This is a genomic window from Kitasatospora phosalacinea (assembly GCF_000717185.1).
GTDB classification, from domain to species: domain Bacteria; phylum Actinomycetota; class Actinomycetes; order Streptomycetales; family Streptomycetaceae; genus Kitasatospora; species Kitasatospora phosalacinea_A.
The window spans coordinates 1-55570 of the sequence record NZ_JNYE01000040.1 but is presented as its reverse complement, the minus strand read 5'-3'; the positions used below and the strand labels follow the sequence as shown (position 1 = coordinate 55570).

The following is a 55570-nucleotide window of genomic DNA, read 5'->3' as shown; positions in this document are numbered from 1 at the left end:
GTCCAGCACCTCGCCCGCGTCCTGGATCCGGCCCCGCACGAACTCCGCACCCTCCGGCACACCCGCCGCGAACCCGGTCGACAGGTCGTCCAGCACGGTGACCTGGTGGCCCGCCTCCAACAGGTGCGCCGCCACCACGCTCCCCACGTAGCCGGCTCCGCCCGTGACCAGGTACTTGCCCATGCCCTCGACCTCCCGCAGTTCGACGTTCACGCTCGACTATTCCATCATCTTCAAACAAGAACAAACTCAAGTCAACAGACAATTTGTTGGTTCTTGGTGGGGGAAATTCCGGCGGGAACGACCGTTTGGTGCCGCAACGGTCGGTGAGACGACTGCGGACAGCTACTCGGCAGCGAGAGGAGTCAGACCATGACCGGCACGACCACCGGAACGGGGACGGACACGGGCGCGGCGCCGCAGGAGGACGTCGTCCACGTCCTGCTGGCGCAGCACCAGCGGATCCGCGGGCTGTTCGCGGACGTCCGCGCCGCGCAGGGCGAGCACAAGCAGCAGGCGTTCGACGAGCTGCGGGCGCTGCTGGCGGTCCACGAGACCGGCGAGGAACTGGTGGTGCGGCCCGCGGCCGAGCGCGCCGCGGGCCGCAGCGAGGCCTCGGCCCGCAACCGGGAGGAGGCCGAGGCCAACCGCGCCCTGCTGGAGCTGGAGAAGCTGGACGTGGCGAGCCCCGAGTTCGACGCCGAACTGACCGCCTTCCAGCAGGCGGTCGAGGCCCACGCGCAGCACGAGGAGACCGAGGAGTTCCCCGCGCTGCTGGCCTCCTGCGACGCCGACCAGCGCCGGGCGATGGGCCGCCGCCTCCTGGCGGCCGAGCGGATCGCCCCGACCCACCCCCACCCGGGCACCGCCGGCAAACCGGCCCTGCAGTGGACGGTGGGCCCGTTCGCCTCCCTGCTGGACCGCGCCAAGGACGCCTTCGCCCACCACCGCGACTGACGCCCCCGCCCCGGCCCGCCCGCGCACCCCGGCGGGCGGGCCGGGGCGACCGCGGTTGGACGCCCCGTCCGGGGGTAGCCGCCGCACATGGTGACCGTGGGTGTGGAAGAGGAGTACCTGCTGCTGGACGCCGCCACCGGCGTACCGGTGGCCCGGGCCGAGCAGATCAGGAAGGCGGCGGACCAGCAGCCGGGGATCGACGGGGACGAGGTGCAACGCGAGCTGCTACAGGCGCAGTTGGAGGTCGCCACCCCGGTCTGCGAGACGCTCGACGAGGTCGGCGCCCACCTGGGGCGGCTGCGCGGCGCCCTCGCCGCGGCCGCCGCCCAGCAGGGCTGCCGACTGGCCGCCTGCGGCGCCGCGCCCTTCGCCGACCGCCTGTCGGTGCCGGTCAGCGACACCCCCCGGTACCGCACCATCCACGCGGACGCCCCGCAACTGACGGACGAGCAGCTGATCACCGGCATGCACGTGCACGTCGGCGTCCCGGACCGCGAAGCGGGCGTCGCCGTCCTGAACGGCCTGCGCCCCTGGCTGCCGCTGATCGTCGCGCTGTCCGCCAACTCGCCGCTGTGGAACGGCGTCGACACCGGCTTCGCCGACTGGCGGACGGTGGTCTTCAGCCGCTGGCCGGTCAGCGGCGTGCCCCCGCACTTCGACGGCGCCGCCGACTACGACGCCCGGATCCGCGCCCTCGTCGACACCGGGCTGATCGGCGACACCGGCCAGCTCTACTGGCAGGCCAGGCTCTCCGAGCGCTACCCCACCGTGGAGATCAGGGCGATGGACGTCCAACTCCGGGTCGACGAGGCCGTGATGCTGGCCGGCCTGGTCCGGGCGGTCGCCGCGACCCTGCTCACCGACCCGCCCCGCCCGTCCGCCCCGCCCCACCACGAGGCGTTGGCCGCCGCCGTCTGGTACGCCGCCCGCCACGGCTGCACCGAGCGCCTCTACGACCCCGGCACCGGCACGCTGGACTCCCCGCCGACGGTCGTCGACCGCGTCCTCGACACCCTCGGCCCCGCCCTGCACCGCCACGGCGACGCCCCGCGGGTCGAGCAGCTCCTGGGGCGCCTGCTCACCGAGGGCAACGGCGCCGTCCGCCAGCGCCGCGCCCTGCGCCGCGGCGGCCGCGCCGGACTGGTCGACCTGGTCAGCAGCGTCACCGACGGCACGCCGTCCGGGGAACCGGAGGCGGAGCCCGCGCAGTGAAGCCGCGGGCGGGCCCGGCGGCGGGCTGCCGCGGGCGGGCCCGGCGGGGGCTACCCCTCGTGCTGCTCCCACGCCGCCCGCCGCAGCCCGGCGTCCAGCAGGACGTCCACCGCGGTGCAGGCGAGGGCCTCGGTGACGGACCGCAGGACCGACCGGGCCCGCGGGGAGGCCGCGGCGGCCGCGAACTCGGGGGTGTGGTCGGACCCGTCCGCGTCCGTGATCGCGACGAACGGGTGGACGGCGGGCACCCGCGCGCTGACGTTGCCGATGTCCGAGGAGCCCAGCAGCACCCCCGGGAGCGGCGGCGTGAGGACGGTGCCGGACCGGGCCAGGTGCGCCGCGAAGCGCCCGGACAGCGGCGCGCTGTCACGGAAGTGCTCGTAGCGGACACCGGCCCGCTGCACCGTCACCGTCGTGCCGGTCGCCGCGGCGACGCCCTCGGCACCGGTGCGCAACTGCCCCGCCAGGCGGTCCAGTTCGGCGCTGGTGGCGGCCCGCAGCCCGAACCGGCCCTCGGCGAGGTCGGGCACGATGTTCGTCGCCGTTCCCCCGGCCGTGACGATGCCCTGCACGTGGGAGGCGGGCGGGAGCCGCCGCCCCAGCGCGGACAGCACGTTGAACAGCTCGACCAGCGCGGCCAGCGCGTCGATGCCGTGCGTCGGGTCGCCCGTCGGGTGGGCGGCCCGGCCGTGGAAGGCGACCAGGTACTGCTCCTGCGCGGTCAGCACCGCGTGCGTCCAGTCGTGGACGCCGGGGTGGAACATCAGCGCGGCGTCGACCCCGTCGAACACCCCCGCCTCCACCTCCAGGGCCTTGCCGCCGCCGCCCTCCTCCGCCGGGGTGCCGACCGCCAGCACCGTCCCGGCGTCCTCCGGCAGCACCTCGCGGGCGGCCAGCGCCGCGCCCAGCCCGGCCGCCGCGATCAGGTTGTGGCCGCAGGCGTGCCCGAGCCCGGGCAGCGCGTCGTACTCCAGCAGCAGGGCCACCGCCGGGCGCCCCCGGCCGGACGCGGCGGTGAACGCGGTCGGCATCCCCGCCACGCCCCGCCGCACCGCGAAGCCCGCCCGCTCCAGCTCGCCCGTCAGCAGGGCGGCGGCCCGGTGCTCGGCGAAGGCGCACTCCGGGTCGGCGTGCAGGGCGAGGGCCGTCGCCCACACCTCGTCCGCCCGGCGGCCCACCGCCTCCCGGACGCGTTCGTACAGGTCGTCGCGGTGGTGAGGCACTTCGGCTCCCGGGGCTCGACGCGGACCGTTCCGCCCTCCCGTCTGCCACCCACCGCCGTCCCCACACCAGCGGCCGCCCGCGGGCTCACAGCCGCAGCACCACCAGGGCGGTGTCGTCGGTCAGCCCGGCGGGCGGGACGAGGTCGGCGAGCAGGGCGTCGGCCAGCGGGCCGGGGGCGGCGCGGCGGTGCCGGGCCAGCGAGCGGGCCAGGCGGCCGAGGCCCGCGTCGATGTCCTCGTGACGGCGCTCGACCAGGCCGTCGGTGTACAGCACGAGGACGGAGCCGTCGGCGAAGGCCGCCCGCGCCTGGGGACGCCCGGCGTACTCGGGGCGGGCGCCCAGCGGCGGGTCGGTGGCCCCGTCCAGGAAGGCCACCGACCCGTCCGGCCCGCACAGCGCGGGCGGCGGGTGACCGGCGCTGCTGTAGGTCAGGGCGCGGGCCGCCCGGTCGATGAAGACCGACACGGCGGTGGTGCTCTCCGCCCCGTCCACCGAGCGGGCGTACCGGTCGAGCACCTCCAGGGCCTGGGCGGGCCCGACCGCGACCCGGGAGGCCGCCGACAGGGCGCTGCGCAGCTGCCCCATCACCCCGGCGGCGCGCAGCCCGTGCCCCACCACGTCGCCGACGGCCACCGCGGTGCGCCCGTCCCCGGGGAGGTCGACCAGGTCGTACCAGTCGCCGCAGACGTTCAGCGCACCGGCCGCGGGCCGGTAGCGCACGGCCGCCCGGTCGTGGCCCGGCGGGTGCAGCGCGGGCAGCATCGCCCCCTGGAGGTGCAGGGCCACCTCCCGCTCCCGGGCGTGGGCCCGGCGCAGGCGCTCGTTGACGTCCTGGAGCTCCCGGGCCCGGCTGTAGAGCTCGGCCCCCAGAGCCCGGTTCCGGCCGCTGTCGCGGATGCCGCGGGTCCGGATCAGCTCGGTCACCTCCTCGACCCGGTGCAGCAGGAGCACCACGCCGCCGTCCGGGCCGAGGAGGGGCACGTTGACCGGGCTCCAGTAGCGCTCCTGCCACTGCCCGGGACGCTCCGGGTCCTCCACGTCGTAGCGCTGCAGGGCCATGGTGTCGCGCTCGCCGGTCGCCGCGACCCGCCGCAGCGAGGCGTGCAGGTTGCGCACGCCGGTGGCCGCCGGGTCGTCGGGGTTGTCCGGGAAGACGTCGAACAGGAACCGGCCGACCACCCGCGCCCGCTCGCGCCCGGACAGCAGCAGGTACGCCTCGTTCACGTCCGCGAACACCAGGTCGGGCGTGAGCAGGGCGGCCGCGCCCGGCAGCGCCTGGAAGACGGCCCGGTAGTCGATGACGGGTCCGCTCACGCTCCACCTGCCGTACGCCGCCGGTTCCCGGTCGGGGACTGCTTCCACGATAGGCGCGGGAGCCCCGACCGGCCCCCCGCGCCGGGTGCGGTGCATGGACGGGCGCGGGCCGGACACACGTGGGACATGCCGACCAGGTGCACCACCCGTCCGACGAAGGCACGACGCGCGGCCCCGTACGCGGGAGCCGCCCTGGCGGTGGCCGCCGCCGCCCTGACCGGCGCCCGGGCCGCCGGCCCGGCGGGCTCGTGGTACCGCTCGCTGGACAAGCCCCGGTGGCAACCGCCCTCCTGGGTGTTCCCGGCCGTGTGGACCCCGCTGTACGCCTCGATCGCCTGGAGCGCCGGACACGCGCTCGGCCGGGTCCGGGGCCGCGAGCGCGCCGCCCTGGCCGCCGCGTACGGGACGAACCTGACGCTGAACGCCGGATGGACCTGGCTCTTCTTCGGCCTGCGCAGCCCGGCCGCCGGAGTCGCGGGCAGCCTGCTGCTGGACGCCGACACCCTGGACCTGATCAGGCGGACGGCCCGCCACGACCCCGCGGCCGCCGCCGCCCTCGCCCCCTACGCCGGCTGGTGCCTCTTCGCCACCGCGCTCAGCGGCTCCCTGGCCCGCCGCAACGGCTGAGCCCGCCCCGCGCACGACTCCGGGCCCGACCTGGGCGACGACGTCACCTGCCGCCAGCCGTACTCCCCGGGCACGGCCGTACCGGTCACCCGGTTCATGTCGCCCGACGGCGTCGGCGAGGTGCTCGACTGGATGCTGCCGCAGGACGACGACCGGGCGAGCGACCGCCGCACGATCGTCCGCCCGGCGCGGACCGTGCGCGGAACGGTCCGCTTCGAGTTCGGCTGCGCCCCGCGCTTCGACGCGGGCCGGCGAGCAGGCCGGGGCGGTGCTGACCACCTGCGCCCCGGGCGGTCCGGCGCCGCAGCAGCCCACCGGGCCGTGGCTCACCGAACAGCTGGGGAGGAGCGTCGACTTCCGGCAGCAGTGGGTGCGCCAGTCCCACTACCGCGGCCGCTGGACCGACGCGGTGCACCGCTCGGTGATCACCCTGAAGCTGCTCGCCCACGCGCCCTCCGGCGGCATGGTGGCCGCGGCCGCTTCTACGACCGCACCGGCGCCGTCCGCGACGTCGTCCAGAACCACGTGCTCCAGGTCCTCGCCAGCGTCCTGGCCGACCCGCCGACCCGCCAACCCGCCGACCCGCCGACCCGCCGACCGGCCGACCGGCGACGGCCCGGACTCGTGGCGCAGCGCCAGGGCCGCCGCGATCGGTTCCCCGCGGCCGCCGACCGCCGACCGCCGACCGCCGACCGCCGACCGCCGACCGCCGACCGCGTGGTGCGCGGCCGGTACGAGGGCTACCGGGACGTCGAAGGCGTCGCGCCCGGCTCCACCGCGGGGCGGGCCGGGCAGGCGTGCGCCGCTCCCGGCGGGGCATCCGCGCGGGGAGCCGGAAGAACCGGTGGACCCGGAGGAAGGCGAGGAACCCGCCATGACCGACCCCGACCGGAAGCCCGACCGGAAGCCCGAGACGCCCGACCTGCCGCCCGCGGCCGGGACGGAGGTGCCCGACACCGGCCCCGCCGCCGACGAGGAGGGCCGCGACCCGACCGGGGGCCCGACCTCCGAGCAGAACCGCACGGCCGCGGACACCGGCCGGGCCGAGGGCGAGGACGAACCCCCGGACTGACCGACCGCCCGGCCGACCGTCCGGCCGACCGCAGGACGTCCGCCCGGTGCGGGCGGACCCGAGCAGCAGAAGGAGCAGCGGATGACCGACTACGAACGCTCCCGCACCATGCCGGCCCTCCCGGAGCCGGTCCTCGACGAGGCGGCCGGCCCGGGGCGGCTCGACGCCTGGATGCCCCGTGACCTGCACGTCCGGGCCGAGGGCCCGCCCGCGGCGGCCGTCCGCGGGGAGCACGACGGCCCGGACGGGCCCGCGCTGCTGCGGATGGAGTGGGGCACCCGCGAGGACGGGCGCCACGCGGGCTGGCTTCAGGTGGCCGGCCTGGACGGCGGGACCAGCCGGGTGACCGTCCACCTCTCCTGCCCCGACGGGGACTCCGCGCCCCCGGCGGAGACGGTCGAGCGGCAGCTGGACGAGGGCCTGGCCCGGCTGGAGGAGCAGGTCCGCCTCCGGGTCGACAGCGGCGGCTGACTTCCGGGGCCCGAGCCGCCGGAACCGCCCGAGCCGCCTGAGCCGCCCGCCGGGGCCGCCTGCCGCGGCCGGACGGGTGGCGGGGCTGGGCCGCACGGGTGGCCGGGCCGCGTCGCGGGACCGTCCGCGGCGGACCGGGGGCCGCGACGGGGGACAGTACGTCTCGGCCCAACCCGTCGCAGGCCGCCGCCCCGCACCCCCGGTGCGGACGCGGACGACCTCCCCCGACCAGGGAGACCGGAGACCCCGATGAGACCTCTTCGTCGACCCGCGGGTCCGCGGCGCTGCGGTTCGGGCGGCGGCCACCCCCCCGGCCCCGTGCGGGGACGCACCCGATGGGGTGAAGGAACGCCCCGCGAGCACGCTGCCCGCACGAGCACCCCGAATCACCGGTGCCGCCCCGCCCGGGGCGGCACCCCCGAACCGAGGAGTCGAGATGTCCCGCACCCGCAAGTACTTCGCCGTCGTCGCGCTGGCCGCCACCGCCGTGCTGGGCACCGCCGGAGCGGCCTCCGCGTCCGCCGGAGCCCAGGGCGTGGCCGTCGGCTCGCCCGGCGTCCTGTCCGGCAACCTGATCCAGATCCCCGTGCACATCCCGGTCAACGTGTGCGGCAACAGCATCGGCGTGATCAGCGCGCTGAACCCGGCGTTCGGCAACTCCTGCACCAACATCGGCTGACGACCCGTCAGTGCGCAGGCCCCTCCCGGGCGTTTCGGGAGGGGCCTGCGGGCGTTCCGGGCAGGGCGTTCCGGACGGGGTGTTCTGGGTGGGGTGTTCCGCTCCCGGCCCGCCGAAGCTACTCTTCGGTAGCAACTGCTTCGCCGACACGTGCCGGGAGCGCCGATGGCATCCGACCGTTCCGCCCGCCTGCTGGGCGGACTGCTGCTGACCGCCGGGATCGCGCACTTCGCGGTGCCGGAGCCCTTCGACGCGATCGTCCCGCGCGCGCTGCCCGGGCCGCCCCGGGCCTGGACCAGGCTCAGCGGCGTCGCGGAGCTGGCCGTCGGCGCGGCCGTCCTGCACCCGCGCAGCCGCCGCGCCGGAGCGCTGGCCGCGGCCGGCCTGTTCGCGGCGGTCTTCCCCGCCAACGTGAAGATGGCGTACGACTGGCGCCACCGCCCGGCCCCGCAGCGCGCCGCCGCGCTGGCCCGGCTGCCCCTCCAGGCACCGCTGATCGCCTGGGCGGTACGGGTCTCCCGGAGCTGACCGGGCACCCGGGGCCGCCGCCCGGAGGGGTCAGCGGTCAGCGGTCAGCCGTCAGCCGTCAGCCGGGGTGGTTGGTCGGGGGCGCCGGGAGGTAGTCGAACCAGTCGAAGGCGACGGTGCCCCCGGTGGCGTACATGCCGATGACGCGTCCGGTGAAGCCCGCGGCGACCTCGGTGGAGAGGTAGCGCCCGTCCAGTTCGGCGAGCGGCTGCGCGCCCGGGGCGTCGGGGTCGCCGAGCCAGCAGGCGAGGGTGTCGGGGCCGAAGGGCTCGGTGCCGGCGAGGTCGGGGGAGGCGGGCACCAGGCCGGTGGTGCGGACGGTCAGGGTGAGGGTGAGCGGGCCCGGCGGCACCGGGCGGCTGGCCAGGACCTGGCGCAGCGGGCCGATCCGGGCGACGACCCGGACCTCTCCGGAGTCGGCCTCCAGGTCGTAGTGGTGGGCCTCGTCCAGGCGCACGCTCAGGCCGCCCCGCCCGGTGCCCGGGTCGAGCCGGGCCGAGGCGCGGCAGTCGTGGTGCTGCTGGCGGCGGCCGACGAAGGTGTGGCCGGGCCGGTCGAGGGTGGGGCCGGTGGCGGTGAGGGAGAGCCAGCCGGGGCGTTCGGTCAGCGACCAGGAGTGGTCGGGGCGGGCGTGCGGGGAGATCCAGTGCGGGGCGAGCGCGGGGGCGTCGAAGTCGTCGCGGACGGGCGGGGCGGGGAAGGGGTGCCGGGCGCCGCCGGGCGCGGGGTGCCGCTCGGCGACGGGCGCGACGACCGGCCAGCCGTCCTCGTCCCAGGTCACGGGGGTGAGGAAGGTCTCCCGGCCGAGCACGTGGAAGTTGGGCGAGAAGCCGCGGGGGCGGGTGCCGAGCAGCACCATCCACCAGCTGCCGTCGGGCGCGGTGACCAGGTCGCCGTGGCCGGTGCTCTGGACCGGCCGGTCGGTGCCGGCGTGGGAGAGCACCGGGTTGCCCGGCGCGCCCTCCCAGGGGCCGCGCGGGGAGCGGGCGCGGGCGACGGAGACGGCGTGGCCGCGTTCGGTGCCGCCCTCGGCGATCAGCAGGTACCACCAGTCGCCGATCCGGTACAGGTGCGGGGCCTCGGGCCACTTGAGGCCGGTGCCGGACCAGGCGGGGAAGGGCCCCTCCAGCACCTCGCCGCGGTCCGGGTCGATCCGGGTCAGGTGGATGCCGGGGGAGGTGGAGGCGGCCCAGCAGGTGCCGTCCTCCTCCCAGGCCAGGTCCGGGTCGATCCCGGGCAGGTCGATCCAGACCGGGTCCGACCAGGGGCCCTCGGGCCGCTCCGCGGTCACCAGGAAGTTGCCGCCCGCGGTGACGTTGGTGCAGATCACCCGGAACCGGCCGTCGTGGTGACGGATCGTCGGCGCGTACAGGCCGCGGGAGGCGGTGCTGCCGGGCAGCGGCAGCGGCAGCTGCCCGGGGCGGTCGAGCACGTTGCCGAGCTGCCGCCAGTGCACCAGGTCCCGGCTGTGGAAGAGCGGCAGCCCGGGGACGTACTCGAAGCTGGAGCACACCAGGTAGTAGTCGTCACCGACCCGGCACACGCTCGGGTCCGGGTGGAACCCGGGGATCACGGGGTTGTCGTACGTCCGCACGGGGCGGTCCTCTCCAGGAGCTGCGGGTCGTCGGTCAGCCGAGGGCGATCGCCGTCCACGACACCGGCGGCAGCTCGATGCTGAGCACGCCGTCGGCGAGGACGGCGCTCGCGTTCGCGGCCGGGGTCACCCGGTCCGGGTCGGCGAGCGTGTTCCTCGCGTACGGGTCGGCGTCGGAGAGGGTGAGCGCCTCGACGACGCGCGACACGGGGAGGTCGCGGACGTCGACGGTGACCCGGGCGGGCTCCGCCAGGTCGCGGTTGACCAGGAAGACCGCGGCCCGGCCGTCGTCGACGGTCGCGACGGCGTCGACCAGGGACGCCTCGCCGTGCCGGGCCGTCAGGTACGTCGGCGCGTCGATCACTGGCCGCAGCACCTCGCCGGAGGCGAGCCGGCTGGTGATCGAGAACGGGTGGAAGGTGGTCTGCCGCCAGGCCGGGCCGCCGGGCTCGGTCATGATCGGCGCGATCACGTTGACCAGCTGGGCCAGCGAGGCCGAGGTGACCCGGTCGCTGCGCTTGAGCAGCGTCATCAGCAGGTTGCCGACGACCACGGCGTCCGCCACCGTGTAGACGTCCTCCAGCTGCCGGGGGGCGTGCCGCCACTCGTCGTTGACCTCGTCGGACGCCTTGTGCTCCTCCAGGTACCAGACGTTCCACTCGTCGAAGGAGATGTTCATCCGCTTCTTCGACTGCCGCTTGTGCCCGACGTGGTCGGCGGTCGCGAGCACGGTGTCGACGAAGAACTCCATGTCGACCGAGGAGGCCAGGAAGGAGCCGAGGTCGCCGTCGTGCACCTGGTAGTACGCGTGGCAGGAGACGTAGTCGACGTGGTCGTAGCTGTGCTCCAGCACCGTCCGCTCCCAGTCGCCGAAGGTCGGCATGCCGGAGCCGGAGGAGCCGCAGACCACGAGTTCGAGGTCCTTGTCGGCGGCCTTCATCGCGGCGGCGGTGCGGGCGGCGATCTTGCCGTAGTCGTCGGCCGTCATGAAGCCGGTCTGCCACGGCCCGTCCATCTCGTTGCCCAGGCACCACATCCGCACGTCGTGCGGCTCCGGCGTGCCGTTGGCGATCCGCAGGTCGGAGAGCGCCGTGCCGGACGGGTGGTTGGCGTACTCCAGCAGGTCCAGGGCGGGCAGGATACCGCGGGTGGCGACGTTGACGGCGAGCATCAGCTCGGAGCCGGTGAGCTTCAGCCAGCGGGCGAACTCGTCGAGGCCGACCTGGTTCGACTCCAGCGAGTGCCAGGAGAGGTCGCGCCGCACCGGGCGCTTCTCGCGCGGGCCGACCGAGTCCTCCCAGCGGAAGCCGGAGACGAAGTTCCCGCCGGGGTAGCGGACGGTCGTGGTGCCGAGCTCCCGGACCAGCTCGACGACGTCCATCCGGAACCCGTCCTCGTTCGCGGTCGGGTGGCCCGGCTCGTACAGGCCGGTGTACACGCAGCGGCCGAGGTGCTCGACGAACGAGCCGAAGGTGCGGCGGCGGACGGGGCCGACGACGGCCCGGCGGTCGAGTTCGACGTGGGCGCGGGGCAAGGCGGGTCCTTTCAGCGGTGCGGGCGGTGCGGGGTGGTGCGGGCGGTGCGGGGTGGTGCGGGCGGTGCGGGGTGGTGCGGGCGGTGCGGGCGGTGCGGGGCGCGGGTTCAGCCCTTCACGGCACCGGTCAGGCCGCCGACGATCTTCCGCTCGAAGGCGGCGAAGAAGGCCATCGCGGGCAGCATGGCGAGCGAGGTGAAGGCGAGCACCTTCGCGGTGTCCACGGAGTACTGCGAGGAGAACGCCTGGACGCCGAGCGGCAGGGTGAAGTTCGCCTGCGAGTTCAGCACGTACAGCGGCAGCACGTAGTTGTTCCAGCTGCCGATGAACGCGAGGATGCCGACCGTCACCACGCCGGGGCGCGACAGCGGGATCACCATCCGGAAGAAGAACCCGAGCCGGCCGGTGCCGTCGATCGCGGCGGCCTCCTCGATCTCCTTCGGGATGGCGCGCAGGAACGGGACCAGGATGATCACGGTCATCGGCAGGCCGAAGGCGATCTGCGGGACGATCACGCCGAGCAGGTTGTCGACCAGGCCGAGGTCCTTGACCACGATGTACAGCGGGGTGATCGCGATGACCAGCGGGAACATCAGGCCGGCCGCGAACAGCGAGTACATCGCCCCCTTGAACTTGAAGTCGTAGCGGGCGAGCACGAAGCTCACCATCAGGCCCAGGAGCACGGTGCCGACGGTGCTGGCGAGCGCCACCACGAGGGAGTTGGCGAACTCGCCCCAGAACGTCACCGACTTCAGGACGTTCAGGTAGTTGCTCGCCACCCAGGGCTCGGGCAGGCCGGCCGGACTGGTGCTGATCTGCGCGTTGGTGCGGAACCCGCCCAGCACGATGTAGAGCACCGGTGCGACGCAGGTCCCGATGAACAGCAGGGCGACGAAGTAGGTGAAGGGGTTGCCCCACTTCTGCGGCCGGTCGGCCGTCCGCGCGCGCATCAGGATGCTCCTTCGGTGATGGCGCCCTGCAGGTCACGGCGGAGCAGGAAGCGCTGGTAGAGCAGGGCGACGACGAGCGAGATCAGGAACATCACGACCGCGATCGCGCTCCCGTAGCCGTAGTTGCCCGCGTTGCGGCCCTGGCCGACCATGTAGATCGCCATGGTCGAGGTGCCCGCGGTGCCCGCCACGTACGGGCCCCAGATGATGTAGACGAGGTCGAACAGCTGCAGCGACCCGATGATCGACAGGAACGCCCAGATCCGGATCGTCGGCCCGAGCAGCGGCAGCGTGATGCGGCGCTGGATCTGCCAGTACGAGGCGCCGTCGATCTGGGCGGCCTCGGAGAGCTCCTCGGGGATCGACTGCAGGCCCGCGAGCATCAGGATCACCGCGAAGCCGATGTACTTCCACGAGATGATGCCCAGCAGCGTCCAGATGGCCAGGTCGGGGTCGGCCAGCCAGTCGGCCTGCAGGAAGCCCAGGCCGACGTGCCGCAGCAGGTCGTTGAGGGCGCCGTTGCTCTGGAGCATCAGGCTCCAGCCGGTGCCGACGATGACCTCGGAGACCACGTAGGGCAAGAAGATCAGGACGCGGATGGCCGAGCGGCCGCGGATGCGCTGGTTGAGCAGCAGGGCGAGGCCGATCGCCAGCGGGCCCTGGACGGCCAGCGAGAGCACCAGGATCACGCCGGTGTGCCACAGCACCTGCTGGAACGCCGGGTCGGTGAGGATCAGCTTGTAGTTGTTCAGGCCGACCCAGTCGGTGGGCGGTCCGTAGCCGTGCCACCGGTAGAAGCCGTAGAACGCGGCGAGTGCCACCGGGAAGATCACGAACGCCAGGAAGACGAGGATCGCCGGTCCGGACAGCACCGCGATCTCGAGCCGCAGCTTGGCACGGCCGCGCCGGCGGCGGGCAGCCGCCGGCGGCGGAGCCGGGCGCGCGGACGAGGCCGCGCTCCCGGCTCCGGGCGTGCCCTGCGACTGGTGGCCGTCGGCCGGCTCAGTGCCCAGGGTGTTGCTCATCGGTGCTTACTCAGCCCTTCGCGGCGGCGGCGTTGGTGTCCTTGGCGATGTCCGCCGCGCTGCCCTTGCCGGCGAGCAGGTTCACCACGGCGGTGTTCATCGCGTTGCCGACGTTCTGGCCGTACTCGGTGTCCAGGAACAGCACCGAGTAGGGGGCCTTGTTGAAGGCCTCCAGCGCCGAGACGTTGTAGGGCTCGGTGACGCCCGCCTGGGCCTCCTTGTTCACCGGGATGGCGACGAAGGCCTTGGCGTACTCCTTCTGCTGGTCGGTGCTGACCAGGAAGCGCAGGAAGTCGAGGGCCTCCTTCGGGGCCTTCTTGGAGAGCGAGAAGCCGTCCAGGCCGCCCATGATGGCGGCCGGGTCGCCCTGGCCGCCCGGAACGGCCGGGAAGGGGAACCAGCCCAGGTCGGGGAGCGGCTTCTGGTCGGGGGTCAGGCTGGCGATCACGCCCGGGTTCCAGTTGCCCATCAGCTCCATGCCCGCCTTGTGGTTGGCGAGCATGCCCGCGGACGAACCGGCGCCCTGCTGCGAGGAGGTGGTCAGGAAGCCCTGCTGGAACGGCTCGACCTTCAGGAACGAGGCGAGGTCCTCGCCGGCCTTGGTCCAGCACGCGTCGTCGAACTTCAGCGACTGGGCGGCCTTCTTCAGGGTGTCCTGGCTGCACTCGCGCAGGGCGAAGTTGTAGTACCAGTGCGCGGCCGGCCAGGCGTCCTTGGCGCCGACCGCGATCGGCGCGACGCCGATCGCCTTCAGCTTCGCGACGGCGTCCTGGAGCTCGGCCATCGTGGTGGGCGGCGCGGCGATGCCGGCCTGCTGGAACAGGTCCTTGCTGTAGTAGATGCCCTCGGGCTGGGTGTCGACCGGCATCGCGTAGACCTTGCCGTCGATCGAGTACCCGGCGATGCCCGCCGCGCCCGCGTTCGCCTTGTCGGCGTCGGTGAGGTCCAGCGCCTGGACCTGGCCGGCCTGGACCATGGCCTGCATCTTGCCGCCGCCGCGCTGCAGGAAGATGTCCGGCGCGGAGCCGGAGTTGAGCGCGGTCTGCAGCTTCCCGTCCAGGTCCTCGTTCTGGATCGTCTGGATGTTGATCTTGACGTTCGGGTGCAGCGCCTCGTACGCCGCCGCCGAGGCCTTCCAGTACTCGGCGCCCGCGCCGGGCTGGGCGTTCTCCCAGAGGGTCAGCGTCACCTTGCCGCCGGACGAGCCGCCGCTACCGCCGCCGTCGCTGCCGGCGCAGCCGGTGACGGCGAGTGCGATGCCCAGGGCGATCGCGGCGGCCGCCGTGCGGCGTGTCTTTCTCGTCATCGTGGGGACTTCCTGTTCTGTCGTCGTCGCCGGGGGAGCCCGGGTGGGAGTACGCGAAGTGAAGGCATGTCAGGTGGGGATCACCGCAGCTCCTGCGGCCCGGTCGCGGGTGGGTGGACCGGTGTGACCGGGCGTGAGGCGGTCGGCAGGGGCGGCTCGAATGCTGGAGAGTATGTGCTCGCCACGGAGCGGGCGTCAATAACTTGTTTCCGAAAAGTATCCGAAACTTGCGGCAGATTACGGGCGGATAACACCGAAACATTTCGAAGTCCGGGCCGCGGGCGGGCCGTTGTGAGGCTTGACAGGTTTTGTTAGCGCTAACAACATGGGGGCCAACCCCTCCACCCAAGGATGTCCATGTACAGACGCTGGCTCAGCGCCACCCGTTGCAGAACCGCCGCGGCCACCGCGGCCGCCGCCCTGCTGGCCCCCGCCCTGGCCGTCGGCCTGGTCGCCGCGGCGGCGCCCGCCGGGGCCGCCGCCCAGGAACTCGTCGTCAACGGCGGCTTCGAGGGCGGCCTCGCCAACTGGTCCGCCAACCACGGCAACCCCACCGACGGCGCGGCGCTCTCCCTCACCTCCGACGCCTACTCCGGATCCTCCGCCGTCCTCGTCACCGGCCGGAAGACCACCGGCTCCGGCCCGATGCAGGACGTCTCCGGCAAGGTGCGGGCCGGCCGCAGCTACACCGTCACCGCCCGGGTCAAGTACGACGACCCCGCCGCCCCGGCCGCCAAGCAGTTCTTCGCCACCATGCACTACGGCGGCGCCAGCTACACCAACCTCGGCACGGTGACCGTGCCCCGCGGCCAGTGGGGGCTCGTCCAGGGCACCTTCACCGTCCCGGCCGGGCAGGACGTCAGCACCGCCCGGCTCTTCCTGGAGACCCCCTGGGTCCAGGACCCGGCGAGCGCCCCCGCCGCCAACCTGATGGACTTCGAGGCCGACGACGTCTCCCTCACCGAGGCCGACTCCTCCCCGGCCCACCCGCCCGGCCACGCCGCCCCCGCCAAGACCGTCGGCAACGCCAACCCCCTGATGGACTACCAGTACGGCGCCGACCCGTGGGCGATGGTCTACGACGGGCGCGTGTACGAGTACATGACCTCGGACGGCTCCGCCTACGACGCCAACGGCGACATCGCGCAGTCCTACGAGTACGACGCCGCGGGCAACATCAAGGACAACGGCTACGGGCAGATCAAGACCCTCACCGTCATCTCCTCCGCCGACCTGGTCAACTGGACCAACGAGGGCCAGGTCAAGGTCGCGGGAGCGCCCGGCGCCGCCAAGTGGGCCGCCAACTCCTGGGCCCCGGCGGCCGCGCACAAGAAGGTCGGCGGGAAGGAGAAGTTCTTCCTGTACTTCGCCAACAGCGGCGGCGGCATCGGCGTCCTGACCGCCGACTCGCCCACCGGCCCGTGGACCGACCCGATCGGCAAGCCGCTGGTGAGCGGCGCCACCCCCGGCACCGCGGGCGTGGTGTGGATGTTCGACCCGGCCGTCCTGGTCGACGACGACGGCTCCGCTTACCTCTACTTCGGCGGCGGCGTGCCCACCGGCGGCACCGACCACCCGCGCAGCACCCGGGTGATCGAGCTCGGCGACGACATGGTCAGCACGGTCGGCACGGCCGCGACCATCGACGCCCCCGCGGTGTTCGAGGACTCCGGCATCAACAAGATCAACGGCAAGTACTACTACAGCTACTGCACCAACTTCAGCCACTCCAGCACCATCGACGGCCACGCCATCGGCTACGGCAACATCGCCTACATGGTGTCCGACAGCCCGATGGGCCCCTTCACCTACCAGAGCGAGATCCTCGGCAACCCCGGCTCCTTCTTCGGCGCGGGCGGCAACAACCACCACGCCATGTTCGAGTTCAAGGGCCAGACCTACATCACCTACCACGCCCAGACCGTGCAGTCCGCGCTGGCCGCGGGCGGCTCGCTGGACAAGCCGCACGGCTACCGCTCCACCCACATCGACAAGGTGACGGTCAACGCCGACGGCACCATCGCCCCGATCACCGGCACCTACCGGGGCCCGTCCCAGCAGGGCACGCTCGACCCGCACCAGCGGATCGAGGCCGAGACGATCGCCTGGGACTCCGGCGTCCAGGACGCCTACGACCCCGCCTCCGGCATCCGCGTCCTGCCGGTCGGCACCGACACCACCGGCGAGCAGAAGCTCGGCAACGTCCACGACGGCGAGTGGACCGCGCTGGCCGCCGTCGACTTCGGCCCGGACGGCGCCTCCACCCTGGCCGCCGACGTGCTGCCGAAGGCCGGCGGCCGGATCCAGGTCCGCCTCGACGCCCCCGACGCCTCCGGCACCCCCGTCGGCACGCTGACCGTCCCCGCCGCGTCCACCGGCGCCTGGACCGAGGTCCGCACCGAGCTGACCACCCGGGTCACCGGCGTGCACCACGTCTTCTTCGTCGCCGAGGGCACCGGCACCGGCGAACTCTTCGACGTCGACGACTGGCGGTTCGGCTCCGACCGCACCGCCCCCGCCGCCACCGCGCGCACCACCCCCGCCGCACCCGACGGGACCGACGGCTGGTTCACCGGACCGGTGACCGTCGACCTCTCCGCCACCGACGACTCCGGCGTCGCGGGCATCGAGTACCGCCTCGGCGAAGGGGACTGGCAGCCCTACGGCGCCCCGCTCACCCTGCCCGAAGGCACCACCGAACTCGGCTACCGGGCGACCGACACCGCGGGCAACACCGGCGAGGAGGCCCGCCTCACGGTCAAGCGGGACGCCACCGCCCCGACCGTCGCCGCCCAGCTGCCCGCACCCGACCTGGGCCACCTGTACGAGGGCTCCGCGACCCTCACCCTGACCGGCGCCGACACCGGCTCCGGCCCGGGCCCGGTCGAGTACGCCCTGGACGGCGGCGCCTGGCAGCCGTACACCGGCCCCCTCACCGTCGACGCCCCGGGCCGGCACACCGTCGCCTACCGGGCCACCGACCGGGCCGGCAACCGCAGCGCCACCGGCACCGCGGTCGTGGACGTGGTGCCGCAGTGCACCCGCACCGTCACCGGGCACGGCCGCAGCGCCCTGGTCGTCACCGCCGGGACGACCTGCGTGAAGGGCGCGGAGGTCGGTACCGTCACGGTGGTCGACGACGCGGCCGTCCTGGTCGTGGTCGACAGCACCGTCCGCGGGCCGCTGAACGTCCGCCGGGGGAGCACCGTGGTCGCCGAGGGCAGCACGTTCTCCGGCGGCGCGACGCTCTCCGGCACCACCGGCCGGATCAGCCTGATCGGCAACACCTTCGCCGGGCCGGTGAACCTCACCGGCAACACCGGCAGCGCGCCGCTGCTCTCCGGCAACGTCGTCGACGGCGTCCTCAGCTGCACCGGCAACGACCCCGCCCCGGTCGACGGCGGAGCGGCGAACCACACCGCCCGGGCCGCGACCGGCCAGTGCGCCGCGCTGGCGGTCACCGACCGCGGGTAGCGCGCACCGACAGGGGGTAGCGCACACCGGTCGTCGGCCGGACGCGGGGGCGTCCGGCCGGCGGCCGCGTCGTGCCACCGGCCCGCCGGGCCCCGACCGCCGGGCCCCTGGCGCGGCGTCAGCCCTCCGGCGGGGAGGCACGGGACACCCGGCGGGAACGGACAGTAGGGTGGGCACCGGCTAGCGGGCCCGGCCGGTGCCGGGCGGGACGGGAGAACCATGGCAGAGACCGGTGAGCGGCGACCGCCGACGATGGCTGACGTCGCCCAGGTCGCCGGGGTGTCCCACCAGACGGTCTCCCGGGTGCTCAGCGACCACCCCAACGTGCGCGGCGCGACCAAGGAACGGGTGCTGCTCGCCATCGCCGAACTGGGCTACCGGCCGAACTCCGCGGCCCGGACACTGGTGACCCGGCGCAGCCGGACGATCGGCGTGGTCGCCGCCAACACCACGCTGTTCGGCCCGGCCAGCATCCTGGCGGGCCTGGAACGGGCCGCGCGGCGGGAGGACTACCTGGTGGCGTCGGTCGGCCTCGAGGAGCTGACCGAGCACGCGCTCGGCAAGGCCCTGGAACGGCTGGGCACCTGGGGAGTGGACGGCGCCGTGGTGATGACGCCGCACCGGCACGCCGTGGCCGCCCTGGCCCGGCTGCCCCAGCCCTTCCCGATCGTGACGGTGGAGGGCGGGCACGACCTCGCCCTGCCGGGCGTGGCCGTCGACCAGTTCGGCGGGGCGCGGGCCGTCACCGAACACCTGCTGTCGCTCGGCCACACCCGGATCTGGCACGTCGCCGGGCCCGGCGAGTGGATCGAGGCGGAGGGCCGCCTCCAGGGCTGGCGCGCCGCGCTGGAGGCGGCCGGACTGCCGGTGCCGCCGCACCTGGCGGGCGACTGGAGCCCCGCCTCGGGCCACGCGGCCGGCCGGCGGGTGGCGGAGGCCTTCCGCCGCGGCGCCCGCTCCCGGCCGACGGCCGTGTTCGCCGCCAACGACCACATGGCCCTCGGCGTCGTCCACGCCCTGCACGAGGCCGGGGTGCGGATCCCCCAGGACGTGGCGGTGGCGGGCTTCGACGACCTCCCCGAGGGCGCCTACCTCACCCCGCCGCTCACCACCGTCCGGCAGGACTTCACCTCCGTCGGCCGCGAAGGGATAGGCATGCTGCTGCGCCTGATCGACCAGCCCACCGCCCCGGTCGCGCACGTGAACGTCCGGCCCGAGCTGGTCGTCCGGGCGAGCACCGCGGGCGGACGGCCCCCGGGGCCGGGCAGCACGACCACGCTGTTCTCGGACACGCCGGGGGCGGGGCCGAGCCGGTAGGTCGGCGGGCTGGGCGGTCAATCCCCTCGTGCGCTGCGGGGGTCGGCCGGTGGGTCGGTGGCGCACGTGGGTGTCCGGCTTGAGCCGGTGGTCGGGGGAGCGCCGTGGGCGGGGCACGGCCACGGCGTTCTCGGGCGCGTGGGGGCGGGGTCGAGCCGGTAGCGCGACGGGCTGGGGTCAACTTCCTTGCCCTCTCCGTGGGTTGACCGGTCGGTCGACGCGGCGGAGGATGTGGCCCGGTGGCCCGGTGGCCCGGTGGCCCGGTGGCCCGGTGGCCCGGTGGCCCGGTGGCCCGGTGGCCAACCTCGTTGGTGGCTGCGGGGGTTGACCGGCCGGTCGATGCGGCGGAGGATCTTCGCCGGTGACCTTCCGCAGGGGCGGAGCCCGAGGCGTCGCGGACGCCCTCGCCCGGCTCCCGGCCCCGCCCCCCACCCCGTCGCCGTCGATTCACGACAGGAGCGCCCCCGTGACGGACACGACGTCCTTCCTGCTGGAACGCCTGCACGCGGCCGGTCTGACCGATGTCGTCGCGGTCGAGCCGGCCGCCGGGGGGCTGGCCGCGATCGCGGGGTTGGCGCGTCGGGGCGACGGTACGTCGGTGTTCGTGAAGGCGTTCGACGAGCCGCCGTCGGACGACGTCTTCGCCGCGGAGGCCGAGGGGCTCGTCGCGCTGCGCGAGGCGGGCGGTGTCGCCACGCCCGAGGTCGTCCGGGCGGACCGCGAGGTGCTGGTGCTGTCGGTGCTGCGGCCCCGCCCGGACAGCGGGGCCTTCTGGGAGCGGTTCGCGCACGCGCTCGCCCACCTGCACACCAGTACCCGGCACCCCCGGTTCGGGTGGCACCGGGACAACTGGCTGGGCCGTCGTCGGCAGGTCAACACCTGGACGGAGGACGGGTTCGAGTTCTTCGCCCGGCACCGCCTGCTGCGCTGGCTCGACGAGCACCGCGTGCGGGAGGCGCTCGACGCCGCGGACCGGGCGGCGCTGGAGCGGCTGTGCGACCGGCTGCCCGAGCTGCTGCCGGTGCGGCCCGCCTGCCTGACGCACGGCGACCTGTGGGCGCTGAACGTCATGGCCGCCCCCGACGGGCGGCCCGCGCTGATCGATCCGGCCGTGTCGTACGCCTGGGCCGAGGTCGACCTGGCCCACCTGTGGACGACGGCGCCGCCGCCCGAGGCGCAGGTGTTCTTCGAGCGCTACGCCGAACTGACCGGGCTCGACCGCGACTGGCGCGCGCGCATGCCGATCCTCCAACTGCGCCAGCACCTGGCGGTGATCGCCCAGTTCGACTCCGACTGGGGCGCCGCCGGGCTCGTGCGCGCCACGCTCGCCCCCTTCCGGCGGCGGCGCTGAGCCCGGCCGCGGTCCGGCGCCCCGGCAGCCGTTCCGTGAGCGCCGGCGTTCGAGTGCCGGCGCGCCGCTGATCTTCGCTCCCGCTCGCGGACGGCAGTGGGCCGGGGCCCGCCCGCCCGCTCCTGCGCCCTCCTCCTGGCGACTCCCGGGGGAGGGCGTTCCCGTTGGCGCCGCCGTGCGCCATGTCCCTTGGGTGACAGGTCAGTTGACCGACCAGTGGGCGCCGGGCGGCGGGGGCCGGTGATGTGATCGTTACCCGTCAGCGTCGGTACGAGGGCTTGGCGGACCCTCTGGCAGGTCGTATGTTGTCGCAGGCAACAAACCGCGCCGGGGCTGCTTCCCCGCCCCGCGTCCGCGCGCCCTTCCCCACCCCGTCCGCAGTCACGCACGTCCGGCACCGGCCGGACACGCCCCGAAAGGACCCTGCCCATGCGCAAGGGGCTCCTGTTCGCCACCGCCGCCCTGGCGGCGACCCTGCTCACCACGGCCACCGCCTGCTCCTCCACGGGCTCCGACAGCGGTTCGGCGGGCGGCAAGAAGCCGAAGATCGGCGTGATCCTGCCGGACAGCAAGTCGTCCGTCCGCTGGGAGACCGCCGACCGCACCTACCTCGCGGCCGCCTTCAAGGCCGCCGGGGTGGACTACGACATCCAGAACGCCGAGGGCGACAAGCAGGCCTTCCAGACCATCGCCGACCAGATGATCACCAGCGGCGTGAACGTGCTGGTGATCGTCAACCTGGACAGCGGCACCGGCAAGGCCGTCCTCGACAAGGCCAAGGCCCAGGGCGTGGCCACCATCGACTACGACCGGCTCACCCTCGGCGGGTCCGCGCAGTACTACGTCAGCTTCGACAACACCCAGGTCGGCAAGCTCCAGGGCCAGGGCCTGGTGAAGTGCCTGGCCGACAACGGCACCAAGAACCCCGTCGTCGCCGAGCTCAACGGCTCCCCGACGGACAACAACGCCACCCTGTTCGCCGACGGCTACAACGGCGTGCTGGACCCGCTGTACGCCTCCGGCGAGTACACCAAGGGCCCCAACCAGTCGGTGCCCGACTGGGACAACGCCCAGGCCCAGACCATCTTCGAGCAGATGTACACCAGCCGGCCGGACCTCGCCGGGGTGCTCGCGGCCAACGACGGCCTGGCCAACTCGGCCATCGCCGTGCTGCGCAAGAACCACCGCAACGGGCAGGTCCCGGTCACCGGCCAGGACGCCACCGTCCAGGGCCTGCAGAACATCCTGGCGGGCGACCAGTGCATGACCGTCTACAAGGCGGTGAAGAAGGAGGCCGACGCGGCCGCCACCCTCGCGGTCGAGCTGGCCGGCGGCAAGAAGAGCGACCCCGGCGCGACCGTCCACGACCCGACCGGCAACCGGGACGTCCCGGCCGTGCTGCTCGCCCCCCAGGCGATCTTCAAGGACAACGTCCAGGACGTCGTCACCGACGGGTACGTCACCAAGGAGCAGCTGTGCACCGGCGAGTACGCCGAGCCGTGCACGAAGGCCGGCATCAAGTAGCCACCCGCGCCCGGCCGTTGCTCCCACGCCCGGCCGCCGCCCGCGGGCCCCGTGCCGCCAGGGGCACGGGGCCCGCCCCGCCGAACCCCCAGGAGCCCCACCCATGACAGAAGCACCGGTCCTCGAACTGCGCGGGATCGACAAGTCCTTCGGCCCCGTCCAGGTCCTGCACGACGTCGCGCTCAGCGCCCGCGCGGGGGAGGTCACCGCCCTCGTCGGCGACAACGGCGCGGGCAAGTCGACGCTGGTCAAGTGCATCGGCGGCATCCACCCCGCCGACGCGGGCGACTACCTCTTCGAAGGCCGCCCCGTCCAGGTGCACAGCCCGCGCGACGCCGCCGCGCTCGGCGTGGAGATCGTCTACCAGGACCTCGCGCTGTGCGACAACCTCGACATCGTCCAGAACATGTTCCTGGGCCGGGAGAAGCGCCGCGGCCTGGTGCTCGACGACGCCACCATGGAGGAGATGGCCGCCGCCACGCTCAAGAGCCTGTCGGTGCGCACCGTCAAGTCCCTGCGGCAGAAGGTCTCCAGCCTCTCCGGCGGCCAGCGCCAGACCGTCGCCATCGCCAAGGCGGTGCTGTGGAACAGCAAGCTGGTGGTCCTCGACGAACCCACCGCCGCCCTGGGCGTCGCCCAGACCGCGCAGGTCCTCGAACTCGTGCGCAGGCTCGCCGACAACGGGCTGGCCGTCGTGCTCATCTCGCACAACATGAACGACGTCTTCGCGGTCTCCGACCGGATCGCCGCGCTCTACCTCGGCCGGATGGCCGCCCAGGTCAAGGCCACCGACGTGACGCACGCCCAGGTCGTCGAACTGATCACCTCGGGCCGCAGCGGCGACCTCGGCCCGCAGGACACCCCCAAGGGAGCCGCCGCATGACCGCCCTCGCCCCCGAGACGCCCGGGAACCCCGGGAAGCCCGGCAGCCCCGGCAGCCCCGGGAAGCCCGAGCGGCCGACCGGGCCCGGCGCCGGGCTGGCGGAGCTCGGCCGCGGCTACCTCGACCGGGTCCGCGCGGGCGAACTCGGCTCGCTGCCCGCCGTCGCCGGCCTGGTCGTGCTGTGCGCGTTCTTCGCGCTGCTGCGCCCGGTCTTCCTGTCCAACCTGAACTTCGCCAACCTGCTCACCCAGAGCGCGGGCAGCATCGCCATCGCCATGGGCCTGGTCTTCGTCCTGCTGCTCGGCGAGATCGACCTGTCGGCCGGGTACGCCAGCGGCGTCTGCGCCGCCGTGCTGGCCATCCTGCTGACGAACCACGGCTGGCCCTGGTACGGCGCGGTGGCCGCGGCCCTGCTGACCGGCGCCGTCATCGGGCTGCTGCTCGGCACCCTCGTCGCCAAGGTCGGCATCCCCTCCTTCGTGGTGACGCTGGCCGCGTTCCTCGGCTTCCAGGGCGTGGTGCTGATCCTGCTGAAGGAGGGCACCAACGTCTCGATCAAGGACCCGACCGTCCTGGCGATCGCCAACGACAACCTCAGCCCCGTCCTCGGCTGGCTGCTGCTGGCCGCCTGCGCCACCGGCTACGCGGTGCTCCAGGTGCGCCGCAGCCGCGACCGGCGCGGCCGCGGCCTGGCCGGGACCCCGGCGGCGCTGCTCGCCCTCCGGATCGGCGCGGTCGTGGTGCTCGGCGCCACCGCCGTGGCCCTGCTCAACCAGGAGCGCAGCCGCAACGTCCTGGTCGGCTCGCTCAAGGGCGTCCCGCTCGTGGTGCCGGTGATCGGCGCCCTGCTGCTGCTCGGCACCTTCACCCTCCAGCGCACCAACTTCGGCCTGCACGTGTACGCCGTCGGCGGCAGCGCCGAAGCCGCCCGCCGGGCCGGGATCAACGTCGCCGCCATCCGGATCTCCGCGTTCGTCATCTGCTCCTGCCTGGCCGCCGTCGGCGGCGTCATCGCGGCCTCCCGGGGCAACTCCGTGGACCCCAACACCGGTGGCAGCAACGTCCTGCTGCTCGCCGTCGGCAGCGCCGTCATCGGCGGCACCAGCCTGTTCGGCGGCCGCGGCCGGGTGGTCGACGCGGTGCTCGGCGGCCTGGTCGTCGCGGTGATCCAGAACGGCATGGGGCTGATGGGGTACAGCTCGGGCGTCAAGTACGCTGTCACGGGATCGGTTCTGCTGGTGGCCGCCGGTGTGGATGCCATGTCCCGCCGCCGCACCGCCCGACGATGAGGGTCACCCGCCATGAAAGCCGGTCCTTCCCAGGAAGAGGTCCGCCAGCACAACCTGGGCGCGCTGCTGCGCCACGTCCACTTCGAGGGGCCGACCTCGCGGACCGTCCTGGCGGCCGAGCTCGGCCTCAACCGCAGCACCATCCTGGGCCTGGTCGGCGACCTGGCGGCCGCGGGCCTGGTCCGCGAGGAACTGCCGCAGGAGACCGGCCGGGCCGGACGGCCCTCACTGGTCGTCAGCCCGGAACCCGCCCGCGCACACGTCCTCGCGGTGGACATCGGCGTGGAGCGCCTGTCCACCGCGCTCGTCGGGCTCGGCGGCGTCTTCCTGGACCGCCGCGAGCACCCGTGGTCCGACGGGCAGCCGCAGGACCCGGCCGAAGTGGCCGCCCTGCTCGCCGGATCCGCCCGCGAGATGCTGGCCCGCACCCCCGACGGCAGCACCTGCGTCGGCGTGGCCGCGGCGGTCCGCGGCCTCGTCCGCCACCCCGACGGCCTGGTCGGCCTCACCCCCAACACGGGCTGGAAGGGCGTCGACCTCGCCGGGGCGCTCACCGACCGGCTCCGCCCGGGCGTGCCCGTCCTGGTCGCCAACGAGGCCAATCTCGGCGCGCTCGCCGAACACCGCCGCGGCATCGGCCGCGGCAGCCGCAACCTGGTCTACCTGCACGGCGAGATCGGCATCGGCGCCGGGGTGATCGCCGCGGGCGAACTCCTGCGCGGGGAGCGCGGCTACGCCGGGGAGGTCGGCCACCTGACCGTCAACCCGCACCAGGGACGGCCCTGCGGCTGCGGGGCCCGCGGCTGCCTGGAGGCCGAGGCGGGCGAACGGGCCCTGCTGGAGGCCGCGGGCCGGGACGGCCGCAGCACCGGCGCCGAGGCCGTGCGGGCCGTGGTCGCCGCGGCCGACCTCGGGGACGTCACCGCGCGCGCCGCCCTGCACCGGGTCGGCGACTGGCTCGGCATCGGCATCGCCAGCCTGGCCAACCTCCTCGACCCGGAACTGGTCGTCCTCGGCGGCACCCTCCGGGACGTCTTCCTCGGCTCCGCCGCCCAGGTGCGCAGCCGGATCAACACCAACGCCCTGGCCGCCGTCCGGGAGGGGCTGCGCCTGCGGGTCAGCGAACTCGGCGACGACACCGTGCTGATCGGCGCCGCCGAGCTGGCGTTCTCCGAACTGCTCGCCCGGCCGCTGGAGACGCTCGCCGAACTCCCGCAGCGGGTGGGCGCCGGGCGGTAGGCGCGGCCCGCGAAGGAGCACGGCCGGTCGCCGTCCCCCCGGGCAGGGAGGGACGGCGACCGGCCGTACGGCGAGGGGGCGGTCAGTGCCGGGTGGCGGGGGCGGTCAGTGCCGGGCGGTGTTGAAGGTCAGCGCCGGACTGGCGTTGTCCACCAGGGACCGGGCCTGCTCGGGCCACCAGGCGCCGGCCGCCGGGTCGACGACGCCGTACTCGGGGTCGACGGTGCCGCCCGGGACGCCGCGGTTGCACTGGCCGTCGGACTGGCCCACGGTCTTGACCCACAGGAAGGCGTCGGCGAGCGGCACGCCGGTGTCCGCGGTCGGGCGGTCGCCGATCCCGCTGCCGGGCGCGTTGCACCAGGTCTGCGGGTCGCCGGCGTACTTGCCGACCGGGGGCTTCCAGTCGCCGCGGCCGTTGCGGCTGGTGTCGACCACGAAGTGGGCGAGCCGGTCGGTGGACGGGCTGCCGACGTTCTGCTGGAACCACTGGTCGGTCCAGTGCCAGGTGGACGGGTCCTCCACGTCGACCGCGTTGCCCGGCTGCCCGTCGTTCGGTGCCGCGGGGGAGTAGTACTGGCTCGCGCACCAGTCGGCGTGGCCCCTGGCCCACTCCGGGCCCTCGGTGGCGAACCACACGCACTGCGAGACCCAGGTGCCGTAGCGCGTGGCGCGGTCGGTGGCGAAGTAGTTGGAGACGTTCAGCGAGAAGCCCTGGGCCCGGCCGACGCCCGCGTCGAGCAGGCGCTGCGCCGCGTTGCCGACGCTCTGCCAGTGGCTGTTGCCCGCGTCCAGGTAGACCACGCTGTTGGGCTGCCGCTCCAGCGCGTCGACCGCGTGGTTGAGGTCGGCGAGCCGGCCCGCGGTCTGCTCGCCGGTCGGGTCCGCGCCGGGGCCGCAGTCGGCCGGGAGGTTGGCCAGCCCGTCGGGCTCCAGCACGACCACGGCCTTGCTGCTGCCCAGTCCCCGGGCGAAGGCGTCGATCCAGGCCCGGTACTCGGCGTCCGACTGGGCGCCGCCGGCGGAGTACTGGGAGCAGTCCCGCAGCGGGATGTTGTACGCCACCAGCACCGGGACCGCCTTGGCCCGCCCGGCGCGGCGCACCAGGCTCCGGACCTGGGACTCGACCTCGGCCGGGGTGCCGCCGGTGAACCACGCGGCCTCGGGCCAACTCGCCAGCTTCGCCATGTCCCTGGCGCCGGCGAGGTCGTGGTGCTTCAGGTCGGTGAGCGCCTGGCGGGCCGCGTCGCTGTCGGGGTCGACGTAGAACCGGGTGTCCGGGGCGAGCGCGTGGGACGCCGGGGCGGGGCGGGGCTCGGCGGCGGCGGCCGGTACGGCGCCGCCGACCAGCAGCGCCAGGGCGCTCGCCGGGAGGACGGCGCGGTGCAGGGGAGTGCGCACGGTGTTCCTTCGGTGGGTGGGTGTCGGTGGTGGCGGGCCCGGGGGAGCGGTTCCCCCGGGCCCGCGCGGTGGCCCGGTGGCAGGGTGGGCCGGTGGCAGGGTGGGCCGGTGGTGCGGTGGGCGTCCGGAGCGGCGTCAGTAGCCGTAGATCATCTTGTAGGCGACCTCCGGCAGGAACTGCCCCGCCGAGGAGCCCGCTCCGACGCCGCAGTTGCCGTCGGACTCGCCCGGTTCCTTGATCCACAGCAGCATCTCGGCGCCGCCGCCGGTCCGGGTGGGCGTGCCGATCCGGCGCCCGGCCGGGTTGCACCACTGGCCGTTGGAGCCGTTGCCGTTGCGGCTGGTGTCGATCACGTACGGCTTGGTGTAGCCGTACGCGGCGAGCGCGCTGTTGACGGCATTGCCGTAGGTGGTGTTCTGGCCGGTGGTGAAGTAGTTGGAGACGTTCAGCGAGAAGCCGTGCGCCCCGCTGACCCCGGCGGCGGCGAGGTGCTGCGCCATGGTGGGGGCGCTGATCCAGCCGGGGTTGCCGGCGTCGAGGTACACCCAGGTGTTGGGGGCCTTGGCGTTGAACTGCGCGATGGCGTTCCTCAGCATGGCGTTGCGGTCGGAGACCTGGGCGGGCGTCAGGCAGCTCTGGTCGCCGAGCGCGTCGGGTTCGAGGACGACCACCGCCGGGCGGTTGCCGATGCCGCTCGCGAAGGCGGCGATCCAGGTGTCGTACGCGGCGCGGCTGCCCGCGCCGCCGCCGGACTGGCCGCCGCAGACGTCCCGGTTGGGGATGTTGTAGGCGACCAGGACGGGCAGTTTGTCGTAGGCGTCGGCGCGGCCGACGTAGGCGCCGGTGGCCGCCCCGATGTCGCCGCTCCAGTTGCCGAACCAGCGGGCCGCCGGGGTGTTGGCGATGGCGGAGCGGATCGCGGCGGCGCGGCCGTCGCCGGGGTTGGCGTTGGCCCAGCGCAGCGCGGAGTTGTCCGGGTCCACGTAGAAACCGCTGGTCATGGTGGTGGGGTCGGCGGCGTACGCCGGACCGGCGTCGGTCAGGGCGAGTCCGGCGGCGAGCAGGCCGGCCAGCAGCGCGGCTGCCGCTCGAGTGGGCTTGCGCACGGTTCTTCCTCCGTTGGGTGGGGGCGGAGAAGTGGAAGCGCTTCCAGTTTTCTGCGAATCGAATCGCGTGATGGGGATGATTGGGCCCAACGGGGGGTCGTGTCAATGCTTTCTGCACCAGGGGCTTCCCGGAGTCCTCCGGCACGGGCACGGTCGCCCTCCGGTGGTCGGGGTACGCTGGAAGCGCTACCAGTTTCCACGGCCGGGCCGAGGCGGGTGCCGCGCTCCGCAGGCTCCGTGGCCGGTGGATGCCGTGGAATCATGACCCGTGTCCGACGCCCGCAGCCCGAGGAGCAGCCGTTTCCATGGAGTCGTCACCCAAGCGCATGCCCACCCTCGACGAGGTGGCCCAGCGCGCCGGCGTCTCGCGCACGGCGGCGTCCCGGGTGATCAACAACGCCCCGCACGTCAGCCGGGCCAAGCGGGAGGCGGTCGAACGCGCGGTGCGCGAACTCGGCTTCGTCCCCAATCCGACCGCGCAGGCCCTGGCCACCCGCCGGGTCGGCGCGGTGGTGCTGGCGGTCTCCAGCGACGAGCCGGGCCTGTTCGCGGACCCCTTCTTCGCCGAGGTGATCGTCGGCGTGAGCGCCGCGCTGGAGCAGACCGACCTGGAACTGATCCTGCTGCTGGCCAACACCCCGCGCGGACGCGACCGGTTGGAGCGCCTGCTGCGCTCGCGCCGCGCCGACGGCGTGATGCTGATGGCGCTGCGCGGGGACGACCCGCTCGGCCGGCTCGCCGAACAGACCGACCTCCCGGTGGTGTTCGGCGGCCTGCCGCTCACCGGGGAGCCGCGCTGGTACGTGGACGCCGACAACCGGGGCGGCGCCCGGCTGGCGGCCGAGCACTTCGTGCGGACCGGGCGCCGACGGCCCGCCATGATCACCGGCCAGCTGGACACCCAGGTCGCCGCCGCCCGCGAGCGGGGCTTCACCGAGGGCCTGGCCCTGGCCGGGGTCCCGCTGCTCGGCGTCGAGGCCGGCGACTTCACCGAGGACGGCGGGGCCGCGGCGATGGAACGGCTGCTCGCGGCCCACCCCGCGCCGGACGCGCTGTTCACCGCCTCCGACGCGATGGCCATCGGTGCGCTGCGCACGCTGCGCACCCGCGGGCTGCGGGTGCCCGAGGACGTCGCGGTGATCGGCTTCAACGACCTGGCCAGCGCCCGGCACACCGCCCCGCCGCTCACCACCGTGCACCAGCCGGTGCGGTCGCTGGGGCGCGAGATGGCCCGGATGCTGGTGGGCGCCATCGAGGGGAACGACCCCGGCCCGCTGATCCTGCCGACCCGCCTGACCGTGCGCGAGTCCGCCCCGGACGTGCCGACGGAGGCCTGACCCGCCCCGGAGCCGCAGCCCGGCCCCCGCCCGTACGCGCGGCGGGAGCCGGGCCGTTCGCGCTGCCGCCGCACCGCCCGCCGACCGCTCCGGTCACGACTGGAAGCGCTTCCAGTTTCATTTCCGATACGGGCGGTTCAAGTCCTTGACACCTCCGCCTGACAAGCCAGAAACTTCCGACACCGCCACTGGAAGCGCTTCCGGCTCCGAGTCAGGCCACCTCTTCTTTCCTGCCCACCTGCCGCACCGTTCAGACGTCGCGGCGGGCACCCGTTCCGAATGCATGGGAGCGCTCCCAAAATGACCGAGGTCCAGGACCGCAAGGCCGCCGAGGCCCATACCGACGACTTCCTCCGCTTCCCGCCGGACTTCCTCTGGGGCACCGCCACCTCGGCCTACCAGATCGAGGGCGCGGTCGCCGAGGACGGCCGGACCCCGTCGATCTGGGACACCTTCAGCCACACGCCGGGCAAGGTGAACCGCGGCGACACCGGCGACCTGGCGGTCGACCACTACCACCGCTGGCGCGAGGACGTCGCCCTGATGAAGGACCTCGGGCTGACCGCGTACCGCTTCTCGGTGGCCTGGCCCCGGGTGCAGCCGACCGGCCGGGGCCCGGCCGTCGAGCGCGGGCTCGACTTCTACCGCGCGCTGGTGGACGAACTGCTGGCGGCCGGCATCACCCCGCTGGCCACGCTCTACCACTGGGACCTGCCGCAGCACCTGGAGGACACCGGCGGCTGGACCGTCCGGGAGACCGCGGAGCGCTTCGGCGAGTACGCCTCCCTGGTGGCCGGGGCCCTCGGCGACCGGGTGCGGTACTGGACCACGCTGAACGAGCCGTGGTGCTCGGCCTTCCTCGGCTACGGCTCCGGCGTGCACGCCCCGGGCCGCACCGACCCGGCCGCGGCGCTCAAGGCCGCCCACCACCTGAACCTGGCGCACGGCCGGGGCACGGCCGCACTGCGCGCCGCGCTGCCGGGCACCGCCCAACTGTCCGTCTCGCTCAACCTGCACCAGGTGCGGCCGCTCACCGACAGCCCGGAGGACCAGGAGGCGGCGCGCCGGATCGACGCGGTCGGCAACCGGATCTTCCTGAGCCCGGTGCTGCGCGGCCGGTACGACGCGGACCTCCAGCAGGACACCGCGCACCTGGTCGACTGGGAGCAGCTGGTGCGCCCCGGCGACCTGGCGGCGATCGGCGCACCGATCGACCAGCTCGGCCTGAACTACTACTCCCCGGCGGTGGTCTCCGGCAGCGGCGCCTCCCGCGACGACTGCCACGGCCGCAGCGAGCACTCGCCGTGGCCCGGCTCGGAGCACGTGGCCTTCCACCAGCCGCCCGGCGAGCTCACCGCGATGAACTGGAGCATCGACCCGACCGGCCTGCGCGACCTGGTCGACCGGATCCACCTGGAGCGCCCCGGCCTGCCCGTGATCATCACCGAGAACGGGATGGCCTGCGAGGACTACGTCACCCCCGAGGGCGTGGTGAACGACCGGGACCGGATCTCCTTCGTCCACCGGCACCTGACCGTGGTGCACGAGGCGATCGAGGCGGGCGTGCCGGTGGCGGGCTACTTCCTGTGGTCGCTGCTGGACAACTTCGAGTGGGCGTACGGCTACGCCAAGCGCTTCGGCATGGTGCACGTCGACTTCCCCACCCAGCGGCGCACCCCGAAGAACAGCGCGCACTGGTACGGCCGGGCCTGCCGCACCGGCGCCGTCCCGCGCTCGCTGTCCTGACCGTGCCCCGCCCCACCCGCCCCGCGGCCCCCGGGCCGCACCGACCACCCGCGCGCCAGTGGCGCCCGAGGACCCCGAAGGGAGCATCGGCATGCGGACGCTACTGCGCCGCCTCGGCTTCTACCTGCTGGCCGGCTTCGCCGCGGTGACCCTGAACTTCTTCCTGGCCCGGCTGCTGCCCGGCAGCGCCCTGCAGAACGCGCTGGCCAAACTGCGCGGCGCCAACCTCGACCCGGACGCGATCCGGGCCCTGGAGGCGCAGTACGGCACCGGCGCCGACCACAGCCTGCTGAGCCAGTACCTGACCTACCTGTCCGGCCTGCTCCACGGCGACCTGGGCCTGTCCACCTCGCAGTCCGCGCCGGTGACCTCCATCCTGGGCGACACCCTGCCGTGGACGCTGGGCCTGGTCGGCACGGCGACCGCGCTGGCCTTCGTGGTCGGCACGCTGGCCGGGATCGTCGTCGGCTGGAAGCGCAACGGGCTGCTGGACGGCCTGCTGCCCGCCGTCACCTTCTTCCAGTCGGTGCCGTACTTCATCCTGGCCTTCCTGGTGATGATGACGCTCGGCTACTTCGGCGGCCTCTTCCCCTACCAGAACGGCTACGACACCGGCCGGCACGCCCACCTGACGCCGGGCTGGAACGGGCCGTTCGTCACCAGCGTGATCGAGCACGGCACCCTGCCGGCGCTGACCGTGGTGCTGGCCTCGCTGGCCGGCTGGGTGATCGGCATGCGCAACATGATGATCACCACGATGGACGAGGACTACGTCCTGGTCGCCGCCGCGAAGGGGCTCCCGCAGTGGCGGGTGGCCGCGGTGGCGGCGCGCAACGCGATCCTGCCGACCATCTCCAACTTCGCCCTGTCGATCAGCCTGGTGGTGACCGGCTCGCTGGTCACCGAGATCGTCTTCACCTACCCCGGCGTCGGCTGGCAGATCTACCAGGCCATCCTCACCGGCGACTACCCGCTGCTCCAGGGCATCCTGCTGGTCGTCGTCCTCACCGTGCTGGCCGTGAACCTGGTCGCGGACCTCGCCTACGTCGCCCTCGACCCCCGTGCCCGCAAGGAGGCCTGAGCGATGCGTGCGCTCCGCTCCCCGAAAGTGCTCGCCGGTTCGGCCCTGCTGCTGGTGCTCCTGCTGCTGGCCGTGGTCGGACCGCTGATCGCCCCGCACTCCGCCGACTGGCAGGCCGACCGCACCAGCGGTCTGCCGCTCGCCCCCTCCGGCCGGTTCTGGCTCGGCACCGACCAGCAGCAGCACGACCTGTTCTCGCGGCTGCTGAGCGGCGGCCGGGACACCCTGCTGATCTCCTTCCTCGCCGGGCTGTTCGCCTGCGTGCTGTCCGTCGCCGTCGGCGTCACCGCCGGTTTCGTCGGCGGCCTGGTGGACGACCTGCTCTCCGCCCTGGCCAACATCTTCCTGGCGCTGCCCGGCCTGCTGATCCTGATGGTGATCATGAAGCCGCTGCCGCCCGCGGAGACCAGCGACCCGCTGCTGATCGGCTCCGTGATCGCCCTCACCGCCTGGGCCTGGGGCGCCCGCGTGCTCCGGGCCCAGACCCTGGCGCTGCGCGCGGCCGACTACGTCGAGGCGGCCCGGGTGATCGGCGAACGCACCTGGCGGATCATCCTGTTCGAGGTGGTGCCGAACCTGCTGCCGATCCTGGCGTCCGCGTTCATCTTCACCGTCATCTACGGCATCGGCACCTACACCGCACTGGCCTGGCTCGGCGTGATCAGCCCCGCCTCGGTGACCTGGGGCACCGTGCTCAACGAGGCCCAGGCCTCGGGCGCCGCCGTCAACGGCTACTGGTGGTGGTACCTGCCCCCGGCGCTGGCCGTCGCACTGGTCGGCATCGCCCTCGCCCTGGTCAACTTCGGGATCGACGAGGTGATCAACCCCCGGCTGACCTCGGCCCGCACCGGCCGGGCCCGCGGGGTGGTCTTCCGCCTCGGCCTCACCCCCGTGCTGAAGTCCGCCGCGCCGCAGGCCGCTTCGCCGACCCCCGTCCCGCTGAAGGAGGCGCAGCCGTGACCGGCGCACCCGTCCTCGAAGTCCGCGACCTGTGCGTCGACTACGGCGTCGGCAAGGGCGGCGTGCGCGCCGTCACCGACGCCACCCTGACCCTGCGCCGCGGCGAGGTCCTCGGCCTGGCGGGCGAGTCCGGCTCCGGGAAGTCCACCCTGGCGTACGCCGTCACCAGGCTGCTGCGCGCCCCCGGCGTGATCACCGGCGGCGAGGTGCGCTTCCACGGCCCGGACGGCGTCCTCGACCTGCTGGAGGCGGACGCCGCCACGCTGCGCCGGATCCGCTGGGACCAGATCTCGGTGGTGTTCCAGAGCGCGATGCACGCGCTGAACCCGGTCGCCCGGATCGACGCCCAGCTCACCGACGCGCTCCGCGCCCACCGGGCCCAACTCGGCGCCGCCGAACGGCGGGAGCGGGCCGTCGAACTGCTGCGCCTGGTCGGCATCGGCGAGGAACGGCTGCGCAGCTACCCGCACGAGCTGTCCGGCGGCATGCGCCAGCGCGTGATGATCGCGATGGCGCTGGCGCTGGAGCCCCGGGTCGTCATCATGGACGAACCGACCACCGCGCTGGACGTGGTGACGCAGCGGGAGATCCTGGACGAGCTGATGCAGCTCAAGGACCGCCTGGGCTTCGCGATCGTGTTCATCACCCACGACCTGTCGCTGCTGATCGAACTGGCCGACACCATCGCCATCATGTACGCCGGGCGGATCGTCGAACTCGCCGACGCCCAGCGGCTGTTCCACAGTCCGCGGCACCCGTACACGCTGGGGCTGCTGAACTCCTTCCCGGCGCTGCACGGCGAACGGGTGCGGATGGAGGGCATCCCGGGCGCCCCGCCCGCGCTCACCGCGCTGCCCGCCGGCTGCGCCTTCCACCCGCGCTGCCCGTTCGCGCTGGAGCGCTGCGCGCACGACGTCCCCCGGCTCGCCGAACCCGCCGAGCCCGCCGGACCCGACGGCGCACCCGCCGACCGCTCGGCCGCCTGCTGGCTGCACACCGGCGGCGAGCACGTCCCGGCGCCGCTCGCCCGAGTCCTTGGGAGCACCCTGTGACCACCACCGACACCGCCCGGGTGGTGCACGGCCCGAAGCGCCCGGGCACCCCCGCCCTGGAGGCCCGCGGCCTCACCAAGCACTTCCCGGTCCACGGGGGACTGCGGCGCGGCCGGGTCGTGCGCGCCGTCGAGGACGTCTCGCTCGCCCTGCCGGAGGGCACGGTCACCGCCGTGGTCGGCGAGTCCGGCTCCGGCAAGTCCACCCTCTCGCGGCTGCTGACCCGGCTCATCGCCCCGACCGCGGGCGAACTGCTGCTGGACGGCGAACCGGTGGGCGGCTCCGCGCGGGCCCGGCGCGCCTACGCCGGCCAGGTGCACCTGGTGCTGCAGGACCCGTTCTCCTCGCTGAACGCCGTGCACAGCATCCGCTACCACCTGCGGCGCCCGCTCAAGCTGCACCACGGCCTGCGCGGACCCGAACTCGACGCCCGCGCCGCGCAGTTGCTCGAACGCGTCAGCCTCACCCCGGCCGAACGCTACCTCGACAAGTTCCCGCACGAGCTCTCCGGCGGCCAGCGCCAGCGGGTCGCCATCGCCCGCGGACTCGCCGTGCAGCCCCGGGTGCTGCTCGCCGACGAGCCGGTCTCCATGCTCGACGTCTCGATCCGCCTCGGCGTGCTCAACCTGCTCGACGAACTGCGCGAGCGCGAACGGCTCGCCATCCTGTACGTCACCCACGACATCGCCTCGGCCCGCTACCTCGCCGACACCGTCGTGGTGATGTACGCCGGGCAGGTCGTCGAGTCCGGCCCGGCCGTCCAGGTCACCGACGCCCCGGCGCACCCCTACACCCAGCTGCTGCTGAGCGCCGCCCCCGACCCGCGGCGCCGCGAACCGGTGGTGCTGCGCGGGCGCGGCGCGCCGCCCAGCCTGATCGACCCGCCGAGCGGCTGCCGCTTCCACCCGCGCTGCCCGCTCGCGATGCCGGTGTGCGCCGAGACCGCGCCCCCGGTGCGACCCGCCGCGGGCGACCAGGTCGCCGCCTGCTGGCTGCTCGACCCCGAGCGGGCACCCGGCACCACGCCCGCCTGAACGACCGTCACCCGCCCCACCGAACCCCACCCACCACCACCCCACTCCAGGAGCTCCCAGCCATGCGCCGTTCCACCGCTCTCAGAGCCCTCGCCCTGGTCGCCGCCGTCGGCCTCGGCGCCACCGCCTGCACCGACGCCAGCAGCTCGAAGTCCACCGAGGCCGGCGCCGACCGGACCCTGGTGGTCGAGTCGACCCCGATGCCGTCGTTCACCGAGAACTACAACCCCTTCGACGGCAACTCCTTCCTCTCGGCCCAGAACGCCCGCTCGCTGATCTTCGAGCCGCTCTTCCAGTTCAACACCCTCAAGGCCGACCAGCCGCCGATCCCGTGGCTCGCCAAGTCCTACGAGTGGTCGAACGAGAACCGGACGCTGACCCTGGCGCTCCAGTCCGGCATCAACTTCAGCGACGGCAAGCCCTTCACCTCCGCGGACGTCAAGTTCACCTTCGAGATGCTGAAGGCCAACCCGGCCACCAACACCGGCGGCGCGCCGCTGCCCAGCAGCATCACCACCCCGGACGCCACCACCGTGGTGCTGACCTTCGACGGCCCGCAGAAGGCCAACTTCATCGGCATCGGCAACCAGCTGATCGTGCCCGAGCACGTCTGGTCCACCATCAGCAGCCCGGGCAACGCGGTCGTCAAGGCCGACCAGGCGATCGGCACCGGCCCGTACCTGGTGGACAAGTTCACCGCGCAGAACATCACCTTCAAGGTCAACCCGGCCTTCCGCGAGAAGCCGAAGGTGCAGCACATCTCCTTCCCCGCCTACGCGACCAACGACGCCGCCACCCTGGCGCTCAACAACGGCGAGATCGACCTCACCGGCAACAACATCAGCAACGTCCAGAACACCTTCGTCGGCAAGGACCCCGAGCACCACCACCTGTTCCAGGCCGCGGCGCCGTACTTCCCGGCGTCCAACACGGTCTCCCTGATGCTCAACAACAAGAGCACCACCGCCCCGGCGCTCGCCGACCCCGCGGTCCGCAAGGCGATCAGCGCCGGCCTCAACCGCCGCGCCTACGCCAGCCAGTGCGAGACCGACTACGCCCTCCCCGCCACCTCCTCCGGCGGCCTGCTGCTGCCGGTCGACCAGGCGATGGTGAACCCGGCGCTGGCGAACGACCTCAAGCCGGAGGCCGACGCGGCCGCGGTCGACTCGCTGCTCGGCGCGGCCGGCTGGAGCAAGGACAGCGGCGGCAAGTGGACCCGCGACGGCAAGACCATCAAGTTCACCGTCATCGACCCGAACTCGTTCTCCGACTACTGGTGCACCGCGCAGGCGATGGCCAAGGACCTGAACGCGCTCGGCTTCGACGTCAGCACGAACGGCGCCTTCGACTTCAACAGCTGGAACACCGCCATCACCACCGGCAACTACGAGGCGGCCATCCACTGGGGCCAGGGCGGCACCCCGTTCCAGCGCCTGCAGTACGTCCTCGACCCGAGCATGGGCGCCGAGCCCGGCCAGGTCGCGGCCGGCGACTTCAGCAAGTACGACTCCCCGAAGGTCCGTGACGCCGTCAAGGCGTTCCAGAACGCGGTCGACGCCGCGGCCGAGAAGACCGCGCTGAACACCCTCCAGCAGATCATGTCGGACGACGTCCCCGCCGTCCCGGTGTTCTACGGCGCGGCCTGGTACGAGTACAACGACACCGACTTCACCGGCTGGCCGAACGAGAACGACCCCTACGTCAACCCGGGGCCGAACTCCCAGGCGTACGAGTACATCATCCTGCACCTCACCCCGCGCGACTGATCCCGCCACCGCACGCGGAAGGGCCCCGGCCGATGGACGGCCGGGGCCCGGTGCGCGCGGTGGCGGGACGGGTCAGCGCTGCAGGGTCAGCACGCCCGGACGCCAGGGGAGCTGGTCGTAGGTGCCGCTCGCCGTCGGGGACTTGCCCTGGTAGAGGAGCTGCAGGTTGCAGGGGTCGATGGTCATGGTCTGGTCGGGGTTGTTGCGGACCAGGTCGCCGTGGCTGATGTCGTTGGTCCAGCCGGCACCGCTGTTGGCCTTGCCCGCGAAGGGGTTGGACTCGGTGGCGGCCTGCGGGGTCCAGGAACCGCCCAGGCTGGTGGCGGTGAAGGAGCGGAAGTAGCGCTGCTCGCTGGCGCCGCGGGCCTCGACGATCATCAGGTACTGGTTCTGGCCCTTGACCCGGTAGACCTGCGGGGCCTCGAACAGGTTCTTCGCGGTGTCGGTCATCACCGTGGTGTACGAGGAGCCGAAGTTCCCCGGGAAGTTGCCGATCGGCATGCTCGCCCGGTAGATGCTGCCGTTGTCACCGGCGAAGAACAGGTACATGTTCTGGTCGTCGGCGATCAGCGTCTGGTCGATCGGCCCGGTGCCGGAGTTCGGGATGCTGCCGGTGAACAGCGGCTGCGGCGCGGACCAGCCGTTGGGGTTGGTCGGGTCGCTGGAGGTGCGGTAGATGAACGGCCACGCGCCCCACTGGTAGGCCAGGATCCAGATGTTCTTCGGCGCGAAGTAGAACAGCGTCGGCGCGACCGCGGACTGGCTCATCCCGGTCTGGGCGGCCGAGGCCATGTCGGACCAGTTGGTGAACGGCGCGAACGCCATCGAGCCGTACGAGGACCCGTTCACGTCCGAGGCGTACACCAGGTGCTTGCCGTTGTAGACGACGTTGGTGAAGTCCTTCACCGCGGCCCAGCCGTTGGCGGGCTGCGCCAGCGCCCCGGTGGAGCTCCACCGGTAGGTGGACGGGAGCGGGCAGGTGGTGCCGGAGGACGGCGGGGGCGTGGTCGGGCTGCTCGCGGTCAGGCCGGTCCACTGCTGGTTGCTGCGGCCGTTGCAGGTCCACAGCTCCACGGCGGTGCCGTTGGCGGTGGCGCCGCCGGTGACGTCCAGGCACAGGCCGGACTCGACGCCGACGACGCTGCCGTCGGCGTTCACCTGCCACTGCTGGTTCGCGCCGCCGCTACAGGCCCAGATCTGCACCCGGGTGCCCGCGGCGGTCGCGTGGTTGGGGACGTCCAGGCACTTGTTGCCGTAGACGGTCAGCTGGTTGGCGGAGGTCAGCGTCCACTGCTGGTTGGTGCCGTTCCAGCAGTCGTAGATCTGCAGCAGCGCGCCGTCGGTCTGGCTGCCGCCCGACACGTCGAGGCAGCGGCCCGAGGAGACGCTCTTCAGGGCGCCGGTGGTGGCCGCCTGGGCGGGGCCGGCGACCAGCATCGCGGCCAGGGCGGCGACGGCCGCGACCACGGCGGTGAGCAGGGCGGGCAGCCGCGTGCGGCGGGAACTTCGTCCGTGCATGGGGGTTCTCTCACTCCTGGGGGGAAACGGGTGGGGAACTGCCGCCCGGCGGCGATGTTAGCGCTAACAATCAGCACCGCCGGGCGACAGCGTCAGGGGGGGGTGGGGCGGTGGCCCCGGAGCCCGTCCGCGACGGGACGGACTCCGGAGCCGGGGAGCGGGGCCGGGGCGGCTCGGGGCCGGGGCCGTTCGGAGCCGGGGCCGCTCAGCTCACTTGAAGGTCCAGTGCTGGTTGGCGCCGCCGTTGGAGTCCCAGATCTGGACCGGGGAGCCGTTGCCGGTCTGGCCGCCGGGGATCTCCAGCGCCTTGCCGCTGGCGGCGTTGACCAGCGTGTAGGAGCCGTCGCCGTTGCGGGTCGCCCGCCAGTGCTGGTTGGCGCCGTTGTTGGCGTCCCAGACCTGCAGCCGCGTCCCGTTGGCGGTCTGGTTGCCGGGCTCGTCCAGCACCTTGCCGCTGGCGAGGTTGGTCAGCGTGTAGGTGCCGTCGCTGTTCTGGGTGGCCCGCCACTGCTGGTTGGCGGCGGTGCCGTTGGCGTCCCAGACCTGGAGCTGGGTGCCGTTGCCGTTCTGCCCGGCGGGCTCGTCCAGGACGCGCCCGGCCGCCACGTCGGTGAGCGTGTACACGGTGCCGGAGACGATGCCGCCGCTCGGGGTGCCGGTGCCGCCGCCGGCGCTGTTCAGCGCGTTGAGCACCGAGGTGTAGGCGGCCTTCTTGTTGCCGTAGTTGTCGAACAGCAGCGGGTTCTCGCCGGTGCGCCAGGAGTCGTTGTCGCGGATGCCCCAGACCGTGATCCCGGTGCAGCGGGCGACGTCCAGGCAGGCCTGCACGGCGCCGGCGTAGGCGGTGGGCGAGGCCTGGGCGATGTCCAGCTCGGTGAGCTGGACGTCGACGCCGAGCGCGGCGAAGTTGGAGAGCGTGGTGCGGAAGCTGGCGGGCGCGCCGCCGCTGCCGAAGTGGCTCTGGAAGCCGACGCAGTCGATGGGCACGCCGCGGGCCTTGAAGTCCTTGACCATGTTGTAGACGCCCTGCGTCTTGGCGGACGACCAGTCCTCGATGCTGTAGTCGTTGTAGCAGAGCTTGGCCGACGGGTCGACGTTGCGCGCGGTGCGGAACGCCTCCTCGATGAAGCCGTTGCCCAGCACGTTCTGGAACACCGAACTGCGGTGCTGGCCGGTGCCGTTGTCGGCGAAGGCCTCGTTGACCACGTCCCAGGCGTAGATCTTGCCCTTGTAGTGGGACATCTCCTGGGTGATGTGGTTGTTCATCACGCTGCGCAGCGTGTTGGCGTCGCCGATCGAGGCGACCCAGTTGGGCAGCTGGGAGTGCCAGACCAGGGTGTGGCCGCGCATCCGCTGGCCGTGCGCGGCGGCGTGGTTGACGATCGCGTCGCCGGGGCCGAAGTTGAACGAGCCCCGGGACGGTTCGATCGTGTCCCACTTCATCTCGTTCTCCGGGGTGATCATGTTGAATTCCCGGTCGAGAATGCTGCTGAACGTCGAGTCGCCGAGCTTGCCCGCGGGGACCGCGGTGCCGAAGTAGCGGCCGCTGTCGGCCGCCGCCGCGCCGAGCGTGCTCTGCCCGGCGGCGGAGGCGGAGGGGATCGCGGCGACGCTGCCGACCGCGCCGGCGATCAGGCAGGCGGTCGCGGTCAGGGCCGTGCGGAGACGGGCGGACTCGTGGAGCCGTGGCATGACGAATCTTCTCCTCGTGGGTGGGGGAGGTGTTCGCGCATCGGTCGGGAGCGGCGGCCCGTCCGGGCCGACGACCTTTCCGTTAGCGCTAACAATTCACGGGGGGAGCAGGTGTCCTTCCTGGCGGTCCGGGAGAACCTCCAACGGGGGTACGGGACGGTCGACCTCCGGCGCGGCCGGCTCCTGGTCCGCAGGGGGTGGCGGAGTCGGTGCGCGCCGCGACGGCTGCCGGTGCCGAGGGAACCGGCCCGGTGCCTGGGGCGCGTCGTCCGAGGGGGTTGGTGCCCCCGGTCCTGCCCGGCCGGGGCTCCGATCCCGGGCCGCTCGGACGGGTCGATGGCGACAGTGTTGGTCCGCGCCGGACGGGCTGTCAACGGTTTCGACATGAACGGTGAAACGATCGGAAACAATCCATCTCCCCCGATCCGGGCAAGTCGGCCGGTCAGCCGCCGGTCCGGGTCCGGTCGGCTGACGCGAGGTCAAGGGGTGGACTGCACCCCGGTGGACTTCGCCGCGATCTCCCGCCATGCTGGTCGGCAATCCATGACCGGTGAAGCGAAAAGTTTCGGCCCGGCGGCCCGGACCGACCCGGCCCCGGCGCACCCGACCCACCCGGCGCACCCGTCCCGTCCTGCGCACCCGGCGCACCCGTTCCACGGCGCACCCGCTCCCCGGCGGGCGCCGGGCCGGATCGTGCAACTTTCACCGCGCGCGGCGGGAACGGCGGCCGACCGGAGGCGGATCCGCAGGTCGCGGAGGTGCCACCGGGCCCGCCGCCACGAGGCCGCCACAGGCCGTTGACGGCCGCGGCGGACCGCCCCGAGCATCGGGAGCGTCCTCTCGGCGGCGGCGGCCGGAACCTCCTTCACCCGCACGGCAACCCCGACGGAGAGGTCCCATGTTCCGATCACGCTCGCTCACGTCCCGCCTCCTCGGCATCGCCGCCTCGGTCGGCCTCGCGGTCGGCCTGAGCCTGCAGGCGGCCCCGCAGGCCGCCGCCGCCTCGCTGACCCAGGTCACCGGCTTCGGCACCAACCCGACCGGCCTGGCCATGCACCTGTACGTCCCGGCCGCGGTCAAGCCCAACCCGCCGATCCTGCTCGCCCTGCACGGCTGCCAGGGCAACGGCCCCTACATGTACTCGAGCACCGACTTCGGCCAACTGGCCGACCGGTACGGCTTCCTGGTCATCTACCCCTCCACCAACCCGAGCGGCAGCTGCTGGGACGTCTCCTCCGACCAGGCCCTGACCCGCGGCGGCGGCAGCGACCCGGTCGGGCTGATGTCGATGATCACCTACACCGAGCAGCACTACGGCGGCAACCCCAACGCCGTGTACGTCACCGGCGAGTCCTCCGGCGGCATGATGACCAACGTGATGCTCGCCGACTACCCGGACGTCTTCAAGGCGGGCGCGGCGTTCATGGGCGTGCCCCAGCACTGCTTCTACACCGGCACGGTGCGCGGCTGGAACAGCCCCTGCGCGCAGGGGCAGGTGTCGATGACCCCGCAGCAGTGGGGCGGCCTGGTCCGCAACGCCTACCCCGGCTACAGCGGCCCGCGGCCGCGGGTGCAGCTGTGGCACGGCACCGCCGACACCATCCTCAACTACAACAACCTCGGCGAAGAGATCAAGCAGTGGACCGACGTCCTCGGCGTGAGCCAGACGCCGTCGGCCACCGACACCCCCGCCTCCGGCTGGACCAGGACCCGCTACAACAACGGCTCCGGCACCACCCAGGTCGAGGCGTACAGCATCTCCGGCGCCGGGCACCAACTGCCGGTCCAGGGCGCCGGGATGGCCGCCAACGCGGTCCACTTCATGGGCCTCGACGCGGCGGCCCCCTCCGGCGGCGGCACCGGCGCGCTGCGCGCGGTCGGCGCGGGCAAGTGCCTGACCGACCCGAGCACCGCGGCGGGCACCCAGCAGCAGATCGCCACCTGCAACGGCGCCGCGAACCAGACCTGGACCCGCACGGCGTCGAACCAGCTGACCGTGACCGTCGGCGGCACCGTGCTCTGCCTGGACGCCGAGGCCAAGGGCACCGCCAACGGGACCAGGGCGATCGTCTGGTCCTGCAACGGCCAGCCCAACCAGCAGTGGCAGGTCAACGCGAACGGCACCGTCACCGGCGTCCAGTCGGGGCTCTGCCTGGACGTGGCCGGGCTGGGCACCGCCGACGGCACGCCCGTCCAGCTGTGGTCCTGCAGCGGCGGCAGCAACCAGCAGTGGAAGCTGGGCTGACGCCCTGACGCCCTGACGCCCTGACGGCCTGACGGCCTGACGGCCCGGCCGCCGACCCCCGCGGGGGTCGGCGGCCGGGCCCGTGCTCAGGTGCAGTCGGCGCCGTTCACGGTGAACCGGGTCGGTGCCGCGTTGGAGCCGGAGTACGTGGCCTGGAAGCCGAAGCTCGCGCTCGCGCCGGGCGCCAGGGTGCCGTTCCACCCGGCGTCCCGCACGGTCACGGTGCTGCCGACCTGGGAGACCGTCGCGTTCCACGCGTTGGTGATCCGCTGGTTGCCGTCGTAGCTCCAGCCGAGCGTCCAGCCGGAGACGGTGGAGGCGCCGGTGTTCTTCACCGTCACCGTCGCGGTGAACCCGTTGCCCCAGGAGCTGTCCACCCTGTACGCCACCGCGCAGGACGCCGCGGGGGGCGCGGTGTCGTCGTCCGCCTCGGTGGCCGTGAAGGTCGCCGACTGGACGCCGGAGCCGCCGAGGGTGAACAGCGCGCTGCCCGCCGCGGTGTCCGCGTCCTGCGCCGCCGACAGCGGGAGCTGCTGCGCGGTGGCCCAGTTGGCGGGGGTGAAGACCAGCGAGGAGGCGGTGGCCGACAGGTCGGTGTCGCCCGAGGTGCGGGTGACCGTCACCGTCACGTTCTGGGCGGGCGCGGCCGAGAGCTTCACCGCGACCGACGCCGAACCGCCCTCGGGGACGGTCACCGCCGCCGGGGCCACCTGCACGGCGGGCGTCGCCGGGGCCGCGCGCCGCTCGGCGGCGAACGAGGCCAGCCAGGCCAGCGAGGCGTTCCAGTTGATCGCCACCTCGTTGGTGGAGTACGAGCCGATGTCGTCGACGTAGCAGGCCGCCGGTGCGCAGCCCGCCAGCTGGGCCTCGGCGATCGGGTCCTGGAGGCCGGAGTTGGGGCCGCCCGCGAAGGAGCCGGCCGGCGGGTGCGGGAGCGAGGCGTCGTTCTGGTGCGCCCAGAAGCGGTGGTGCTCGTTCTCCGAGGCGCGCTCGCCGTAGCCGCTCACGTACGAGCGGTCCAGGGCGTTGCGGCCCAGCAGGTAGTCCATCGTCTCCAGCGCGCCGGTGCGGTAGCGGGCGGCGCCGGTCAGCTCGTAGGCGACGCCCAGCACGATCGCGTTGTTGGCGACCGAGCTGTTGGAGCCCCACACGTAGCCGTCGGGGGCGAGCGGCACCGCGTAGCCCTGGCCGCCCATGGTGGACAGGTAGCCGTCGGCGGCGGTGGTCAGCAGGCCGCGCAGCCGGGTCACGTCGTCGGCGGGCAGCGCCACGCCGGGCACGGTGGCCAGGGTGATCCGGCCGAGCGTCGCGGTGCCGCCCCACCAGAAGGCGTCCACCGGCTTGGTGTGCTGCGCGGAGGAGGTGACCGCGTCCCGGTACTGCGACTCGCCGGTGGTGGCGAGGAGTTCGGCCGCCGCCCAGTAGAACTCGTCGGAGACGTCGGCGTCCTCGTAGGCGCCGCCGCCGGTGCTGTCGGTGGCCGGGGCGAGCACGTTCGGGTTGGCCTTGGCGGCCGTCCAGGCGCGGCGGGCCGCGTCCAGGCAGCGGGCGGCGAAGGCGGAGTCGTACGGTGCGTAGACCCGGGCGCACTGGGCCGCGGTGGCGGCCAGGTTGAGCGTGGCGGCGGTCGACGGCTTGTGCAACTCGCGCTGCTGGTCGTCGAGTTCGGGGCGGGTCGGCAGGCCGGTCCACTGCGCGTCGTGGATCTTGTGGAAGGCCATCCCGGCCATCGGCTTGCCGTCCGGGACCTGCATCCGCAGCAGGAAGTCCAGCTCCCAGCGGGCCTCGTCCAGCACGTCCGGCACCCCGTTGCCGCGCTCGGGCACCCGCAGCGTGGAGTCGCCGAGGGCCGCGTCGCCGCCCGAACGGCGGGCCCGCTCGAAGGAGTTGACCAGCTCCCAGGTCGCGATGCCGCCGTTGACCACGTACTTGCCCTGGTCGCCCGCGTCGTACCAGCCGCCGCGGACGTCCAGCCGGTAGTCGCACACCCCGGCCTGGCACGGCACGCTGGTGTCGCCCTTGTTCGGGGCCACCCCCAGGTGCCCGGCGGGGCGGGCGTACGCGCTGCCGCCCGCGAGGTTCGCGTCGATCGCGAGGCCGCTGCGCTGCTGGTAGAAGAAGTTCAGGCTGTCGGAGCGCAGCCCGTCGTACAGCCCGGCCGAGATGTCGAACGGGTGGCTGGCCAGGCCGCCGACGACCAGCGTGAAGCCGCTGCCGGTACCGGTGTAGGCGCCGAAGTCCACCAGGTGGGTGGACTGGCCGGAGGCCTGGTCGGCGCCGTGCACGGTGGTGGTGCCGGCCGCGACCTGCGCGCCGGAGGAGTCGCGCAGCTGCCAGGCGAGCGGGGAGGTCGCCGAGCTGACCACGGTGGCCCGCTTGGGGCCGTCCGGCAGGTAGCCGAGCTGGTTGACCCGGACGGGGAAGTCGGCGGCCGCGGAGACGGTGGCGGCACCGGCGGTCGCCGGGGCGAGCGCGGTGGCGGTGACGCCACCGGCGGCCAGGGCCAGGCCGGTCAGCACGGCGGCCGCGCGCCGGGGGAGCCCGCGGCCGGAGGGGATCGGAGGCACGGGTGGGAGCCTTCCTGTGTGGGGGACAGGTGCAGGGGTGGTGGGAGCCCGCTAGGGGTGGGAGCGCTCCCATCCGCCCCAATGAAGCCAGCCGAGCGGTGGGCACGTCAAGAGGCGGTAAACGGAAGCGAGTTGGCGCCGGAACGGCAGGCGGAGCCGCTCCCGGCGCCGACGGACCGGCGGCGGACACCATCCGCACTGGTCACGCCCACCGCGCCCGCCCCTGTTCGGATGCGCTCCGATGCCCTACGGTCGCGCCCATGACCCTCCAGGCACCGGCCACCACCGCCGCCGGACGGCTGCTGTCCGTCCTGGCCGCCTTCGACCGGGCGGCCCCCGCCCTCACGCTCACCGAGATCAGCCGGCGCGCCGGGCTCTCCCTGCCCACCGCGCACCGGCTGCTGTCCGAGCTCGCCGGCTGGGGCGCGCTGGAGCGCGACGCCGACGGCGTCTACCACGTCGGACTGCGCCTGTTCGAACTCGGCACGCTCGCCCCGCGCGGACCGGTGCTGCGCGAGGCCGCCCTGCCGTTCCTGGAGGACCTGTACGAGGCGACCCGCGAGAACGTGCAACTCGCGGTCCGGGAGGACGGCGACGCGGTCTACGTGGAACGCCTGGCCGGCCGCTCCTCGGTCGGCGTGCGCACCCGGCTCGGCGCGCACTGGCCGCTGCACGCGACCGGCGTCGGCCTGGCCCTGCTCGCGCACGCCCCGGCCGCCTTCCAGGAGGCGTACCTGGCGGCCGAACTCGCCGCCTTCACCCCCTGGACGGTCACCGACCCGGAGCGGCTGCGGCGGATGCTGGCCCAGGTCCGCACCACCGGGCTGGCGGTGAGCGACCGCCAGGTCACCGAGGACGCGCTGTCGGTGGCGGCCCCGGTCCGCGGCCCGGGCGGCGAGGTGGTCGCGGCGGTCTCCGTCGTGGTGCGCGCCCCGGGCAGCGCCGCCGCGCTCGGCCCCGCCGTGCGGCTCGCGGCGCGCGGCATCTCCCGGGCACTGGGGCCCGTCCGGCGGTCCCCGCCGGGTGCCGGCGCGACGCGGGCCGCCGACCGGGCCCCGACGACCGGCCGGGCGGAGCCTTTCGCCTGACGGAAGTCCCGTTGTCGGCCCGCGGGGGCGCTGGGAGCCTCGTCGCATCCCGCTGCACCCCCACCATTCCAGGGACGGCTCCCATGACACAGTTCGCCCGCAACCAGTGGTACGTCGCCGCGTACGCGGCCGAAGTCGGCGAGGAACTGCTCGGCCGCACGATCCTCGGCGAGCCCGTGGTGCTCTACCGCGCGCAGCAGGACGGCCGGGCGGTCGCCCTGGCGGACCGCTGCGTGCACCGTCGCTTCCCGCTCTCCGAGAGCCGCCGCGAGGGCGACGCGATCACGTGCGGCTACCACGGCTTCACCTACGACCGCACCGGCGCCTGCGTCTCCGTCCCCGGGCAGACCCGGGTCCCGCGCACCGCGCGGGTCGCCGCCTACCCCGTCGTCGAGCAGGACTCGCTGGTGTGGATCTGGGTCGGCGACCCGTCCGCCGCCGACGGGAGCCGCGTCCCGCGCGCCCCGCACCTGGCCGACCCGGCGATGACGACGGTGCGCGGCATGGAGCCGATCGACGCCGACTACGGCCTGCTGGTGGACAACCTGCTCGACCTCTCGCACGAGACGTACCTGCACGGCGGGTACATCGGCACCCCCGAGGTGGCCGCCACCCCGATCACCACCGAGGTGGACGAGGAGGCGGGCGTCGTCCGGGTCTCGCGGCACATGCCCGACGCGGAGTGCCCGCCGTTCTACGCCCGCTCCACCGGCATCGAGGGCCGGATCAGCCGGCTCCAGGACATCGAGTACTTCGCGCCCTGCCTGTACCTGCTGCACAGCCGGATCACCCCGGTCGGGCAGTCCGCGCCGGTCTTCCGCACCGAGATCACCTACGCGATCACCCCGTCGGAGCCCGGCAAGGTCTACGACTTCTGGGCCGTCTCGCGGGACTTCGCGCTCGGCGACGAGGACGTCACCGCGTTCCTGCGGGACTTCAACCACACCGTGGTCATGCAGGACGTCGACGCCCTCAACCTGCTGCAGCGGGCCCTGGACAGCGAGCCCGGCCCCTACCAGGAGCTCAGCATCAACATCGACACCGGCGCGCTGGCCGCCCGCCGGATCCTCGCCGCGCTGGCCGCCGCGGGCACCGACCGGGCCGGCGCGTGAGCGGCGGCCCGGAGCGCCGGGTGTACCGCGTCGCCTGGCTGCCCGGCGGCGACGTGCTGGACGCCCGCTGCTCCTGCGGCGCGCACCGCAGCCTGCCGGACCCGGTCGCCGCGTGGACCTGGCTGCTCGACCACCCCCGCCACGCCGCCCCGCCGCCGGAAGGAGAATGGCCGTGACCGCGCCCGAACCGACCCTGGACCTGCTCGTCACCGGCCGCCGGGACGAGGCCGAGGGCGTCGTCTCGCTCACCCTGGCCCGCCCCGACGGCGGCTCGCTGCCCGCCTGGACGCCCGGCGCCCACCTCGACCTGCTGCTCGGCGACGGGCTGGAACGCCAGTACTCGCTGTGCGGGGACCCGGCCGACGCCGCCGCCTGGACCGTCGCCGTGCGGCGCGAACCTGGCGGGCGCGGCGGCTCCGCCCACGTCCACGACGCGCTCCACGAGGGCGCGGCCGTCCGGGCGCGGGGCCCGCGCAACCACTTCGCGCTGCTGCCCGCCCCGCGGTACCTGTTCGTCGCGGGCGGCATCGGGATCACGCCGCTGGTGCCGATGCTCGCCGCCGCCGAAGCGGCCGGCGCCGACTGGAACCTGCTCTACGTCGGCCGCTCCCGCGCCACGATGGCCTTCGCCGGGCACCTCGCCGACCGCTACGGGCCGCGCGTCCTGCTCCGGCCCCGGGACGAGACGGCCCGGCCCGACCTGGCCGCCCACCTCGACGCCCTGGACGGCCGGGCCGAGGTCTACTGCTGCGGCCCCCTCCCGCTGCTGGAGGCCGTCGAACGGCACCGCGCACAGGCCGGGCGGCCGCCCGCGCACGTCGAGCGGTTCCGGCCGCGCGAACCCGCGGGCGCCGGGCCGGAGCGCGCCTTCACCCTGGTGCTGGCCCGCTCCGGGCTCACCCTGACCGTGCCCGCGGACGCCTCGGTGCTCGACACCGTCCGCGGGGCGGGGGTCGACGTCCTCTACTCCTGCGGGCAGGGCACCTGCGGGACGTGCGAGACCGACGTCCTGGACGGGCACCCCGAGCACCGCGACTCGCTGCTCACCGAGGCGGAGCGGGCGGAGTCCGCCAGCATGATGGTCTGCGTCTCGCGCTGCCTGGGGGAGCGGCTGGTGCTCGACCTGTGAGCGGTCACCCGGTGGCGGTGGTGTCCATCAGCCGGGCGGCCTCCTGGCCCGCGGCGGCGGCGACCTGCCGGGCGATGGTGCGGAACAGCTCCTCGGCCCGGATCGCGGGCCAGTCGGCCGGGAGGTGCTCGGCGGGCAGGTGCGGATCCCGCCGGACGAGTTCCAGCCAGTCGGTGTGGAGCAGGAGCTGGCGCCGCAGGGGGTCGTCGGGCTCGGACGCGGGACCGCTCCAGCGCTCCAGGAACGCCCGGTAGTCGGCGGCGATGGCCTCGGTGTCGAAGGCGGACTCCACCACCTGCGCCACCTCGGTCGGTTGCAGTACCGTGCCCCGGAAGACCCGGAGGTGGGCGTCGAGGTCGAGGTCGCCGAGCAGCGCGGCGACGTCCGCCTCGCCCGGTGCCACCCACAGGCCGTTCTGCAGCGGCCCGAAGCCGCCCCAGGTCAGCCGGGAGCGCAGGTCGTGGCGCTGGCGGCGCCAGGCCTCCGGCAGCGAGAACCCGACCAGGGTCCACTGCCCCCGCCAGTGCCGGTTGACCGCCCCGGTGCTCCAGACCCGGTCGTGGCCGTCCTGGAGGACGGAGACGGCCCGCTGGGTGAGGCCGAAGTACATCTTGCGCCCCTGCCGGTGGCGGGTGAGCAGGCCGCGGTTGACCATCCGGGCCAGCGTGGAGCGCACCGCCTCCTCGGTGACGCCGACCCGTTCGAAGATCTCGATGACGGAGCCGGAGGACAGGGCGACGTCCCGCCCCAGGAGGTGGACGCCGAAGAAGGTGAGCATCAGGGACTGGGGGCGCGGGGCGGGGTCGAGATCGATCACGGGCCCAGCCTAGGACCCCGGCACGGGCAGCAGGGGCGGGCACCGCAATATTCGGCAATATCTTGACGGCTAACACGAATCTGCCTAGGTTGAGGCCGGTTCCACCCCGGTTCCACCCCGGTCCCACCCCCCGAAGGAGAAACACCATGGATCTCAACGGCAAGGTCGCCGTGGTCACCGGCAGCGGCCGCGGCCTCGGACTCGCCTACGCCGAGGCGCTCGCCGCCGCCGGCGCGGCGGTCGTGGTCAACGACGTGGACGCCGGGGCGGCGGCCGCCGCGGTGGAGGGGATCGCGGCGGCGGGCGGCCGGGCGGTCGCCGAGGTCGGCGCGGTCGGCTCCGCGGAGACCGCCGAGGCGCTGGTCGCGCGGGCCGTCGACGCGTTCGGACGGCTGGACGTGATGGTCACCAACGCGGGCGTCCTGCGCGACCGGGTGCTGTGGAAGATGTCCGACGAGGACTTCGACGCGGTCGTCCGGGTGCACCTGCGCGGCACCTTCACCTGCGTGCGCGCCGCCGTGGCGCGGATGCGCGAGCAGGGCGAGGGCGGCCGCATCGTCGTCGCGGGCTCCCCGGCGGGCCAGCGCGGCAACTTCGGCCAGACCAACTACGCCGCCGCCAAGGCCGGGATCGCCGCCATGGTCCGCACCTGGGCGATGGAACTGGCCAAGGCGGGCATCACCGCCAACGCGGTGATCCCGGTCGCCGCCACCGCGATGACCAGGACCATCCCCGCCTTCGCCCCGCACGTCGACGCGCTGGAGCAGCACGGCACCCCGCTGCCGGACGACCTGCGCAAGGGCGAGGGCTTCGGCACCCCCGAGGACGTCGCCTCCCTGGTCACCTACCTCGCCTCCGACGCCTCCGCGGCCGTCACCGGCCAGTGCATCGGCATCGGCGGCGACAAGCTGGCCCTGTGGTCGCACCCGCAGGAGGTCTCGGTCGCCTACGCGGACGGCGGCTGGAGCGCCGACGCGATCGCCGAGGCCTGGCCGGTGTCGGTCGGACGGGTGCCCGAGACCTACGGCATCCCCGCCCCGCGGACCCGAACGGCGGCCGCCCGATGAGCCCCCAGCAGCCCCGCCTGTCGCTCGACGACCTGGTCGCGATCGACGTCCACACCCACGCCGAGGTCTCGGAGGGCGGGCAGGGCTCGCTCTCCGCCGAACTCGACGCCGCGGCCGGCGCCTACTTCCACGCCGACCACCGCCGCCCGACCCTGCCGGAGATCGCCGCCCACTACCGCGAGCGGAAGATGGCCTGCGTGGTCTTCACCGTGGACGCGGAGGCCGCCACCGGCACCCCGGCCGTCCCCAACGAGGAGGTCGCCGAGGCCGCCCGCCGGAACCCCGACGTGATCATCCCGTTCGCCAGCATCGACCCGCACAAGGGCCGTGCCGGGGCGCGCCAGGTGCGCCGCCTGGTCGAGGAGCACGGCGTCCGCGGCTTCAAGTTCCACCCCAACGTGCAGGCCTTCTTCCCGAACGACCGGCTCGCCTACCCGCTGTACGAGGCGATCGAGGAGGCCGGGGCGATCGCGGTCTTCCACACCGGGCAGACCGGCATCGGCGCCGGGGCGCCCGGCGGCGGGGGCATCCGGCTAAAGTACTCCGACCCGATGCTGGTGGACGACGTCGCCGCGGACTTCCCCGGCATGCCGATCGTCCTGGCGCACCCGTCCTTCCCCTGGCAGGACGAGGCACTGGCGGTGGCCACCCACAAGCCGCAGGTGTACATCGACCTGTCCGGCTGGTCGCCGAAGTACTTCCCGCCGCAACTGGTGAAGTACGCCAACAGCCTGCTGCAGGACAAGGTCCTGTTCGGCTCCGACTACCCGCTCATCAGCCCCGACCGCTGGCTGGCCGACTTCGCGCAGCTGCCGATCAAGGACGAGGTGCGGCCGAAGATCCTCAAGCAGAACGCCGCCCGCCTGCTCGGCCTCGACCAGCAGCAGTGACGCAGACGGAGGTCTCCCGCGTTGCACAACGAAGGCATCGGTTCCTGGCCCGCCCGCCGGGCCCGTAGGACACCGCACCGCACCGCCCTGCTCCACGAGGGCCGCTCCACCAGCTACGCCGAACTGCACCGCAGGACCAGCCGCCTGGCCCACCTCCTGCACCTGCGGGGGGTGCGCCGCGGCGACCGGGTCGCCTTCCTCGGCCCCAACCACCCCGCCTTCCTGGAGGCCCTCTTCGCCGCGGGCCGGCTGGGCGCCGTCTTCGTCCCCCTCAACACCAGGCTGGCCCCGCCGGAGCTGCGCTACCAGCTCCGCGACAGCGGCAGCTCCCTGCTGCTGACGGTCCGCCAGGACGCCGCGCTGCTCGACGAGCTGTCCCGGGACGCCGAGGTGTGTGAGGTCGAGGGGGAGGAGTACGAGGCCCGGCTCGCGGACGCCCCCGACGCGCCGCTGGACCTGCCGGTGACCCACCAGGACCCGTGCATGATCATGTACACCTCGGGGACCACCGGCCGCCCCAAGGGCACCCTGCTGACCCACGGCAACACCGTGTGGAACAGCCTCAACGTGGTGGTCGACGTCGACCTCTCCGGCGACGAGGTCACCCTGGTCAGCGCACCCCTGTTCCACACCGCCGCGCTCAACATGACCTGCCTGCCGACCCTCCTCAAGGGCGGCACCGCCGTCCTGGAGTCCGGCTTCGACGCCGAGCGCACCCTCGTGCTGGTCGAACGGCTCGGCGTCACCTGCCTGTTCGGCGTCCCGGCGATGTACGACGCGATGGCCCAGGCGCCCGGCTGGGCCGCGGCGGACCTGGGCAGCCTGCGCCACCTGATGTGCGGCGGCGCGCCGGTGCCCGCCCGCACCATCCGCGCCTACCTCGACCGCGGGCTGGCGTTCGTCCAGGGCTACGGCATGACCGAGGCGGCGCCCGGCGTGCTGCTGCTCGACCGGGCGGACGCCCTGGAACGGGCCGGGACCGCCGGGGTGCCGCACTTCTTCACCGACGTCCGCCTGCTCGACCCGGCCGGCGAGGAGGTCGGCCCGGGCGAACCCGGCGAGGTGGTGGTCAGCGGCCCCAACGTCACCCCCGGCTACTGGGGGCTGCCGCGGGAGACCGCGGACGCCTACCACGAGGGCCGCTGGTTCCGCTCCGGCGACGTCGCCGTCCGGGACGAGGACGGCTACGTCCGGCTGGTCGACCGCCTCAAGGACATGATCATCTCCGGCGGGGAGAACATCTACCCCGCCGAGGTGGAGGACGCCCTGCTCGAACACCCCGCCGTCGCCGAGTGCGCCGTCTTCGGCGTCCCCGACGAGAGGTGGGGCGAGGTGGGCCGGGCCGTCGTGGTGCTCCAGCCCGGCGCCACCGCGAGCGCCGAGGAGGTCCTCGCCCACCTCGACGGCCGACTCGCCCGCTACAAGATCCCCAAGTCCGTCCGCTTCACCGACGCGCTGCCCCGCAGCGGCGCGGGCAAGCTCCTCAAGGGGCCGATCCGCACCGCCCACGGGCAGGCCTGACCGCTCCCCGCGCCCCGGCGCCATGCTGCGCCCTCGGCGCGCCACCAGGAAGGACCCCCGCGTGCCCCGCACCGTCCACGGCCTCACCGACCTGCTCGCCCTCGGCGGCACCGACCTCGGCCACAGCCAGTGGCTGGAGATCGCCCAGGACCGGGTGAACACCTTCGCCGACGCCACCGGCGACCACCAGTGGATCCACACCGACCCCGAACGCGCCGCCGCCGGACCGTTCGGCGGCCCGATCGCCCACGGCTACCTGACGCTCTCGCTGCTCATCCCGCTGTGGAGCGAACTGCTCCAGGTCGAGGGCGTCGGCATGGCCGTCAACTACGGCCTCAACAAGGTCCGCTTCCCCTCGCCGGTCAAGGTCGGCGCCAAGATCCGCGCCCGCGGCGCGATCGCCTCGGTCGCGGAGGTGAAGGGCGGCGTAGAGCTGACCGTGGACCTGACCGTCGAGATCGACGGCGGGGCCAAGCCCGCGGCCGTGGCCCAGGCCGTCTACCGCTTCTACGCCTGAGCGCGGCCTCCGGCGCTCCCACCTCCGACGGCCCTGAACGGCGCGAGCGGCTGCCCCGAGCGGGGTGGCCGCTCGCGCCGTTCGGCAGGTGCGGGGCAGGTGCGGGGCGCGGCGGGCGGCCGTCAATACTGTGCAGATTATTGACGGCCGACAAAGAATAGCCCTACATTCGCCGCACGGCCGGTACCCCGCCCTCGGTGCCCACTCGAACCGGCCCGCGCCCGGTGCCCAGCCGCTCCCCTCCGCGCGAACGCCGCTCCCGGCTCCGGCCCCCGACCGGGCCCCGGCTCGCGCCCTCCCCCAGGAGAAACACCCATGGCCACCCCCACCCACGCGCCCGCACGCGCTGCCCAGGGCGGACCCGCCCTGCGCCGCGGCACCCTCGTCGCCGGACTGCTCGCCGTCTGCACGGCCCAGATCGGCCTCGCCATCCCGGCCACCCTCAACGGCCTCTTCCAGAGCCAACTGCACCCCGTCGGCTCGCAGTTGACGTGGATCTCGGACGCCTTCCTGCTGCCGGTCGCGGTACTGGAACTCACCTTCGGCCTGCTCGGCGACCTGCTCGGCCGCAAGCGGCTGCTGGTCGGCGGAGCCGCACTGCTGGCCGTCGGAGAGATCGTCAGCACCACCGCCAACGGCATCCACCAGCTCTGGGTCGGCCAGGCCCTGGCCGGCCTCGGAGCCGCCGCGCTCTTCCCGACCTCGCTGGCGATCCTCGCCGCGGGCGCCGCCACCACCGCCCAGCGGGCCAAGGTCGTCGCCCTGTGGGCCGCCCTGCTCTCCACCGGCGGCTTCGTCGCCCCGCTGATCGGCGGCATCACCGCCACCTACGGCTCCTGGCGCTGGGCCTTCGTCGTGGTCACCCTGATCGGCGCGGCCAGCGCCCTGACCAGTGCCTTCTGCGCCGGCGAGTCGCGCGCCCCGGAAGGCCGCTCGCTCGACCTGCCGGGCCAACTCACCATCGGCGTCGGCCTGTTCGCCCTGCTCTACGCGATCATCCAGGGTCCCGAGGACGGCTGGACCGCCACCCCCGTGCTGATCGCCCTCGTCCTGGCCGTGCTCGGCCTGGCCGGCTTCGTGGCCGCCGAACTGCGGTCCTCCTCGCCGCTGCTGCGCCTGGACCTGTTCCGCAACCGCTCCTTCGCGGTCGCCTCCGTCATCACCGTGGTCGGCATGTTCAGCTTCCTCGGCACCGCCTACTCGGTCAGCATCCGGCTCGGCCCCGTCCAGGAACTGCCCCCCATGCGGACCGCCCTGGCCTTCCTGCTGCTCAACGGCATCGCCCTGGCCATGCTGCCGGTCACCCACCGGCTGCTGAACGCGGTGGCGCCGCGCCTGCTGCTCGGCTCCGGCCTGCTGCTGATCGCGGCCGGCAACTACTGGGCGGCCGCCCTGCCGGTCCACGACCACTCCTTCCTCCCGCTGATCGCGCCGCTCGCCCTGGTCGGCCTCGGCTTCGCCGTGACCGTCTCCTCCGTCACCGCCACCGCCGTCACCACCGTGCCCCCGCACCTGGCCGGCATGGCCAGTGCCACCACCAACCTGCTGCGCGACTTCGGCTTCACCCTGGGCCCCGCCGTGATCGGCGCGATCGCCCTCAGCCGGGCCAGCGACCACTTCACCAGCACGCTCGGTGCCGCCGACCTGCCCGCCCCGCTCAAGGGCGCGGGCACCGCCATCCTGGAGGAGGGCGGCCCGCTCGCCGTCAACGGAGCCTCGGCGGCCTCGCCGAAGCTCTCCGCACTGCACCCGCTCGCCGAGAGCGCGCTCGGCACCGGCTACTCGCTCGGCTTCGTGGTCTGCGGCTGCGCCGCGCTGTTCGCCGCCCTGCTCGCGCTGCTGGCCCTGCGAGGCCGCGCCGCGGCCGAGGAGCCGACGCCCGTCGGCTGAGCACCGCCGACCCCGGCAGCCGAGCTCCGGCAACCGAACTCCGGCAGCCGGGCCCCGGTAAACGGGATCCGGCAGACCGGCGGCGAGCCGTGAGGCCGTCGGCCCGCACCAGCACCACCACCCGATGCCGCCCTCCCCGCGGGGGCGGGGCCGGGCAGCCCACGACCGCGGCACCCCCTCGGCTGGGGCGGCCCTTGACCGCGGTGCTCCCGTGGCTGCCGGCTCTTGACCGCGGCAGCTTCCGACCGCGGTGCTCCCGTGGCCGCGGCGCACCCTTGGCTGCGGCAGCTCCCGACCGCGGTGCTCCCGTGGCCGCGGCGCACCCTTGGCTGCGGCAGCTCCCGACCGCGCTGCCCCCTCGGCTGCGGCGGCTCTTCACCGCGGCACCCCCCACGACCGCGGCAGCCCTCGACCGCGGCGGGAGAACGGCCCTGCCTCCACGGCGTGCTTCCGCCGCCCGCCCACC

General features: G+C 73.9%; 45 protein-coding genes and 1 pseudogene. 32 read left to right on the top strand and 14 right to left on the bottom strand.

Going from position 1 to position 55570, the window contains the following annotated elements; genetic code table 11:
* On the bottom strand, positions 1 to 183 hold a 183-nt coding region (locus OO57_RS18660), incomplete at its 3' end, for an NAD-dependent epimerase/dehydratase family protein (protein WP_158715161.1).
* 189 nt (positions 184 to 372) lie between these two features.
* On the opposite strand from OO57_RS18660, the gene OO57_RS18655 reads away from it, so the two are divergent.
* Together OO57_RS18655 and OO57_RS18650 are read left to right on the top strand one after the other, a co-directional pair.
* Positions 373 to 957, top strand: coding sequence for a hemerythrin domain-containing protein (locus tag OO57_RS18655; protein ID WP_033253664.1), 585 nt, complete (start codon positions 373 to 375; stop codon positions 955 to 957).
* An 87-nt stretch (positions 958 to 1044) separates the two neighbouring features.
* Entirely contained in the window at positions 1045 to 2169 is a 1125-nt protein-coding gene (locus tag OO57_RS18650; RefSeq protein WP_051777930.1) for a carboxylate-amine ligase, read from the top strand.
* 50 nt (positions 2170 to 2219) lie between these two features.
* Here OO57_RS18650 and OO57_RS18645 read toward each other — a convergent pair whose 3' ends face one another.
* On the bottom strand, positions 2220 to 3392 hold the full coding sequence (locus tag OO57_RS18645) for an amidohydrolase (RefSeq protein WP_033253663.1): 1173 nt from the start codon (positions 3390 to 3392) through the stop codon (positions 2220 to 2222).
* Positions 3393 to 3477: 85 nt separating this feature from the next.
* Positions 3478 to 4707, bottom strand: coding sequence for a PP2C family protein-serine/threonine phosphatase (locus OO57_RS18640; RefSeq protein WP_033253662.1), 1230 nt, complete (start codon positions 4705 to 4707; stop codon positions 3478 to 3480).
* A gap of 126 nt (positions 4708 to 4833) precedes the next feature.
* Here OO57_RS18640 and OO57_RS18635 point away from each other — a divergent pair, with 126 nt between their 5' ends.
* The 6 genes and pseudogenes from OO57_RS18635 (at position 4834) to OO57_RS18610 (ending at position 8084) form a co-directional block, all read left to right on the top strand.
* A complete protein-coding gene (locus tag OO57_RS18635) occupies positions 4834 to 5334 on the top strand; it encodes a TspO/MBR family protein (RefSeq protein WP_033253661.1) in 501 nt (166 codons plus the stop codon).
* A 96-nt stretch (positions 5335 to 5430) separates the two neighbouring features.
* Positions 5431 to 5856 (top strand): annotated as a pseudogene (locus tag OO57_RS47405) (hypothetical protein); the annotation flags it as partial.
* Positions 5857 to 6208: 352 nt separating this feature from the next.
* Positions 6209 to 6406 carry a hypothetical protein gene (locus OO57_RS45665; RefSeq protein ID WP_158715160.1) on the top strand — a complete coding sequence of 66 codons (198 nt, stop codon included), beginning with the start codon at positions 6209 to 6211 and terminating at the stop codon, positions 6404 to 6406.
* A gap of 81 nt (positions 6407 to 6487) precedes the next feature.
* On the top strand, positions 6488 to 6877 hold the full coding sequence (locus tag OO57_RS18620) for a hypothetical protein (protein ID WP_033253658.1): 390 nt from the start codon (positions 6488 to 6490) through the stop codon (positions 6875 to 6877).
* A 436-nt stretch (positions 6878 to 7313) separates the two neighbouring features.
* Entirely contained in the window at positions 7314 to 7556 is a 243-nt protein-coding gene (locus OO57_RS18615; RefSeq protein WP_033253657.1) for a chaplin, read from the top strand.
* Positions 7557 to 7721: 165 nt separating this feature from the next.
* Positions 7722 to 8084, top strand: a complete 363-nt coding sequence (locus tag OO57_RS18610; protein WP_033253656.1) for a MauE/DoxX family redox-associated membrane protein — start codon at positions 7722 to 7724, stop codon at positions 8082 to 8084.
* 58 nt (positions 8085 to 8142) lie between these two features.
* On the opposite strand, the gene OO57_RS18605 is transcribed toward OO57_RS18610, so the two are convergent.
* The 5 genes from OO57_RS18605 to OO57_RS18585 form a co-directional block, all read right to left on the bottom strand.
* Positions 8143 to 9678, bottom strand: coding sequence for a glycoside hydrolase family 43 protein (locus tag OO57_RS18605; RefSeq protein ID WP_033253655.1), 1536 nt, complete (start codon positions 9676 to 9678; stop codon positions 8143 to 8145).
* Positions 9679 to 9712: 34 nt separating this feature from the next.
* Entirely contained in the window at positions 9713 to 11212 is a 1500-nt protein-coding gene (locus tag OO57_RS18600; RefSeq protein WP_051777929.1) for an alpha-N-arabinofuranosidase, read from the bottom strand.
* A gap of 107 nt (positions 11213 to 11319) precedes the next feature.
* Entirely contained in the window at positions 11320 to 12162 is an 843-nt protein-coding gene (locus OO57_RS18595; protein WP_033253654.1) for a carbohydrate ABC transporter permease, read from the bottom strand.
* Positions 12162 to 13187, bottom strand: coding sequence for a carbohydrate ABC transporter permease (locus OO57_RS18590; RefSeq protein ID WP_033253653.1), 1026 nt, complete (start codon positions 13185 to 13187; stop codon positions 12162 to 12164). The genes OO57_RS18595 and OO57_RS18590 overlap by 1 nt, the downstream gene beginning before the upstream one ends.
* A 10-nt stretch (positions 13188 to 13197) precedes the next feature.
* Complete coding sequence (locus OO57_RS18585; protein ID WP_033253652.1) at positions 13198 to 14493, bottom strand: extracellular solute-binding protein; 1296 nt, start codon at positions 14491 to 14493, stop codon at positions 13198 to 13200.
* 357 nt (positions 14494 to 14850) lie between these two features.
* Here OO57_RS18585 and OO57_RS39560 point away from each other — a divergent pair, with 357 nt between their 5' ends.
* The 7 genes from OO57_RS39560 (at position 14851) to OO57_RS18550 (ending at position 25570) form a co-directional block, all read left to right on the top strand.
* Positions 14851 to 17967, top strand: coding sequence for an OmpL47-type beta-barrel domain-containing protein (locus tag OO57_RS39560; RefSeq protein WP_051777928.1), 3117 nt, complete (start codon positions 14851 to 14853; stop codon positions 17965 to 17967).
* Positions 17968 to 18186: 219 nt separating this feature from the next.
* Entirely contained in the window at positions 18187 to 19284 is a 1098-nt protein-coding gene (locus tag OO57_RS18575; protein WP_051777927.1) for a LacI family DNA-binding transcriptional regulator, read from the top strand.
* A gap of 466 nt (positions 19285 to 19750) precedes the next feature.
* Positions 19751 to 20635, top strand: coding sequence for a fructosamine kinase family protein (locus OO57_RS18570; protein WP_033253651.1), 885 nt, complete (start codon positions 19751 to 19753; stop codon positions 20633 to 20635).
* A gap of 429 nt (positions 20636 to 21064) precedes the next feature.
* Entirely contained in the window at positions 21065 to 22159 is a 1095-nt protein-coding gene (locus tag OO57_RS18565) for a sugar ABC transporter substrate-binding protein (protein ID WP_033253650.1), read from the top strand.
* A gap of 103 nt (positions 22160 to 22262) precedes the next feature.
* Positions 22263 to 23042: an ATP-binding cassette domain-containing protein gene (locus tag OO57_RS18560; RefSeq protein ID WP_033253649.1), complete on the top strand. Its 780-nt coding sequence runs from the start codon at positions 22263 to 22265 to the stop codon at positions 23040 to 23042.
* A complete protein-coding gene (locus OO57_RS18555; RefSeq protein ID WP_033253648.1) occupies positions 23039 to 24331 on the top strand; it encodes a sugar ABC transporter permease in 1293 nt (430 codons plus the stop codon). The genes OO57_RS18560 and OO57_RS18555 overlap by 4 nt, the downstream gene beginning before the upstream one ends.
* Positions 24332 to 24343: 12 nt before the next feature.
* Positions 24344 to 25570 carry an ROK family transcriptional regulator gene (locus OO57_RS18550; RefSeq protein ID WP_033253647.1) on the top strand — a complete coding sequence of 409 codons (1227 nt, stop codon included), beginning with the start codon at positions 24344 to 24346 and terminating at the stop codon, positions 25568 to 25570.
* Positions 25571 to 25675: 105 nt separating this feature from the next.
* Here the strand turns inward: OO57_RS18550 and OO57_RS18545 are convergent, their stop codons facing one another.
* The gene (locus OO57_RS18545) at positions 25676 to 26968 is read right to left on the bottom strand and encodes a glycoside hydrolase family 6 protein (RefSeq protein ID WP_033253646.1); all 1293 of its coding nucleotides are present in this window, start codon (positions 26966 to 26968) and stop codon (positions 25676 to 25678) included.
* A 135-nt stretch (positions 26969 to 27103) separates the two neighbouring features.
* Entirely contained in the window at positions 27104 to 28075 is a 972-nt protein-coding gene (locus OO57_RS18540) for a glycoside hydrolase family 6 protein (protein WP_033253645.1), read from the bottom strand.
* A gap of 305 nt (positions 28076 to 28380) precedes the next feature.
* On the opposite strand from OO57_RS18540, the gene OO57_RS18535 reads away from it, so the two are divergent.
* From OO57_RS18535 to OO57_RS18505, 7 genes are all read left to right on the top strand, one after another.
* On the top strand, positions 28381 to 29412 hold the full coding sequence (locus tag OO57_RS18535) for a LacI family DNA-binding transcriptional regulator (RefSeq protein WP_081973781.1): 1032 nt from the start codon (positions 28381 to 28383) through the stop codon (positions 29410 to 29412).
* A gap of 300 nt (positions 29413 to 29712) precedes the next feature.
* A complete protein-coding gene (locus OO57_RS18530; protein WP_033253644.1) occupies positions 29713 to 31158 on the top strand; it encodes a GH1 family beta-glucosidase in 1446 nt (481 codons plus the stop codon).
* 91 nt (positions 31159 to 31249) lie between these two features.
* Positions 31250 to 32239 carry an ABC transporter permease gene (locus OO57_RS44780; RefSeq protein WP_033253643.1) on the top strand — a complete coding sequence of 330 codons (990 nt, stop codon included), beginning with the start codon at positions 31250 to 31252 and terminating at the stop codon, positions 32237 to 32239.
* A 3-nt stretch (positions 32240 to 32242) separates the two neighbouring features.
* Positions 32243 to 33199 (top strand): ABC transporter permease, encoded by a 957-nt coding sequence (locus OO57_RS44775; protein ID WP_081973780.1) that lies wholly within the window; start codon positions 32243 to 32245, stop codon positions 33197 to 33199.
* Entirely contained in the window at positions 33196 to 34251 is a 1056-nt protein-coding gene (locus tag OO57_RS18515) for an ABC transporter ATP-binding protein (RefSeq protein ID WP_033253642.1), read from the top strand. The genes OO57_RS44775 and OO57_RS18515 overlap by 4 nt, the downstream gene beginning before the upstream one ends.
* Positions 34248 to 35285 (top strand): ABC transporter ATP-binding protein, encoded by a 1038-nt coding sequence (locus OO57_RS18510; RefSeq protein WP_033253641.1) that lies wholly within the window; start codon positions 34248 to 34250, stop codon positions 35283 to 35285. Before OO57_RS18515 ends, OO57_RS18510 begins: the two co-directional genes overlap by 4 nt.
* A gap of 62 nt (positions 35286 to 35347) precedes the next feature.
* On the top strand, positions 35348 to 37051 hold the full coding sequence (locus OO57_RS18505; protein WP_033253640.1) for an ABC transporter substrate-binding protein: 1704 nt from the start codon (positions 35348 to 35350) through the stop codon (positions 37049 to 37051).
* 72 nt (positions 37052 to 37123) lie between these two features.
* Here OO57_RS18505 and OO57_RS18500 read toward each other — a convergent pair whose 3' ends face one another.
* Together OO57_RS18500 and OO57_RS18495 are read right to left on the bottom strand one after the other, a co-directional pair.
* Positions 37124 to 38569 carry a non-reducing end alpha-L-arabinofuranosidase family hydrolase gene (locus tag OO57_RS18500; protein WP_033253639.1) on the bottom strand — a complete coding sequence of 482 codons (1446 nt, stop codon included), beginning with the start codon at positions 38567 to 38569 and terminating at the stop codon, positions 37124 to 37126.
* A gap of 210 nt (positions 38570 to 38779) precedes the next feature.
* Positions 38780 to 40261: an endo-1,4-beta-xylanase gene (locus OO57_RS18495; RefSeq protein ID WP_033253638.1), complete on the bottom strand. Its 1482-nt coding sequence runs from the start codon at positions 40259 to 40261 to the stop codon at positions 38780 to 38782.
* 898 nt (positions 40262 to 41159) lie between these two features.
* Between OO57_RS18495 and OO57_RS18490 the strand changes: the two genes are divergently transcribed.
* The gene (locus OO57_RS18490; RefSeq protein WP_033253637.1) at positions 41160 to 42506 is read left to right on the top strand and encodes a PHB depolymerase family esterase; all 1347 of its coding nucleotides are present in this window, start codon (positions 41160 to 41162) and stop codon (positions 42504 to 42506) included.
* An 86-nt stretch (positions 42507 to 42592) separates the two neighbouring features.
* Here the strand turns inward: OO57_RS18490 and OO57_RS18485 are convergent, their stop codons facing one another.
* Positions 42593 to 45073 carry a glycoside hydrolase family 9 protein gene (locus tag OO57_RS18485; protein WP_033253636.1) on the bottom strand — a complete coding sequence of 827 codons (2481 nt, stop codon included), beginning with the start codon at positions 45071 to 45073 and terminating at the stop codon, positions 42593 to 42595.
* Between the two features lie 260 nt (positions 45074 to 45333).
* Between OO57_RS18485 and OO57_RS18480 the strand changes: the two genes are divergently transcribed.
* From OO57_RS18480 to OO57_RS18465, 4 genes are all read left to right on the top strand, one after another.
* A complete protein-coding gene (locus OO57_RS18480) occupies positions 45334 to 46161 on the top strand; it encodes an IclR family transcriptional regulator (protein ID WP_051777925.1) in 828 nt (275 codons plus the stop codon).
* 83 nt (positions 46162 to 46244) lie between these two features.
* Positions 46245 to 47273 carry an aromatic ring-hydroxylating dioxygenase subunit alpha gene (locus OO57_RS18475; RefSeq protein ID WP_033253635.1) on the top strand — a complete coding sequence of 343 codons (1029 nt, stop codon included), beginning with the start codon at positions 46245 to 46247 and terminating at the stop codon, positions 47271 to 47273.
* A 20-nt stretch (positions 47274 to 47293) separates the two neighbouring features.
* Positions 47294 to 47449 (top strand): hypothetical protein, encoded by a 156-nt coding sequence (locus OO57_RS18470; RefSeq protein ID WP_234337397.1) that lies wholly within the window; start codon positions 47294 to 47296, stop codon positions 47447 to 47449.
* Entirely contained in the window at positions 47440 to 48402 is a 963-nt protein-coding gene (locus OO57_RS18465; protein ID WP_033253633.1) for a PDR/VanB family oxidoreductase, read from the top strand. Before OO57_RS18470 ends, OO57_RS18465 begins: the two co-directional genes overlap by 10 nt.
* A 4-nt stretch (positions 48403 to 48406) precedes the next feature.
* Here OO57_RS18465 and OO57_RS18460 read toward each other — a convergent pair whose 3' ends face one another.
* Complete coding sequence (locus OO57_RS18460) at positions 48407 to 49219, bottom strand: PaaX family transcriptional regulator C-terminal domain-containing protein (RefSeq protein ID WP_033253632.1); 813 nt, start codon at positions 49217 to 49219, stop codon at positions 48407 to 48409.
* 146 nt (positions 49220 to 49365) lie between these two features.
* Here OO57_RS18460 and OO57_RS18455 point away from each other — a divergent pair, with 146 nt between their 5' ends.
* The 5 genes from OO57_RS18455 to OO57_RS18435 all read left to right on the top strand — a co-directional run bounded on the left by OO57_RS18455 (position 49366) and on the right by OO57_RS18435 (position 55104).
* Positions 49366 to 50286, top strand: a complete 921-nt coding sequence (locus tag OO57_RS18455) for an SDR family oxidoreductase (protein ID WP_033253631.1) — start codon at positions 49366 to 49368, stop codon at positions 50284 to 50286.
* The gene (locus OO57_RS18450; protein ID WP_033253630.1) at positions 50283 to 51176 is read left to right on the top strand and encodes an amidohydrolase family protein; all 894 of its coding nucleotides are present in this window, start codon (positions 50283 to 50285) and stop codon (positions 51174 to 51176) included. Before OO57_RS18455 ends, OO57_RS18450 begins: the two co-directional genes overlap by 4 nt.
* 21 nt (positions 51177 to 51197) lie before the next feature.
* Positions 51198 to 52697: an acyl-CoA synthetase gene (locus OO57_RS18445; protein WP_033253629.1), complete on the top strand. Its 1500-nt coding sequence runs from the start codon at positions 51198 to 51200 to the stop codon at positions 52695 to 52697.
* Positions 52698 to 52758: 61 nt separating this feature from the next.
* Positions 52759 to 53214 carry a MaoC family dehydratase gene (locus OO57_RS18440; RefSeq protein WP_033253628.1) on the top strand — a complete coding sequence of 152 codons (456 nt, stop codon included), beginning with the start codon at positions 52759 to 52761 and terminating at the stop codon, positions 53212 to 53214.
* Between the two features lie 315 nt (positions 53215 to 53529).
* Positions 53530 to 55104, top strand: a complete 1575-nt coding sequence (locus OO57_RS18435; protein ID WP_033253627.1) for an MFS transporter — start codon at positions 53530 to 53532, stop codon at positions 55102 to 55104.
* Positions 55105 to 55570 lie beyond the last annotated feature (466 nt).

What these genes read in the sequence shown, in the direction of transcription:
- OO57_RS18655 (WP_033253664.1), top strand. Translation starts at nt 373, where the DNA reads ATGACCGGCACGACCACCGGAACGGGGACGGACACGGGCGCGGCGCCG.
- OO57_RS18650 (WP_051777930.1), top strand. Translation starts at nt 1,045, where the DNA reads ATGGTGACCGTGGGTGTGGAAGAGGAGTACCTGCTGCTGGACGCCGCC.
- OO57_RS18635 (WP_033253661.1), top strand. Translation starts at nt 4,834, where the DNA reads ATGCCGACCAGGTGCACCACCCGTCCGACGAAGGCACGACGCGCGGCC.
- OO57_RS45665 (WP_158715160.1), top strand. Translation starts at nt 6,209, where the DNA reads ATGACCGACCCCGACCGGAAGCCCGACCGGAAGCCCGAGACGCCCGAC.
- OO57_RS18620 (WP_033253658.1), top strand. Translation starts at nt 6,488, where the DNA reads ATGACCGACTACGAACGCTCCCGCACCATGCCGGCCCTCCCGGAGCCG.
- OO57_RS18615 (WP_033253657.1), top strand. Translation starts at nt 7,314, where the DNA reads ATGTCCCGCACCCGCAAGTACTTCGCCGTCGTCGCGCTGGCCGCCACC.
- OO57_RS18610 (WP_033253656.1), top strand. Translation starts at nt 7,722, where the DNA reads ATGGCATCCGACCGTTCCGCCCGCCTGCTGGGCGGACTGCTGCTGACC.
- OO57_RS18595 (WP_033253654.1), bottom strand. Translation starts at nt 12,162, where the DNA reads ATGCGCGCGCGGACGGCCGACCGGCCGCAGAAGTGGGGCAACCCCTTC.
- OO57_RS18590 (WP_033253653.1), bottom strand. Translation starts at nt 13,187, where the DNA reads ATGAGCAACACCCTGGGCACTGAGCCGGCCGACGGCCACCAGTCGCAG.
- OO57_RS18585 (WP_033253652.1), bottom strand. Translation starts at nt 14,493, where the DNA reads ATGACGAGAAAGACACGCCGCACGGCGGCCGCCGCGATCGCCCTGGGC.
- OO57_RS39560 (WP_051777928.1), top strand. Translation starts at nt 14,851, where the DNA reads ATGTACAGACGCTGGCTCAGCGCCACCCGTTGCAGAACCGCCGCGGCC.
- OO57_RS18575 (WP_051777927.1), top strand. Translation starts at nt 18,187, where the DNA reads ATGGCAGAGACCGGTGAGCGGCGACCGCCGACGATGGCTGACGTCGCC.
- OO57_RS18565 (WP_033253650.1), top strand. Translation starts at nt 21,065, where the DNA reads ATGCGCAAGGGGCTCCTGTTCGCCACCGCCGCCCTGGCGGCGACCCTG.
- OO57_RS18560 (WP_033253649.1), top strand. Translation starts at nt 22,263, where the DNA reads ATGACAGAAGCACCGGTCCTCGAACTGCGCGGGATCGACAAGTCCTTC.
- OO57_RS18555 (WP_033253648.1), top strand. Translation starts at nt 23,039, where the DNA reads ATGACCGCCCTCGCCCCCGAGACGCCCGGGAACCCCGGGAAGCCCGGC.
- OO57_RS18550 (WP_033253647.1), top strand. Translation starts at nt 24,344, where the DNA reads ATGAAAGCCGGTCCTTCCCAGGAAGAGGTCCGCCAGCACAACCTGGGC.
- OO57_RS18535 (WP_081973781.1), top strand. Translation starts at nt 28,381, where the DNA reads ATGGAGTCGTCACCCAAGCGCATGCCCACCCTCGACGAGGTGGCCCAG.
- OO57_RS18530 (WP_033253644.1), top strand. Translation starts at nt 29,713, where the DNA reads ATGACCGAGGTCCAGGACCGCAAGGCCGCCGAGGCCCATACCGACGAC.
- OO57_RS44780 (WP_033253643.1), top strand. Translation starts at nt 31,250, where the DNA reads ATGCGGACGCTACTGCGCCGCCTCGGCTTCTACCTGCTGGCCGGCTTC.
- OO57_RS44775 (WP_081973780.1), top strand. Translation starts at nt 32,243, where the DNA reads ATGCGTGCGCTCCGCTCCCCGAAAGTGCTCGCCGGTTCGGCCCTGCTG.
- OO57_RS18505 (WP_033253640.1), top strand. Translation starts at nt 35,348, where the DNA reads ATGCGCCGTTCCACCGCTCTCAGAGCCCTCGCCCTGGTCGCCGCCGTC.
- OO57_RS18500 (WP_033253639.1), bottom strand. Translation starts at nt 38,569, where the DNA reads ATGCACGGACGAAGTTCCCGCCGCACGCGGCTGCCCGCCCTGCTCACC.
- OO57_RS18495 (WP_033253638.1), bottom strand. Translation starts at nt 40,261, where the DNA reads ATGCCACGGCTCCACGAGTCCGCCCGTCTCCGCACGGCCCTGACCGCG.
- OO57_RS18490 (WP_033253637.1), top strand. Translation starts at nt 41,160, where the DNA reads ATGTTCCGATCACGCTCGCTCACGTCCCGCCTCCTCGGCATCGCCGCC.
- OO57_RS18480 (WP_051777925.1), top strand. Translation starts at nt 45,334, where the DNA reads ATGACCCTCCAGGCACCGGCCACCACCGCCGCCGGACGGCTGCTGTCC.
- OO57_RS18475 (WP_033253635.1), top strand. Translation starts at nt 46,245, where the DNA reads ATGACACAGTTCGCCCGCAACCAGTGGTACGTCGCCGCGTACGCGGCC.
- OO57_RS18465 (WP_033253633.1), top strand. Translation starts at nt 47,440, where the DNA reads ATGGCCGTGACCGCGCCCGAACCGACCCTGGACCTGCTCGTCACCGGC.
- OO57_RS18455 (WP_033253631.1), top strand. Translation starts at nt 49,366, where the DNA reads ATGGATCTCAACGGCAAGGTCGCCGTGGTCACCGGCAGCGGCCGCGGC.
- OO57_RS18450 (WP_033253630.1), top strand. Translation starts at nt 50,283, where the DNA reads ATGAGCCCCCAGCAGCCCCGCCTGTCGCTCGACGACCTGGTCGCGATC.
- OO57_RS18435 (WP_033253627.1), top strand. Translation starts at nt 53,530, where the DNA reads ATGGCCACCCCCACCCACGCGCCCGCACGCGCTGCCCAGGGCGGACCC.